The organism is Nocardiopsis codii (assembly GCF_036327455.1).
Taxonomy (GTDB): domain Bacteria; phylum Actinomycetota; class Actinomycetes; order Streptosporangiales; family Streptosporangiaceae; genus Nocardiopsis; species Nocardiopsis codii.
The window spans coordinates 1-57,671 of sequence record NZ_JAUZMY010000028.1 but is presented as its reverse complement, the minus strand read 5'-3'; the positions used below and the strand labels follow the sequence as shown (position 1 = coordinate 57,671).

44 protein-coding genes (1 of these 44 running past the window's edge) are annotated in these 57,671 nt (G+C 73.2%); 26 read left to right on the top strand and 18 right to left on the bottom strand.

Features of this window, described 5'->3' with window-relative positions:
* The 3 genes from lpdA to Q8791_RS24365 form a co-directional block, all read left to right on the top strand.
* Window positions 1-1,139, top strand: the 3' portion of a protein-coding gene (gene lpdA, locus Q8791_RS24375) for a dihydrolipoyl dehydrogenase (protein ID WP_330094125.1). It extends 238 nt beyond the left edge of the window; 1,139 of the gene's 1,377 nt are visible here — the last part of the coding sequence; its start codon lies beyond the left edge, outside the window; the stop codon is at window positions 1,137-1,139.
* A gap of 123 nt (window positions 1,140-1,262) precedes the next feature.
* Window positions 1,263-2,996, top strand: coding sequence for a 2-oxoglutarate dehydrogenase, E2 component, dihydrolipoamide succinyltransferase (sucB, locus tag Q8791_RS24370; protein WP_456238159.1), 1,734 nt, complete (start codon window positions 1,263-1,265; stop codon window positions 2,994-2,996).
* A gap of 209 nt (window positions 2,997-3,205) precedes the next feature.
* Window positions 3,206-3,772, top strand: a complete 567-nt coding sequence (locus tag Q8791_RS24365) for an NADPH-dependent FMN reductase (RefSeq protein WP_330094163.1) — start codon at window positions 3,206-3,208, stop codon at window positions 3,770-3,772.
* Window positions 3,773-3,981: 209 nt separating this feature from the next.
* Here the strand turns inward: Q8791_RS24365 and Q8791_RS24360 are convergent, their stop codons facing one another.
* Together Q8791_RS24360 and Q8791_RS24355 are read right to left on the bottom strand one after the other, a co-directional pair.
* Complete coding sequence (locus Q8791_RS24360; RefSeq protein WP_330094123.1) at window positions 3,982-5,031, bottom strand: glucose 1-dehydrogenase; 1,050 nt, start codon at window positions 5,029-5,031, stop codon at window positions 3,982-3,984.
* 136 nt (window positions 5,032-5,167) lie between these two features.
* The gene (locus tag Q8791_RS24355) at window positions 5,168-6,340 is read right to left on the bottom strand and encodes an FUSC family protein (RefSeq protein ID WP_330094122.1); all 1,173 of its coding nucleotides are present in this window, start codon (window positions 6,338-6,340) and stop codon (window positions 5,168-5,170) included.
* Window positions 6,341-7,021: 681 nt separating this feature from the next.
* Between Q8791_RS24355 and Q8791_RS24350 the strand changes: the two genes are divergently transcribed.
* The 4 genes from Q8791_RS24350 to Q8791_RS24335 all read left to right on the top strand — a co-directional run bounded on the left by Q8791_RS24350 (window position 7,022) and on the right by Q8791_RS24335 (window position 10,661).
* Window positions 7,022-7,954 carry a TIGR01777 family oxidoreductase gene (locus Q8791_RS24350; protein ID WP_330094121.1) on the top strand — a complete coding sequence of 311 codons (933 nt, stop codon included), beginning with the start codon at window positions 7,022-7,024 and terminating at the stop codon, window positions 7,952-7,954.
* 9 nt (window positions 7,955-7,963) lie between these two features.
* Entirely contained in the window at window positions 7,964-8,668 is a 705-nt protein-coding gene (lipB, locus tag Q8791_RS24345; protein ID WP_330094120.1) for a lipoyl(octanoyl) transferase LipB, read from the top strand.
* A 96-nt stretch (window positions 8,669-8,764) separates the two neighbouring features.
* Entirely contained in the window at window positions 8,765-9,718 is a 954-nt protein-coding gene (lipA, locus tag Q8791_RS24340; RefSeq protein ID WP_330094119.1) for a lipoyl synthase, read from the top strand.
* A gap of 217 nt (window positions 9,719-9,935) precedes the next feature.
* Window positions 9,936-10,661, top strand: a complete 726-nt coding sequence (locus Q8791_RS24335; protein WP_330094118.1) for a DUF4191 domain-containing protein — start codon at window positions 9,936-9,938, stop codon at window positions 10,659-10,661.
* 344 nt (window positions 10,662-11,005) lie between these two features.
* Here the strand turns inward: Q8791_RS24335 and Q8791_RS24330 are convergent, their stop codons facing one another.
* The 3 genes from Q8791_RS24330 to Q8791_RS24320 form a co-directional block, all read right to left on the bottom strand.
* Window positions 11,006-12,394, bottom strand: a complete 1,389-nt coding sequence (locus Q8791_RS24330; protein WP_330094117.1) for an LCP family protein — start codon at window positions 12,392-12,394, stop codon at window positions 11,006-11,008.
* A gap of 188 nt (window positions 12,395-12,582) precedes the next feature.
* On the bottom strand, window positions 12,583-14,007 hold the full coding sequence (locus Q8791_RS24325; RefSeq protein ID WP_330094116.1) for an LCP family protein: 1,425 nt from the start codon (window positions 14,005-14,007) through the stop codon (window positions 12,583-12,585).
* A 176-nt stretch (window positions 14,008-14,183) separates the two neighbouring features.
* Window positions 14,184-14,666, bottom strand: a complete 483-nt coding sequence (locus tag Q8791_RS24320) for an RDD family protein (protein ID WP_330094115.1) — start codon at window positions 14,664-14,666, stop codon at window positions 14,184-14,186.
* 329 nt (window positions 14,667-14,995) lie between these two features.
* Between Q8791_RS24320 and glnA the strand changes: the two genes are divergently transcribed.
* Both glnA and Q8791_RS24310 read left to right on the top strand, forming a co-directional pair.
* A complete protein-coding gene (gene glnA / locus Q8791_RS24315) occupies window positions 14,996-16,420 on the top strand; it encodes a type I glutamate--ammonia ligase (RefSeq protein ID WP_330094114.1) in 1,425 nt (474 codons plus the stop codon).
* A 513-nt stretch (window positions 16,421-16,933) separates the two neighbouring features.
* Window positions 16,934-19,984 carry a bifunctional [glutamine synthetase] adenylyltransferase/[glutamine synthetase]-adenylyl-L-tyrosine phosphorylase gene (locus tag Q8791_RS24310; RefSeq protein WP_330094162.1) on the top strand — a complete coding sequence of 1,017 codons (3,051 nt, stop codon included), beginning with the start codon at window positions 16,934-16,936 and terminating at the stop codon, window positions 19,982-19,984.
* 225 nt (window positions 19,985-20,209) lie between these two features.
* Here the strand turns inward: Q8791_RS24310 and Q8791_RS24305 are convergent, their stop codons facing one another.
* Window positions 20,210-21,367 carry a sensor histidine kinase gene (locus tag Q8791_RS24305; RefSeq protein ID WP_330094113.1) on the bottom strand — a complete coding sequence of 386 codons (1,158 nt, stop codon included), beginning with the start codon at window positions 21,365-21,367 and terminating at the stop codon, window positions 20,210-20,212.
* Window positions 21,364-22,038 carry a response regulator transcription factor gene (locus tag Q8791_RS24300; RefSeq protein ID WP_330094112.1) on the bottom strand — a complete coding sequence of 225 codons (675 nt, stop codon included), beginning with the start codon at window positions 22,036-22,038 and terminating at the stop codon, window positions 21,364-21,366. The genes Q8791_RS24305 and Q8791_RS24300 overlap by 4 nt, the downstream gene beginning before the upstream one ends.
* Window positions 22,039-22,206: 168 nt before the next feature.
* Here Q8791_RS24300 and Q8791_RS24295 point away from each other — a divergent pair, with 168 nt between their 5' ends.
* The gene (locus Q8791_RS24295) at window positions 22,207-22,860 is read left to right on the top strand and encodes a M15 family metallopeptidase (RefSeq protein ID WP_330094111.1); all 654 of its coding nucleotides are present in this window, start codon (window positions 22,207-22,209) and stop codon (window positions 22,858-22,860) included.
* 177 nt (window positions 22,861-23,037) lie between these two features.
* On the opposite strand, the gene Q8791_RS24290 is transcribed toward Q8791_RS24295, so the two are convergent.
* The 3 genes from Q8791_RS24290 to Q8791_RS24280 form a co-directional block, all read right to left on the bottom strand.
* Window positions 23,038-24,843: a carbohydrate-binding module family 20 domain-containing protein gene (locus tag Q8791_RS24290; RefSeq protein ID WP_330094110.1), complete on the bottom strand. Its 1,806-nt coding sequence runs from the start codon at window positions 24,841-24,843 to the stop codon at window positions 23,038-23,040.
* A gap of 409 nt (window positions 24,844-25,252) precedes the next feature.
* On the bottom strand, window positions 25,253-25,591 hold the full coding sequence (locus Q8791_RS24285; RefSeq protein WP_330094109.1) for a hypothetical protein: 339 nt from the start codon (window positions 25,589-25,591) through the stop codon (window positions 25,253-25,255).
* An 88-nt stretch (window positions 25,592-25,679) separates the two neighbouring features.
* Window positions 25,680-26,252 (bottom strand): hypothetical protein, encoded by a 573-nt coding sequence (locus Q8791_RS24280; protein WP_330094108.1) that lies wholly within the window; start codon window positions 26,250-26,252, stop codon window positions 25,680-25,682.
* 335 nt (window positions 26,253-26,587) lie between these two features.
* Here Q8791_RS24280 and Q8791_RS24275 point away from each other — a divergent pair, with 335 nt between their 5' ends.
* The 3 genes from Q8791_RS24275 (at window position 26,588) to Q8791_RS24265 (ending at window position 30,228) form a co-directional block, all read left to right on the top strand.
* A complete protein-coding gene (locus Q8791_RS24275; RefSeq protein ID WP_330094107.1) occupies window positions 26,588-26,776 on the top strand; it encodes a hypothetical protein in 189 nt (62 codons plus the stop codon).
* A gap of 195 nt (window positions 26,777-26,971) precedes the next feature.
* Window positions 26,972-27,139, top strand: a complete 168-nt coding sequence (locus tag Q8791_RS24270; protein ID WP_330094169.1) for a hypothetical protein — start codon at window positions 26,972-26,974, stop codon at window positions 27,137-27,139.
* A gap of 71 nt (window positions 27,140-27,210) precedes the next feature.
* On the top strand, window positions 27,211-30,228 hold the full coding sequence (locus tag Q8791_RS24265; protein ID WP_407942044.1) for a helix-turn-helix transcriptional regulator: 3,018 nt from the start codon (window positions 27,211-27,213) through the stop codon (window positions 30,226-30,228).
* A 19-nt stretch (window positions 30,229-30,247) separates the two neighbouring features.
* Here Q8791_RS24265 and Q8791_RS24260 read toward each other — a convergent pair whose 3' ends face one another.
* Window positions 30,248-32,059 (bottom strand): NAD+ synthase, encoded by a 1,812-nt coding sequence (locus Q8791_RS24260; protein WP_330094105.1) that lies wholly within the window; start codon window positions 32,057-32,059, stop codon window positions 30,248-30,250.
* Window positions 32,060-32,458: 399 nt separating this feature from the next.
* On the opposite strand from Q8791_RS24260, the gene Q8791_RS24255 reads away from it, so the two are divergent.
* On the top strand, window positions 32,459-33,820 hold the full coding sequence (locus tag Q8791_RS24255) for a glutamine synthetase family protein (RefSeq protein WP_330094104.1): 1,362 nt from the start codon (window positions 32,459-32,461) through the stop codon (window positions 33,818-33,820).
* A 135-nt stretch (window positions 33,821-33,955) separates the two neighbouring features.
* On the opposite strand, the gene Q8791_RS24250 is transcribed toward Q8791_RS24255, so the two are convergent.
* The 4 genes from Q8791_RS24250 to Q8791_RS24235 all read right to left on the bottom strand — a co-directional run bounded on the left by Q8791_RS24250 (window position 33,956) and on the right by Q8791_RS24235 (window position 41,090).
* Entirely contained in the window at window positions 33,956-36,961 is a 3,006-nt protein-coding gene (locus Q8791_RS24250) for a helix-turn-helix transcriptional regulator (RefSeq protein WP_330094103.1), read from the bottom strand.
* A gap of 142 nt (window positions 36,962-37,103) precedes the next feature.
* The gene (locus Q8791_RS24245; RefSeq protein ID WP_330094102.1) at window positions 37,104-38,288 is read right to left on the bottom strand and encodes a globin domain-containing protein; all 1,185 of its coding nucleotides are present in this window, start codon (window positions 38,286-38,288) and stop codon (window positions 37,104-37,106) included.
* A 698-nt stretch (window positions 38,289-38,986) separates the two neighbouring features.
* Complete coding sequence (locus Q8791_RS24240; protein WP_330094101.1) at window positions 38,987-39,421, bottom strand: RrF2 family transcriptional regulator; 435 nt, start codon at window positions 39,419-39,421, stop codon at window positions 38,987-38,989.
* A gap of 76 nt (window positions 39,422-39,497) precedes the next feature.
* Entirely contained in the window at window positions 39,498-41,090 is a 1,593-nt protein-coding gene (locus tag Q8791_RS24235) for an MFS transporter (RefSeq protein WP_330094100.1), read from the bottom strand.
* Between the two features lie 412 nt (window positions 41,091-41,502).
* Here Q8791_RS24235 and panB point away from each other — a divergent pair, with 412 nt between their 5' ends.
* From panB to Q8791_RS24220, 3 genes are all read left to right on the top strand, one after another.
* Complete coding sequence (gene panB, locus Q8791_RS24230) at window positions 41,503-42,357, top strand: 3-methyl-2-oxobutanoate hydroxymethyltransferase (RefSeq protein ID WP_407942043.1); 855 nt, start codon at window positions 41,503-41,505, stop codon at window positions 42,355-42,357.
* A 194-nt stretch (window positions 42,358-42,551) separates the two neighbouring features.
* The gene (locus tag Q8791_RS24225; RefSeq protein WP_330094099.1) at window positions 42,552-43,433 is read left to right on the top strand and encodes a sulfurtransferase; all 882 of its coding nucleotides are present in this window, start codon (window positions 42,552-42,554) and stop codon (window positions 43,431-43,433) included.
* Window positions 43,434-43,578: 145 nt separating this feature from the next.
* Window positions 43,579-44,619 carry an LLM class F420-dependent oxidoreductase gene (locus Q8791_RS24220; protein ID WP_330094098.1) on the top strand — a complete coding sequence of 347 codons (1,041 nt, stop codon included), beginning with the start codon at window positions 43,579-43,581 and terminating at the stop codon, window positions 44,617-44,619.
* Between the two features lie 242 nt (window positions 44,620-44,861).
* On the opposite strand, the gene npdG is transcribed toward Q8791_RS24220, so the two are convergent.
* Both npdG and Q8791_RS24210 read right to left on the bottom strand, forming a co-directional pair.
* A complete protein-coding gene (gene npdG / locus Q8791_RS24215) occupies window positions 44,862-45,557 on the bottom strand; it encodes an NADPH-dependent F420 reductase (protein WP_330094097.1) in 696 nt (231 codons plus the stop codon).
* A gap of 45 nt (window positions 45,558-45,602) precedes the next feature.
* Complete coding sequence (locus Q8791_RS24210; protein ID WP_330094096.1) at window positions 45,603-45,800, bottom strand: hypothetical protein; 198 nt, start codon at window positions 45,798-45,800, stop codon at window positions 45,603-45,605.
* A 125-nt stretch (window positions 45,801-45,925) separates the two neighbouring features.
* On the opposite strand from Q8791_RS24210, the gene map reads away from it, so the two are divergent.
* The 7 genes from map (at window position 45,926) to Q8791_RS24175 (ending at window position 53,843) form a co-directional block, all read left to right on the top strand.
* Entirely contained in the window at window positions 45,926-46,777 is an 852-nt protein-coding gene (gene map / locus Q8791_RS24205; protein WP_330094095.1) for a type I methionyl aminopeptidase, read from the top strand.
* 196 nt (window positions 46,778-46,973) lie between these two features.
* Window positions 46,974-47,807, top strand: a complete 834-nt coding sequence (locus Q8791_RS24200; RefSeq protein WP_330094094.1) for a M55 family metallopeptidase — start codon at window positions 46,974-46,976, stop codon at window positions 47,805-47,807.
* Between the two features lie 80 nt (window positions 47,808-47,887).
* Window positions 47,888-49,273 carry a M20/M25/M40 family metallo-hydrolase gene (locus Q8791_RS24195; RefSeq protein WP_330094093.1) on the top strand — a complete coding sequence of 462 codons (1,386 nt, stop codon included), beginning with the start codon at window positions 47,888-47,890 and terminating at the stop codon, window positions 49,271-49,273.
* Window positions 49,274-49,523: 250 nt separating this feature from the next.
* Window positions 49,524-50,516, top strand: coding sequence for a S66 peptidase family protein (locus Q8791_RS24190; RefSeq protein WP_330094160.1), 993 nt, complete (start codon window positions 49,524-49,526; stop codon window positions 50,514-50,516).
* Window positions 50,517-50,631: 115 nt separating this feature from the next.
* Window positions 50,632-50,922: a helix-turn-helix domain-containing protein gene (locus Q8791_RS24185; protein WP_330094092.1), complete on the top strand. Its 291-nt coding sequence runs from the start codon at window positions 50,632-50,634 to the stop codon at window positions 50,920-50,922.
* A 121-nt stretch (window positions 50,923-51,043) separates the two neighbouring features.
* Window positions 51,044-53,014, top strand: a complete 1,971-nt coding sequence (locus Q8791_RS24180; protein WP_330094091.1) for an acyl-CoA dehydrogenase family protein — start codon at window positions 51,044-51,046, stop codon at window positions 53,012-53,014.
* Window positions 53,015-53,186: 172 nt separating this feature from the next.
* Complete coding sequence (locus Q8791_RS24175) at window positions 53,187-53,843, top strand: PadR family transcriptional regulator (RefSeq protein WP_330094090.1); 657 nt, start codon at window positions 53,187-53,189, stop codon at window positions 53,841-53,843.
* Between the two features lie 37 nt (window positions 53,844-53,880).
* Here the strand turns inward: Q8791_RS24175 and Q8791_RS24170 are convergent, their stop codons facing one another.
* Window positions 53,881-54,615 carry a VOC family protein gene (locus Q8791_RS24170; RefSeq protein WP_330094089.1) on the bottom strand — a complete coding sequence of 245 codons (735 nt, stop codon included), beginning with the start codon at window positions 54,613-54,615 and terminating at the stop codon, window positions 53,881-53,883.
* Window positions 54,616-54,847: 232 nt separating this feature from the next.
* Between Q8791_RS24170 and Q8791_RS24165 the strand changes: the two genes are divergently transcribed.
* Window positions 54,848-56,137, top strand: coding sequence for an MFS transporter (locus Q8791_RS24165; RefSeq protein WP_330094088.1), 1,290 nt, complete (start codon window positions 54,848-54,850; stop codon window positions 56,135-56,137).
* 154 nt (window positions 56,138-56,291) lie between these two features.
* Window positions 56,292-57,617: a GH1 family beta-glucosidase gene (locus Q8791_RS24160; protein ID WP_330094087.1), complete on the top strand. Its 1,326-nt coding sequence runs from the start codon at window positions 56,292-56,294 to the stop codon at window positions 57,615-57,617.
* Window positions 57,618-57,671: the final 54 nt, after the last annotated feature.

Sequence of the window (57,671 nt, the reverse complement as noted above, 5' to 3'; positions counted from 1 at the left end):
GCATCGACATCGAGGCCGTGCACAAGTACAAGGACAAGGTCATCGGCGGCCTGTTCAAGGGCCTGACCGGCCTCGTCAAGTCCCGTAAGATCACCGTCGTCGCCGGCGAGGGCAAGCTCACCGGCAAGGACGAGGTGACCGTCGACGGAGCGGTCTACAAGGGCAGGAACATCGTCCTGGCCACCGGTTCGCGGCCCAAGACCCTGGGCCTGGACATCGACGGCGAGAAGGTCATGACCAGTGACCAGGCCCTCGACCTGGGCCGGGTCCCCGAGTCCGTCATCGTCCTGGGCGGCGGCGTGATCGGCGTGGAGTTCGCCAGCGTGTGGCGTTCGTACGGCGCCGACGTCACCATCGTCGAGGCCCTGCCCCACCTGGTGCCGGTCGAGGAGGAGTCCAGCTCCAAGCTGCTGGAGCGCGCCTTCCGCAAGCGCAAGATCAAGTACGAGCTCGGCACCCCGTTCGAGTCGGTCAAGACGACCGACTCCGGTGTGACCGTCACCCTCAAGGGCGGCAAGACCCTCGAGGCCGAGGTCCTGCTGGTCGCCATCGGCCGCGGCCCCGTCTCGGAGGGCCTGGGCTACGAGGAGCAGGGGATCACCCTGGACCGCGGCTTCGTCAAGGTCGACGAGAACCTGCACACCGGTGTCGGCGGCGTCTACGCCGTGGGCGACCTCATCCCCACCCTCCAGCTCGCCCACGTCGGCTTCGCCGAGGGCATCTTCGTCGCCGAGCACATCGCCGGGCAGAACCCGCCCGCGATCGACTACGACGGTGTTCCCCGCGTCACGTACTGTGAGCCCGAGGTCGCCTCCGTGGGCCTCACCTCCGCGGCGGCCAAGGAGCGCGGCCACGACATCGTGGAGATGAACTACAACCTGGCGGGCAACGGCAAGAGCCAGATCCTCCAGACGTCCGGCGCGATCAAGGTCATCGCCGAGAAGGACGGGCCGGTGCTGGGCGTCCACATGGTCGGCAGCCGCGTCGGCGAGCTGATCGCCGAGGGGCAGCTCATCTACAACTGGGAGGCGCTGCCCTCCGAGGTGGCCCAGCTCATCCACCCGCACCCGAGCCAGTCGGAGGCGCTGGGCGAAGCGCACCTCGCACTGGCGGGCAAGCCGCTGCACGTCCACGACTGACCGCACCACCCCGGGGGCGGGCCCACACGGCCCGCCCCCGCACACATCCGCGCTGCCCAGTCAAGGGGTTGGGCAGAGACCGCGTCCAGATCCAACGAGGAACCCATGCCGACTTCCGTTTCCATGCCCGCCCTGGGTGAGAGCGTCACCGAGGGGACCGTCACCCAGTGGCTGAAGAACGTGGGCGACACCGTCGAGGTAGACGAGCCGCTCCTTGAGGTCTCCACCGACAAGGTGGACACCGAGATCCCGTCCCCGGTCGCCGGTGTCCTCACCAAGATCCTGGTGGACGAGGACGAGACCGTGGAGATCGGCGCCGAGATCGCCGTCATCGGCGGCGAGGGCGAGAGCGCCGGCGAGGCCGAGCCCGCGCCCGCCGCCGAGACCGCCCAGCCCGAGCCCGAGCCCGAGCCGGAGCCCGCTCCGGAGCCCGAGGCTGCTGCCGAGCCCGAGCCCGCCGCGGCGCCCGCCGCACCGGCCCCCTCCTCCGACGGCCCCACCACGTCGGTGACCATGCCCGCCCTGGGTGAGAGCGTCACCGAGGGGACCGTCACCCAGTGGCTGAAGAGCGTGGGCGACACCGTCGAGGTGGACGAGCCGCTCCTCGAGGTCTCCACCGACAAGGTGGACACCGAGATCCCGTCCCCGGTCGCCGGTGTCCTCACCAAGATCCTGGTGGACGAGGACGAGACCGTGGAGATCGGCGCCGAGATCGCCGTCATCGGCGGTACCGGTGACGCGGCCCCGGCCGCCTCCGAGGCGCCCGCGCCCGCGAAGGCCGAGCCGACCCCGGTGCCGAAGTCCGAGCCCGAGGCGAAGCCCGAGCCGGAGGCGGCGCCCGCCCCCGAGCCCTCCGCGCGCGCGGAGGACGGCCCGTCCGTGGACATCGAGACCCTCAGCGGCACCGGCCGGGCCTCCGGCACCGACGCCGTCACCGAGGCGTACGTGACACCGCTGGTGCGCAAGCTCGCGGCCGAGCACCGCGTGGACCTGGGCCGTGTGAACGGCACGGGCGTGGGCGGGCGCATCCGCAAGCAGGACGTGCTCAAGGCGGCCGAGGAGCAGAAGGCCGCCGCCGCGCGCGCCGCGGCGCCCGCCGCTCCGTCCTCGGCCCCGCGCAAGGTCGCCGCCGACACCTCGCTGCGCGGTCGCACCGAGAAGCTCACCCGCCTGCGCCAGGCCATCGCGGACCACATGGTGGAGTCGCTGCAGGTCTCCGCGACGGCCACCCAGGTCATCGAGGTGGACGTCACCAAGATCGCCCGCCTGCGCGAGCAGGTCGCCAAGCGCGACGGCGCCGCCCCGGACTTCTTCGCGTTCTTCGGGCTCGCCGCGGTGGAGTCCCTCCGGACCCACCCCAAGCTCAACGCTGTCATCGACGGTGACAAGAAGGAGGTGACCTACCACGACGTCGAGAACCTCGCCGTCTCGGTGGACACCGAGCGCGGTCTGCTCGCACCGGTCGTCAAGGACGCGGGCAAGCTCGGCCTGGAGGGGCTCGCCCGCACCATCACCGATCTGAGCGAGCGCGCCCACACCGGCAAGCTCGGCCCGGACGAGCTGGGCGGCGGCACCTTCACCATCGCCGAGACCGGGTGCACCGGCGCGCTGTTCGGCACGCCGATCATCAACCAGCCGCAGGTGGCCATCCTCGGCACCGGCGCCATCGTCAAGCGCCCAGTCGTGGTCGAGGACCCGGCCATGGGGGGCGAGGTGATCGCGGTGCGTTCGATGGTCTACCTGTCGCTGGCCCACGACCACCGCCTGATCGACAGCGCCGACGCCGGCCGCTTCCTCCAGACCGTGAAGGAGCGGTTGGAGGAGGGCGACTTCGAGCGCGAGCTCGGTCTGGGCTAGGACCCGTGTGGTCCGGTCGGGCCGGGTGCCGTCGTCGGCGCCCGGCCCGACGCCGTTTCCGGGGCGCCCGATTTGACCTGAATCGTGGTTCAGGTCCTAACGTTGGTACGTCACCCGGAAGAGAACGGACGCCGTTCCGCCCGAATCCCCGTGGGGCCGACGGTCCCCGCGTGCCCAGGGCCGTCAGGCACGAAGACGACGAGGACCACATGGACAACCTTCGGATCGCGGTCATCCTCGCTGGCAACAGCAGGGGCCGGACCGGCCCCGCCGTCTCACGCTGGTTCGTGGAGCGCACCGCGAAGCATCCCGACCCCCGCCTGCGGTTCGACGTCCTGGACGTGGACGGCATCGGCCCCGAGGACGGGCACGGCGGACCGATGGCGCCCCACGCGGCGGAGATCGTCGACGCCGCCGACGGGTTCGTGGTCGTCACGCCCGAGTACAACCACGGCTACCCCGGCGGGCTGAAGAGCGCGATCGACTCCGCACGCCGGGAGTGGTTCGCCAAGGCCGTGGGGTTCGTGTCCTACGGGGGCATGTCCGGCGGCCTGCGGGCGATCGAGCAGCTGCGCTCGGTCTTCTCGGAGCTGCACACCGCCACGATCCGGGACACGGTCAGCCTGCACAACGCGCAGACGATGTTCGGGGCGGACGGGGAGCCGGCCGTGGACATGTCCGGCGCGGACGCGGCCGTGGAACGGATGCTCGGCCAGCTGGCCTGGTGGGCGCTCGCCCTGCGCGAGGCCCGCGAGGCCCGCCCCTACCCCGGCTAGGGCGCCTCTCCCGCCTCCTCGCGGGCTCGCGTCCGCCGGGCCCGCTCCCGCCGCGGCCGCGGGCTCGCGGGGCCCCACCGGGCCGGACGCCGCACGTCGTCCGCACGCTCCCCGGGCCGAGGAGGTACGGGCCCCGGGACTCCGGCGGGTTCTCCCCCACCCGGCGGCCCCCTCCTCCGGGCCCGGGGCCGCGGCTCCCGGCCGCGGCCTCAGAGGTCGATGACGACCTTCACCTGGTCGCCGCCGGGCTCCGCGAACACCCCGGGGGCCCGGTCGAGCGGGATCCGCCGCGTGATGAGCCCCCGCAGCCACTCCTGGTCGGACGCGGACAGGTACCGCTCCGCCTGCTCGTAGTGGCGGCGGTTGGCGTTGACCGAGCCGAAGAGCACGTCGTTCTCCAGGACGAGCCTCCGGCTCAGGTACCCGGGGCTGACCTCCACACGGGCCCGGCTCGCGCTGAGGCCGACGTAGCAGACGATCCCGTCGGCGGCGTTGTGGCGTGCCGTGTCGAGGATCAGGGTGTCCGCGCCGGTGGTCTCGATGATCACGTCGAGCGGGACCCTCGCGGCGATCTCCGGGACGCTCCCCGTGTGGTAGGTCGCACCCAGCGACTCGACCAGGTCCGGTTTGGGCCCGGACGCGACCCTGTCGAGGACGTGCACGTCGAGGCCGCGCCGGACACCGAGCAGGGCGGCCAGGAGGCCGATCGGCCCGGCGCCGGTGACGAGCACCGTACGCGGCTCGAACCAGGCCCGCCGGCCGATCCTCTCGATGTGCTCCCACGCCTTGGCCACGATCGAGGCCGGTTCCATCAGGACGCCGACCTCCTCCAGCGACGGGTCGAGCCTGACCGCGTAGGCGGCGGGGACCGTCCAGTGCTGCGCCCCGTATCCGTGGAGCTCCTTGATCCCGCGCTCGGTGAACCCGCCGTTGCGGCACATGTCGAACTCGCCGTGCGCGCACGGCCCGCACGGGACGGGGTCGGGTCTGCGCACGATGCCGACGACCAGGTCTCCCGGGGCGAAACCGCTGTCCGGCGGCGCCTCGCGCACCCGGCCGAGGGACTCGTGCCCCAGGACGAGGTGGTCGTGGCCGGGAGGCGCCGTGCCGTACTCGCCGTCGGCGATCTCCTTGTCGGTCCCGCACACCCCCAGCGACACACCGTCGACCAGGAGTTCTCCCTCCCCCGGTTCCGGCGGGTCGATGTCGCCCACCCTCACCGATCCGGCCTCCATCGGTGTCACCATCAGAGCCCGCATGAATCCCCCGCCGTGGTCGTGCCGGACGCCGCCTGCGCCCGCCCACGGGTCGTGCCCCCGATCCCCCGGCCGGAAAGCCGGATTGGCGGACTCATATCCGCTTTATTGCCACGGTGGGGGCGACCTGCCGCGGAGGTCAACGGGACCCCCGCCGCCAGGAGGGCCAGCGGTGCCGGATCCGGTCCACGGGGGGACGCCACCGCAGCCACGGCAGCCACGGCACCCCGGGCGGGTGCGGAACCTCCAGGCCGCCCTCGTCCTCCCGCAGGGCCTCCTCGACCTCCTCGAACCTGATCCCGGCGAACACCATGATGTCGGTGGCGACCATCTCGACGGCCAGATGGGTGGCGGTGGTCACGGGGTCGGCGTCCGAGCCGCCGGCGCCGAACCGCCGGGCGGACCGGAGCGCCCCCTCCACCGCGTCCTGCCGCGCCTGGCGGCTGCTGAGGTCGTCGGCGAGGGTGTACAGCGCCGACGCCATGCGGCTCACGATCGGCGCGAGCTCGTGGCGCTCCTCCTCGCTCATGGCCGCGGTGGTCCGGGCGAGGAACAGGCAGCTCTCGCCGAGCAGGATGAGGCGGTCGATGACCTCGTCCTCGGCCAGCACGGGCCCCGGGTCGCCCCACCTGATGGTGGAGAGCCGGACGGTGTGGCGGCTGTTCTCCCTGGCGCGGCTGAGCTCGGTCATCGGCCTGCTCAGGTCTCCCAGCCACGTGACCATCTGCTCGCTGGAGGAGTCGTCGTCCCGTCGCAGGGCGCGGCCGGAGACGTCGAGCATGTGGGCCATCTCGGTCAGGGCCTCCGCCTCGATCCGGCGCAGGATGGCGACCAGCCGCGCGGGGAACAGCAGCTGGCTGAACACGAGCGCCACCCCGGCTCCGATGAGCGCGTCGGTGAGCCGGTCCGGCCCGGCGTGCCCCCCTCCGAAGTTCGCGGCGAAGACCACGGTGAGGATCGCGCTGGCGGCGGCCTGGCCGATCACGATCCGCTGGACCCCGATCGCCAGGGCGGCCGTCATCGCCAGGCCGACGCCCAGCGCGAGCGCCCCGTAGCCGCCGCCACCGGTCAGGACGATCGCGGCCTCGCCGGCGAGGATGCCGAACACCACGCCCGTGAGCAGCCGGACCGCGTTGGCGCCCCGCTCCCCGCCCGAGGTGTTGAGCGCGATGACCGCCGCGATCGGGGCGAAGAAGGGATCGTGCCCCTGGACGAGGCCGCCGGCCACGGTCCAGGCCACCACCGCGGCCACGACGGCCTGGAGCACCGACCAGGCGTGCGTGGTCACGCGATCCCAGGCGTTCTCCGCCACGGCGGCCAGTCTCCGCCACCCGACGCCCGTCGGCGCGCCCGGCCTCCTCACGGCCGCCTCAGGGGCCGGGGGTCGGCGGCGTCGCGGAATCCGGTACGGCTACGCCGGGGCGGGCCCCCGCGGCACGGACGTGGAGCATGGTGACGCCTTCCTGTCCTCGACGGCCCGGCGCGCACGGGCACTGCGTCCATGCTGCGCCGCGGGCGCCCTCATCGGGAGCGGACACACCGGCGAGGGCCGACCATGGCCCAGTCCTTACCCTCGCCGCGCACGGAGCGGGCGCCGGAACGGGCGCACGGAGGGTGCTGTCCGTCCGGTCGGGTCCTCGGCGGGAGAAGGCCGGGGAAGGAAGGTCGGGAGCGGGGAGGGGCGGAGACGGAGGACGGGGCGGCGCCTGTGGCGCCGCCCCGTCTTTCTACCCCACCAATCACCATCCCCTGATGATCCCCATCATCAAAGGTCTGTGGACGGGCGCCACGACAGCCAGCCCGACAGCGTGTCGCCCACAGTGATTCCGCATTGACGCGGAGTTCCCTGTTCCACGTTCAAAGTAGAAGAGTGAGGGGTCTCCCCGCAGCGTTTTCGCAGAAAAAACCGGAGAGATTTTTCCGGGCGCCCCTCGCCGCGCCTTCCGCCCCCTCTTCCGGGGGAGGTCCGGGATCCTCCGGGTAGACCCTGGGCATGAGAGTGGCGATCACGGGAGCCTCCGGGCTCATCGGCAGGGCGCTGGCGGCGTCCCTGCTCGACGACGGACACACGGTGGTGCGCCTGGTGCGGCACCTGCCGAGGGGCGGGCACCCGACGAACGTGGAGGAGGCGGAGTGGCGCCCGGAACAGGGGCGCGTCGACACCGTCGCCCTGCACGAGACCGACGCCGTCGTGCACCTGGCGGGGGCCCCGATCGGGCCCGCGCTGTGGACCAGGCACCGGCGCGCGCTCATCCGCCGCAGCCGGATCCGCGGCACGCGCACCCTGGCCCAGGCGCTGGCGGGGATGCCCTCCCCTCCCCCGCGGCTGCTGACGGCGTCGGGGATGCACTTCTACGGGGACACCGGGGGCGGGGTGGCCACCGAGGAGAGTCCGCCGGGCACCGGATTCCTGGCGGAGACCTGCCAGGCGTGGGAGCGGGCCGCCGACCCGGCGCTGGAGGCGGGCCTGTCCGTGGCGTACATGCGCACGGCGGTGGTGCTCGACCGCTCGGGAGGCCTGCTGCGCACGCTGCTGCCGCTGTACCGGGCGGGCCTGGGCGGCCGTCTGGGATCGGGGGCGCAGTACATGAGCTGGATCGCGCTGCGCGACCAGGTCGGGGCGATCCGGTTCCTGCTGGAGCACCCGGAGGTGACGGGGCCGGTGAACATGTGCGCGCCGGAGCCGGTGAGCAACGCGGCGTTCACCCAGGCGCTGGGCGGGGTCCTGCGGCGCCCCACGATCCTCCCGGTCCCCGCGACCGCGCTGCGCGCGAGCCTGGGGGACTTCGCGGAGGAGACATCCCTGATCGACCTGAGAGCCGAGCCCGAACGCCTGGAGAAGGCCGGGTATTCCTTCGAACTGCCCACCATCGACAGTGCGCTATCCGACATCCTGGCCCGACCCGCGCCCCGCACCGGGGCGTAAGGTGGTTGTGTGAGTGATCTCGTTTACGCATGGCTTGGCGACGCTCCCGTCCCGTACCACCAGGGCTGGGATCTCCAGAAGCGGCTCCACGAGGGCCGCGTCGCCGATGAGGTGGCCGACACCGTCCTGTTCCTGGAACACGAGCCCGTGTACACCGCCGGAAAGCGCACCGGGAGGTGGGATCGTCCCATCACAGACCCCGGTGCTCCCGTCGTGGACATCGACCGGGGCGGCAAGATCACCTGGCACGGTCCCGGCCAGCTGACGGTGTACCCCATCGTGAGGATGCCGGACCCCGTGGACGTGATCGCCTACGTGCGCATGCTGGAGGAGGCCATCATCCGCACCGTCGCGGAGTACGGCCTGACCGGCAGGCGGGTGGAGGGGCGCACAGGGGTGTGGCTGGACGCCGACCCCGAACGCGGCCTGATCGAGCGCAAGGTCGCCGCCATCGGCTGCCGGATCGCCCGCGGGGTCGGTATGCACGGACTCGCGTTGAACTGCAACAATGACATGTCGTGGTTCGACCGGATCGTCCCGTGCGGAATCACCGACGCCGGGGTGACCTCGCTCTCCGCCGAACTGGAGCGCGAGGTGACCGTGGCCGACGTGAGACCTCGGATGGAACGACACCTGGCGGACGTCCTGGGCGCGGAGGGGTACAGCCACGCCGACGGCGCCGAGCTGCTCGCCGGCGCCACCGCCCGTGGATGACACACCACACCATGAGCCAGTCCCGACCGGGACGCAGCCGCCCCCACGAAGGGCGAGAGGGTCCCGTCACGGGGCACAGAAGGGAACGGGTTCACGTTGACCATCGCTCCTGAGGGCCGCAAGCTGCTGCGCGTGGAGGCGCGCAACAGCGAGACCCCCATCGAGAAGAAGCCGCCGTGGATCAAGATCAAGGCGCACATGGGGCCCGAATACACCGAGCTCCAGTCCCTGGTCAAGAGCGAGGGCCTGCACACGGTCTGCCAGGAGGCCGGGTGCCCCAACATCTTCGAGTGCTGGGAGGACCGGGAGGCGACGTTCCTCATCGGCGGCGACCAGTGCACGCGCCGCTGCGACTTCTGCCAGATCGCCACGGGCAAGCCCAGCGCCCTGGACCGTATGGAGCCGACCAAGGTCGCCAACTCCGTCAAGAAGATGGAGCTGCGCTACGCCACCATCACCGGTGTGGCGCGTGACGACCTGGAGGACGGCGGCGCCTGGCTGTACGCCGAGACGGTCCGCAAGATCCACGAGCTCAACCCGGGGACCGGCGTCGAGCTGCTCATCCCCGACTTCAACGCCGACCCCGACCAGCTGGCCGAGGTGTTCGGCTCGCGGCCGGAGGTGCTGGCGCACAACGTCGAGACGGTTCCCCGGATCTTCAAGCGCATCCGTCCGGGCTTCCGCTACGAGCGCTCCCTGCGGGTCATCACCGAGGCGCGCGCGGACGACCTCGTCACCAAGTCGAACCTGATCCTCGGCATGGGCGAGACCCGCGAGGAGATCAGCGAGGCGATGCGCGACCTGCACGAGGCCGGGTGCGACCTGCTCACCATCACCCAGTACCTGCGCCCCTCCAAGCTGCACCACCCGATCGACCGGTGGGTGAAGCCCGAGGAGTTCGCGGAGCTGGGCCAGGAGGCCGAGGAGATCGGCTTCGCCGGCGTCATGTCGGGGCCGCTGGTGCGTTCGTCGTACCGTGCCGGGCGCCTGTACAAGCAGGCCCGCGAGAAGCGGGACGCGGAGAACGCCGCTCTGGCGGGCAAGGCATAACGGGTATTCCACCCGAGTCGTGACCAAGCTGGAACGGTGGCCTGCGGGCCACCGTTCCTCATGCGGGGGCACGTCCACATATCCTGGTGGCGAGAGGCGCCCAGCTGGCTGGCGCCGCGAGGCGCCGCACCAAGGTCGACCGCGAAGAGGAGGCAAGGCAGTCCAGGGACCCCCGTCCCCGCCGACACCGCGTCGGCGCGCGCTGCCTGAGAGCACGATGGCGAAAAAGCCCAAGGGTTCAGAGACCACGACCCCCGCCAAGGGCGGGGCCGAGAAGCAGCCCGGACGGCTCAAGCAGATCGGCATGGTCGCCAAGGTCGTCCACCAGCAGAGCCCCCGGAGCATCCCGCTCGCGGTCGGCGTCGCGGTGGTCATCCTCGCGGTCTTCGTCGGCATCGGCATCTGGACCGGTTCCTGGATCCTGTGGCCGCTGACGGGTCTGCCGATCGCCCTCCTGACCGGGTTCATCATCTTCACGCGCTCCGCGCAGCGCGTCCAGTACAAGATCCTGGACGGCCGCCTCGGCGCGGGCATGGCCATTCTGGACAACATGCGCGGCAACTGGGTGGTCGAACCGGGCGTGGCCGCCAACAAGCAGATGGACGTCGTCCACCGCGTGGTGGGGCGTCCCGGCGTGATCCTGGTCGGCGAGGGCGACCCGGGTCGCCTCAAGCCGCTGATCGCCGGTGAGAAGAAGCGCGTCGCGCGGGTCGCGCACGACACGCCCATCTACGACTTCAAGGTCGGCAACGGCGAGGACCAGGTCCCGATCTCCAAGCTCCAGCGCACGCTGGTCAAGCTCCCGCGCAACCTGGACAAGTCCGGGGCGGCCGAGCTCAACTACCGGCTCAGGGCGCTGCCCGCCAAGATGCAGATGCCCAAGGGGCCGATGCCCAAGGGCGCGAAGATGCCCCGGGGCATGCGCGGCCAGGCGGGCGGCTGACGGCCGGACAGGCCTCTCGCGAACGCGGAAGGGGGCCGTCGCACCGACAGGTGCGACGGCCCCCTTCCCGTGTCTGCGACCCGGGCGCTACCCGGGTTCGTGGCCGAGCAGGTCGCCCGTGCCGGCAGGACGGCCACGGAGGCGGTGAGGACCGTGAGGGCGATGAGCCGGAGGCGTCCGGCGTTGGCCGTCCGCCGGACCCGCGGGCCCACGGAGACCCCCGCGGGCGCGGGACACCGGGTGGCGGTGGCGTGCCACCGGGGACGGCGAGGGACCGCGCCCTGCGCAGGCCGCGGTCCCGGCATGCCGCGGTGCGACCGCGGCGGGGTCTTCCCCGGGGCGGCCTACTCGCAGGAGACCGTGTCGTCGGCGGCCGAGGTGCCCTCGAGGTCCTCGACGCCGCCCCCGCCCCCGGAGCCCCCTTCTCCGTCGAAGGTGATGGGCCCCCAGTCGTCGGCGCCCATGACCAGCTCCAGCTCGGCTCCGAGGTCGGGGACCTCCTCCAGCTGGGCGGCGGACAGCACCGAGGCGAGTTCCTCCGCCTGCGCCGCCTGGTCGGGGCCGTGGTAGACCGTGGTCGCGGTCGGCTGGCGTGCCTGCGGGTTGCCCGTCCCGGTGACGACGAACCCGCCCTCCAGGAGGCGCTGCTCGACCTGGCTGCCCAGCCCGTCGACACCCGTGCCGTTGAGGACCCGCACGGACACGTCCCCGGGCTCGACGGCGGCCTCCTCCTCCCCGCCCTCCTCCGGGGCGGCACCGTCGCCCTCCTCCTCCGCCAGCACCTCGCCGGAGGCCACCGAGGCGAAGAGCTCGTCGGCCGCGGGCTGCTGGAAGGCGACCTTGTTCGGGTCGCTCGGAGCGTCGACGACCGGCACCGTCACCATGTTCATCCGGCCGAGGTCCACATCGCGCATGGCGATGGCCAGCTCCGCCATCTTGTCGGTGGTGAGGCCGTCGTCGGTCACCATGCTGTCGGTGACCGAGCTGATGAAGTCGTAGAGGGTGGTCGGGCTGGACAGGATGTCACCACTGGTGACCTCCCGCAGGATCGCGCCGATCATCCTCTGCTGGTTCTCGATCCTGTTCAGGTCGCTGCCCTGCTCGGTGCTGTCCCGGGACCGTGCGAGGCCGAGCGCCTGCTCTCCGTCGAGGGTCTGCATCCCCGCGTCCAGCCGGAGGTGGGCCTTGGGGTCGTCGATCGGCTCGGGGACGCACATCTCGATACCGCCGACGGAGTCGACGATGTTCTGGAACCCGGCGAAGTCGACCATCACCATGTGGTCGAGGTGGATGCCGGTGAGCGTCTCCACCGTGTTGCCCTGGCAGTCCATACCGCCGTAGGTCATGGCGTGGTTGAGCTGGTCCACCGTTCCGGCGGCGACCCCCGGCGCCTCGTCGTTGGGCGCGCAGTCCGGCATGTCGACGATCAGGTCGCGCGGCATGTTGACCATGGTCACGCCGCCCTGGTCCACGTTGATGCTGACCACGACCAGGACGTCGGGCCGGATGCCGTTCAGCTCGTTGTAGGAGGCGTCGTCCCCCGCGCGCTCGTCGGTGCCGAGCAGGAGGATGTTGTGGATGCCGTCCACCTGGCTGGGCCGGTCTCCCCAGGAGTCGGGGTCGATGTCCTCCGTGGCGATGCCGAGGGCGTCCCGGTACCCCGCGTAGACGGTCAGGCTCGACGCTATGAGCAGGCCGGTCACCCCGCACGCGATCCACTGGCCAAGACTCATCTTTGCGGCGAGGGCCGAAGACACGTTTCTGGGAGCCAAGAGGGCACCTGCGATCCGGTATGGGACAAGGACGGGTCCGCTCGGAGGAGAGCGCCGCGCGTACTGCGCGGGGCGACGCGGACGTAACGGCCGGATGGTACCGGAAGGGTACGCACCGTGTCAGATCGTATCCGGATCGGTGGCCCCGATCAGCAGACGCTCTCCTTCTCCTCCGCGGTCGTGCCGCCGAGGTCGTCGGTGACCGAGACGTCGGGCACGGAGGACCCGCCGTCGGCGAATCCGGCCCAGTCGGGGGCCAGGACGACCTCGAGGGTCTGGGCGAGCCCCTCGGCCTCCTCCGTGACCGCGGCGTCCATCGACCCGGCCAGCATCTCGGCCGCGGCCTCCTGCCCGGGAGCGTAGTAGACCGTGGTGAGCTCGGGGAAGCGGGCCACGGGGTTGCCCGTCCCGGTGACCGTGTAGCCCTCCCCGGCCAGGACCGCCTGGACCTCCAGGGCGAGCCCGTCGACACCCGCGTTGTTGAGGATCTCCACGGAGACGTCCGAGGGCGCGGGGCCCTGGTCCCCTCCGTCGGACTCCTCCTCGTCCCCGCCGTCGTCCCCGCCGCCCGAGAGGTCCGCGCCCGCGTTGATCGCCTCGAACAGTGCGGGGGCCGCGTCGCTCATGATCAGGCGGTTGGGGTCGGCCGGGTGCTGGCCGTTGGGGACGGTCACGAACTGGATGCGCTGGAGGTCGACCTCGCGCATGGAGATGGCCAGGTCGGTCATGGTGTCGACGGTCAGCTCCTCGTCGGTGGTGACCGAGTCGGTGACCGCGCCGAGGAAGTTGGTGATCGTGACAGGGCTGGTCATGACCTCGCTGCTGAGCACCTGGCGCAGCATCGCGCCCATGAACTCCTGCTGGCGGTCGATCCGGGACAGGTCGCCGCCGTCGCCCTGCGCGTAGCGGGAGCGCACGAATCCGAGGGAGTCCTCGCCGTCCAGCATCTGGAGCCCGGCGTCCAGGACCAGGTGGGCCTTGGGGTCGTCCACGGGCTCGGGGATGCACATCTCCACGCCGCCGATGGCGTCGACCATGTCCTTGAACCCGGTGAAGTCCATCATGACGAAGTGGTCGAGGTGCACGTCGGTGGCGAGCTCGACGGCCTGCCACTGGCAGCTGATGCCGCCGAACGTCATCGCGGAGTTGATCATGCCGCTGTGCGGCGACATGCCCTCGTAGCCCTCGACCGCCTCGCACGCGGGCAGGTCCACGACCAGGTCGCGGGGCAGGTTCACGAGGGTGGCCGCCCCGTTGTCGACGTTGATGCTGGCGATGAGCATCGTGTCGGGCCGCTCGCCCTCCGCCTCGCCGTAGTCGGCGTTCTCCCCCGAGCGCACGTCGGAACCGATGATGAGCAGGTTCATCACGCCCTCGACGCTGGTGGGGCGGTCCCACGTCGTGTCCACCTGCGCGGTGGTGATGTTGCCGACGATGCCCTGGTACCAGCCGTAGCCGCCGAGGCTCACGATGATGGCCAGGGCGGTGGCCGCGCAGGCGACCCACTGCCCTGCGGACATCCGCACGGCGTCGAGCGCGCCGGAGGGACGGGAAGTGGAACGTCTGCCAGCCATGCGAACCTTAGGAGGGTGCGGTGGGACCTGGTGGTGGGGGAGGTGTGGGGACGGGACACCGTGAGGGTCGCGACCGTCCCCGGGAAAAGCGATGAACGGATGCTAACAGCAGGGGCAGCTCGGTCCGTACCGCCGAGTTCCCAGCTCCGGCGGGACCGTATCCGTACCGTGCGCGCTCAGTAGCGGGTCGCGACGGTGCCCGCGGCGCGGTCGTGCAGTCCGCGGGTGTCCCGGTCGTAGATGACGGCGGGGATGACCAGGCAGAGCAGGAGCGTGCGCACGGTCATCGACACGAACCACGGCCAGGAGCGCTCACCGGTGGCGGTGATGCCGACGCCGACGAGGCGACGGCCGACGGTGGTGCCGAAGAGGGCGAGGAGGATGATACTCATCACCGCGAAGACCACCAGGGCGGTGTTGCTGAGCAGGGGGGCGACCTCCTCCGAGGAGGTGAGCCCCGCGCCGACCGCGCCCAGGTTGTAGAGGCCCCAGGCGACCGCGAGTGCGAGGCCCCAGTCCAGGACCAGGCCGGCGAGGCGGCGCATGACGCCGGGGACCGATCCCGGACCGCTCTCCGGCAGGCCGAGGCGGTTTCCCCTGTACTGGAAGTCGTCGTCGTGGATGGCTCCGGCGGCGCCGCCCGGACTCTGGTCGTTCATGGCCTCCACGGTATCCACCCGGTGGGGGCGTCCGTCCGCGGGTCCTGCGGGCGGGCGTGACCAGGGCTACGGAAACGCGTGGCCCGGGCCACAGCTGTGCGCTCCGGACGTCCTGTTTTCGCACCCTAAGCAGTGGAATCACCGGGTCAGGCGGGTTGGTCTGCGAAAACGGCCAGCTCCGTAACATGCAGGAAACAATAGAGACATGGCACGGAAATCACCCGCTCCTAGCTTCGTTGACGAAGCCGGGAGACGGCGCGCGATCCGACGTGTCCGCGATGGAGCGGACCCCGGTCCCATCGTCTCAGACACCTGCACGGAGGTTCGTTTTGTTCAGCAGCGTCGACGAGGTGCTCGCCTACATCCGGGACGAGGACGTCAAGTTCCTCGATGTCCGATTCACGGACCTGTTCGGAGGCGTGAACCACGTTACCCTCCCGACCTCGAACGTCGACGCCTCGACGTTCACCGACGGCCAGATGTTCGACGGGTCCTCGATCCGCGGTTTCCAGGCCATCCACGAGTCCGACATGCTGCTGCTCCCCGACCTGAGCACCGGCGTCGTGGACCCGTTCCGCAAGCACAAGACGCTGAACATGACGTTCTTCGTCCACGACCCGCTGACGCTGGAGTCGTACAGCCGCGACCCGCGCAACGTCGCCCGCAAGGCCGAGGCCTACCTCAAGGGCTCCGGCGTCGCGGACACCGCCTTCTTCGGCCCCGAGGCCGAGTTCTACATCTTCGACGACGTCAAGTTCGAGACGCGTTCGAACACCGGCTACTACGAGATCGACTCCATCGAGGGCGCCTGGAACACGGGCTCCGCGATCGAGGGCGGCAACCGCGGTTACCGTCCCCGTTACAAGGGCGGCTACTTCCCGGTCGAGCCGGTCGACCACTACAGCGACCTGCGCTCGGACATGGTGCAGACCCTGATCGACTCGGGCATCGACGTCGAGCTCCAGCACCACGAGGTCGGCACCGCGGGCCAGGCCGAGATCGGCATCCGGTTCGGCACGCTGCTCCAGCAGGCCGACAAGGTGCAGCTGTACAAGTACATCGTCAAGAACGTCGCCAACGAGGCGGGCAAGACGGCCACGTTCATGCCCAAGCCGCTGTTCGGCGACAACGGCTCCGGCATGCACTGCCACCAGAGCCTGTGGAAGGACGGCGAGCCGCTCTTCTTCGACGAGGCGGGTTACGGCCAGCTCTCCGACACCGCGCGCTACTACATCGGCGGTCTGCTCAAGCACGCCGACGCGCTGCTCGCCTTCACCAACCCGACGGTGAACTCGTACCACCGCCTGGTGCCCGGCTACGAGGCGCCGATCAACCTGGTCTACAGCCAGCGCAACCGCTCGGCGTGCATCCGCCTGCCGCTCACGGGTTCCAACCCGAAGGCCAAGCGCATCGAGTTCCGCGTGCCGGACCCGTCGGCCAACCCGTACCTGGCCTTCTCCGCCATGCTGATGGCCGGCATCGACGGCATCAAGAACAAGATCGAGCCGCCGGAGCCGATCGACAAGGACCTGTACGAGCTGCCCCCGGCGGAGGCCTCGGCCATCAAGACCGTCCCGGCCTCGCTCGACGACGCCCTGCTGGCGCTGGAGGCCGACCACGAGTTCCTGCTCGAGGGCGGCGTGTTCACCAAGGACCTCATCGAGACCTACGTGGACTTCAAGCGCACCGAGGAGATCGACTCCCTGCGTCTGCGCCCGCACCCGCGCGAGTTCGAGCTCTACTACGACATCTAGGCCCGCAACGCCCTGACGTGCGCCTTGAGGGGCTACTCCCCCATCGGGCGCACGTCGGGCGCACTCAGCGAGCCTCGGAGGCCACCGGCAGCGTTCCACGCGCTGCCGGTGGCCTCCCGCGTTCTCCGGGACCGCGTCGGCGCCGCCACCGGTGCGCGCCGCCGCGGAGGGCCGGGCCGGGGCCGCGGAGACGGCGCGTGTTACCAACAGATGAAATCCCGCATCGGCAGGGGATTTCGAGGGGCCGCACTGCTAGCGTCTTCGCAGGCATCGGTTCCACGGCATTCGGGTCCCCGTCGTGGACGCAGTTCCCCGGAGGGCGTACCCCCGTGCGCTCTCCCTCCCGGGGCCGGTATCCGTTCGGATACCGGCCCCGACCCGGTTCCGGAACCTCCCGCGCCCGCACGGGCCGCGTGGCGGCCGTAGGCGGGATGACCAGCAAGCGGAGCCGTGCGGTGCGTCCGTGGGCCGCCCGGCTACGGTTGACGCGTGGCAAGGGACGGAAACAACACCATGACAGCAGGCGCGCTCGCCAGGCGTGGCTTCAGCGACAGCACCCGGGCCCTGCGGCTGATGACGGAGGCGGGCCTGGACGCGCGGGCCGACACCGCCGTCATCGACGCCCTCTCGGCCGCACCCGACCCGGACCAGGCCCTGCTGGGGCTGATCCGGGTCCTGGAGTCCGACCCGGATCCGGCCGAGGTCCTGGACGTGCTGCGCGAGGAACACGACCTGCGGGACCGGCTGGGCAGGGTGCTGGGCACCAGCCCCGCCCTGACCGACCACCTGGTGCGCCATCCGGGCGACTGGCGGGAACTGCGGGGCGCCGACGCCGCCCGCTCCCCCGAGCCGGACGAGCTGCGCCGCGGGCTGCTGCACACCGTGGGGGCGGACCCCCACAGCGCGGCGCCGACCGCCGACCCGGCCGTGGTCGAGGACGGGACGTGCGAGGCCCTCCGGCACACCCTGCGTGTGGCGTACCGCAGGCGCGTGCTCCGGCTGGCCGGACGCGACCTGACGGGCCTGTGCACGGTGGACGAGGCCGCCGCCGAGCTGGCCGACCTGGCCGCGTCCATGCTGGACGCGGCACTGGCCGTGGCCCGGGCCGAACAGCCCGAGGACGCCGCTCTGTGCCGCCTCGCGGTGATCGGCATGGGCAAGTGCGGCGGCCGCGAGCTGAACTACGTCAGCGACGTGGACGTGGTGTTCGTGGCCGAACCCGCGGAGCCCTCCGGCCCCGACGTGCCGGTGGACGACCAGGCCGCCATGCGCGCGGCCACCCGTCTGGCCACCACGATGATGCGCATCCCCTCCGAGACCGACGCCGAGGGCGCCCTGTGGGAGGTGGACCCGGCGCTGCGGCCGGAGGGCAGGAACGGGCCGCTGGTGCGCTCGGTGGCGGGGCACCTGTCGTACTACGAGCGCTGGGCCAAGACGTGGGAGTTCCAGGCTCTGCTCAAGGCCCGGCCGATCGCCGGCGACGCCGGGCTGGGCCTGGCGTACGCGGACGCGATCCGTCCCCTGGTGTGGCAGGCGACCGGCCGCAAGGACTTCGTCGAGGACGTGCAGGCGATGCGCCGCCGGGTGGTGGCGCACATCCCCGCCGACGAGACCGAGCGGGAGCTGAAACTGGGGCCGGGCGGCCTCCGCGACATCGAGTTCTCCGTCCAGCTGCTCCAGCTGGTGCACGGCCGCACCGACGACCGGCTGCGGTCGGGCAACACCCTGGAGGCCCTGGAGGCCCTGTCCGAGTTCGGGTACGTGGGGCGGCGCGACGCCGCCGGACTGTCGGAGGCCTACCGCTTCCTGCGCCGGGTGGAGCACCTGTTGCAACTGGAGCGGCTGCGGCGCACGCACCTGATGCCGGACCCGGCGACCCCGGACGGGCCCGAGCACCTGCGCCGCCTGGGGCGGGCGCTGGGGTTCACGGCCGACCCGGTCAGGGAGCTGACCGAGGCCCGCCGCCGGGTGTCGTCGGAGGTGCGGCGCCTGCACGAGAAGCTGTTCTACCGCCCGCTCCTCAACGCGGTGGCGCAGCTGCCGGACGAGGAGGCCCGCCTCTCTCCGGAACAGGCCAAGATCCGCCTGGAGGCGCTCGGGTTCGCGGACCCCGGCGGGGCCCTGCGGCACCTGGAGTCCCTGACGTCGGGGGTGTCCCGCCGGGCGGCGATCCAGCGGACGCTGCTGCCGGTGATGCTGGGCTGGTTCTCTGACTCCCCCGACCCCGACGCGGGCCTGTTCGGTTTCCGCCAGGTGAGCGACGCCCTGGGCACCACCCCGTGGTACCTGCGGCTGCTGCGCGACGACGTGCGGGTGGCCGAGCGGATGGCGTGGCTGCTGGGGACGAGCCGGTACGTGACGGAGCTGCTGCTGCGGGCGCCGGACGCGGTGGCCATGCTGGCCGACGACGCCGACCTGGTGCGGCGCGGGCCGAAGGTGCTCGACGCCGAGGCGGAGGCCGCGCAGCGCCGGTACGACACGGCGGAGGAGTCGGTGGCAGCGGTACGGGCACTGCGCCGCCGCGAGCTGCTGCGCACGGCCGCCGCCGACCTGTTGGAGGTGTCGTCGGTCCAGGAGGTGGGCTCGGCGCTGACCGACATCGCGGCGGTGACGATCGAGGCCGCGCTGCGGCTGGCGCAGAACCGCGTCGTGGCGGCGTCCGAGGACGAGCCCCTGACGCGCGTGTGCGTGGTGGCGATGGGCCGGTTCGGCGGCGGCGAGCTGACCTACGCCAGCGACGCGGACGTGATGTACGTGCACGACCCCCTGCCGGGGGTCGACACGGGGGCGGCGACCAAGCAGGCGCTGGCGATCGTGCGGGAGCTGGCGCGGCTGTTGGAGATGCCTGCCGCGGAGCCGCCCCTGAAGGTGGACACGGACCTGCGCCCCGAGGGCCGGAGCGGTCCGGTGGTGCGCACGCTGGAGTCGTACGCGGCGTACTACGGCCGCTGGTCCCAGGTGTGGGAGAGCCAGGCGCTGCTGCGGGCCAGGCCGATCGCCGGGGACCCGCAGCTGCGGGAGGCGTTCACCGCGCTGATCGACCCGATCCGCTACCAGGTGGGCGGGATCGACTCGTCGGCGGTGTTGGAGATCCGCAAGCTCAAGGCGCGGATGGAGGCCGAGCGCCTGCCGCGGGGGGCCGACCCGACCCTGCACACGAAGCTCGGCCGGGGCGGGCTGTCGGACGTGGAGTGGGTGGTGCAGCTGACGCAGCTGCGGTACGCCCACGAGTACCCGGACCTGCGGACGACGGGGACCCTGGAGGCTCTGGACGTGGCCGTGGCCCACGGGTTCCTGGAGGCCGAGGACGGCGCCGTGCTGGAGCAGGCGTGGAGGCTGGCCTCGCGGGTGCGGGGCATGGTGATGCTGGTGCGCGGACGCGGCGGTGACTCGCTGCCGACCGACCTGCGGGTGCGCGCGGCGCTGGCGGGCGCGATGGGGTGCCGCAGCACCGAGGACGAGGAGGGCGTGTGGGAGGGCCCCGCCGAGCAGTTGACGGAGGCCTACCTGCGGACCACCCGGCGGGCGCGCGCGGTGATGGAGCGCGTCTTCTACGACGACTAGGGGTTCCTTCCGCGGGGCATCCGGGCGCTCTCCCGCAGGACGCTGTGCGGGATCGGGCCCGGGTGTGGTGCACGTCCGCGGGGTGGGGCGGGAGGACGCCCGGGGACGCGGGTCCGGAGGGATGCGGAGGACGCGGCCCGGGGTGTGCGGTGGTCGAGCCGGCACGGTCGCGCCGCCCGTGGCCGGCCCGGCGCTGCGGCCCGGCGCTGCGGGCCGCGGCGGCGGTCACCTGCCCGGGGCCGGGACGTATGGTCCGGCCGGCGAGGGGAGGGCGACCGTGACGACGAGCCCTCCCCCGTCACGCGGGCTGAGGTCCAGGGTGCCGCCGTGGACGTCGACGACCCTGGCGACGAGGGCCAGACCCAGGCCGTAGCCCTCGCCGTGTCCCGGACCGTCCCCCCGGCGGGTGCGCCCCTCCCCCCTCAGGAACGGCTCGCGCAGCCGCGCCGCGGCCTCGGGCGTGTACTCGGGCCCGGTGTTCTCGACCCTGAGCGTGGTCACGCCCCGTCGGGGGTCGCGGCCCGTGGCCGCCAGCGCGGATCCGCGCCCGGTGTTGTGGCGGACGGCGTTCTGCACGAGGTTCGCGACCGCCTGGGCGAGAAGGGCTCCGTCGCCGAGCACCGGTGCGGCCTCCAGGCGCAGGTCCCAGGCCACACCGCGCCGTTCGGCCTCGGGCGCGGCTTCGCCGACCGCCGTGCGGACCGTCCCGGCGAGGTCGAGCGGTGCGGCCTCGGCGGTGACAGCGTCGGCGTCGGCGAGCCGCAGCAGCGCCTCGGTGAGGCCGACGGCCCTGGCGTTGGTGATGCTGAGCCGTTCTACCAGGGCCGGGTAGTCCTGTCCGTGCGGGTTCCGGCGGGCGACGTCGAGGAGTGTCCCCGTGACGGCCAGCGGCGTCCGCAGCTCGTGGGAGGCGTTCGCGGCGAAGCGCTCCTGCGTGGCGAACGCGTCGTCGAGCCGGTCGAGCATGTGGTCGAAGGTGTCGGCGAGCTGGCGGAACTCGTCGTTGAGCCCGGACATGCGGATCCGGTGGTCGAGGCGCCCTCCCGCGGCGATCCGGGCGGCCTCGTTGATGCGCCGGAGGGGGCGCAGCACCCACCCTGCCAGGAACCAGCCGCCGGTGATCCCGATCAGGGCCAGTGCCGCGAGGAGCGCACCTGAGAGGCGGACCAGGGTGGTGAGGATCTCCGACCTCGACGCGATGGGCAGGTCGGCCTCCGACGGGTTGGCCGCGGTCAGCGGGTAGTTCGGCACGTAGCGCAGGACCACGTAGACGCCCAGCAGGAGGACGGCGCCGGCGGCGACGAGGAACCCCGCGTAGCTCAGCGCCAGGCGGAACCGGGCGCTGACCAGGGGTCCCGCCGCACGCGGCGGGACGGCGCTCACGCCCTCCCCCGGGTGCCGGCGAGGCGGTAGCCGACCCCGGGGACGGTGACGACGGGGTCCGGTTCGCCGAGGACCCGGCGCAGGGTGGAGACGGTGACCCTGGGGGCGCTCGTGAACGGGTCGGCGTTCTCGTCCCACACCTTCTCCAGAAGGGTCTCCGCGCTCACCACCCCTCCGTCCGCGCGCATCAGGAGCTCCAGGACGGCGAACTGCTTGCGGGCGAGCCGGAGGCGGCGACCGTCCCGGTAGGCCTCCCGCCGGTAGGGGTCCAGCCGCAGGTCCGCGCACTCCAGTAGGGGAGGGATCGCGGCGGACGGGCGTCTGGCGAGGGCGCGCAGGCGCACGACCAGCTCCTCCAGTGCGAAGGGCTTGGTGAGGTAGTCGTCGGCGCCGAGCGTGAACCCGTCCACCTTGTCCCTGAGCCGGGTCGCGGCGGTCAGCATGAGCACCCTCGTGCCCGGGTGGTCGCGGGTGACGGCCGCGCACACGTCGTCCCCGTGCGTGCCGGGGATGTCGCGGTCGAGGACGATCACGTCGTAGTCGTTGACGCCGACGCGCTCCAGGGCCTCGTCCCCGTCGAACGCCACGTCGGCGGCGATCGCCTCGTGGCGGAGCCCCTCCCGGAGGGCCTCGGCCATGAAGACCTCGTCCTCGACGACCAGCACGCGCATCCGGTGTCCCCCTGTTCGACCGTCCGTCCTCCGGACCGGACGCCCGAGTCTAGGCAACGCCCGTGTTGCGAAAACGTTGGGCGATCACCCGACATCCCCGCAACACCCTCCCTGCTGCCCTGGTGTCACGCGCCGGGCGCCCCGTCCGGCAGAGAGGGAGGGATTCCCGTGGTCCGTGTCTCACCCAGGTCGCGTGTCGCCGGGCGGCCGACCGTCGTCCTCGCCGTCGTCGCCGTCGTCGCCGTCCTCGTCACCGTGACCGCCCTGCTCCTGGCCGCCCTGGGCACACCGGCCCCGGCGGCCCGCGGGACGGCGGAGCCGCCGGGGGGCGGGGGCCCGACGCTCGGCGCCGAACTGCCCGTCACCCGGTTCACGCCTCTGGGCGAGGACGACGGCTACCTCGGCGAGGGGGAGGGCGTGTCCCCGTTCGCGGAGGACCTGCCGCTGTTGACGCGGATGGACCCGGACCTGCTGGCGGCGGTGCGGGCCGCCGCGACGGCGGCGGAGGCCGACGGCGTGGACGTGGTCGTCACGAGCGGATGGCGGAGCAAGCGCTACCAGCGGTTCCTCCTGGACGCGGCGGTCACGACCTACGCCGACGAGGAGGAGGCCGCTCGGTGGGTCGCGACGCCCGAGGCCTCCTCCCACGTGAGCGGCGAAGCGGTCGACATCGGCCGGACGGACGCCGCCGACTGGATGGGCCGGTTCGGCGCCGCGCACGGGCTCTGCCGGACCTTCGCGAACGAGATGTGGCACTTCGAGCTCGCGGTCGAGCCCGGGGGCACCTGCCCCGCCCCTCGGCCGGACGCCTCGGCCGGTTGACGGTCCGGGCCCCGGACAGGGTGCACCCCCGTGCCGGAGGGGTGCAGCACGGGGGTGCGGGCGGGACGCGCGCAACCGCGCGTCCCGGGTGTCACCGGGCAGGGTGCGGACGACGCCGCCCGGCGGCGCGGCCCGGAGCCGCGGAGCGGGTCGGGGACCCGGGCGCGGGCGGTGGGGTCAGCGGTCCCCCCAGGTGACGGCGGTGGCGGGGCCGACACGGTTCTGGCCGGGTTCCCACTCCGCCTGGCCCGCGCCGTCGACCTTGACGAGCTTCCACTCGGTGTCGGCGCCGAGGGGGACGGCTCCCGACCAGGTGCCGTCTCCCCCGTCCGTCAGCGCGACCCCGTCCGCGGGGTTCCAGGAGCCGAGTCCGGCGGTCTCGCCGACGACGTGCACCACCTGTCCGGGCTGGGTGCCGACGGTCGCGGTGAGGGTTGCGCCCGGTTCACCGGGGTCGGTGCCGCCGCACCCGTCGGGGTCCTCGCACTCCCCTCCGACGTGCAGCGCCACGGCGCCGTTCGCGGGCACCCGGGTGGTGACGCGGCCGTCGGCGACGGTGACGGAGCCCTCTCCGGCGGCGTTGTCGTAGGTTCCGTCGGGCAGGCCGGTCCCGGTGGCCAGTTCCCAGGCCTGGCCGGAGGCGTTGAAGGCGGCGAAGCCGCTCCCGCCCCGGTCGAAGGCCACCCGGGAGGACCCGTCACGGGCCCGTTCGGCCAGCGGGGCGTCGCCGACCGCGCTGCGGAAGGCGGCCATCCCGGCGACGGTTCCGTCGCGGTGTTCGCAGATCCAGTCGGAGGAGGCGCAGTCGGCGTCCTCGGTGATCCATCCCGCGGGGTTGCCGTCGGCCTCCCCGACGCTGGGCGGCCCCTCGGTCTCGTTGTCCCCGAAGTCGTAGCTCGACATCACCACGGGTGTGCCGTAGGGGTGGGCGAGCATGAACGCGGTGGCGAGGTAGTACCGGTCGCCGTCCTTGTGGGTGAGGGTGGGCTCGTAGCGCTGGGTGTCGTGGTTGTCGATGAACACGACGGCCTGGTCGGCGGCGAGTCCCCCGTACTCGGGCATCGCGGTCAGGCCGGCGATGTCGCCTCCGGCGAACCGCTGGGCCACGTCGCGCTTGTAGTCGAAGTTGGTGACCTGGCCGTAGGGCGTGTAGGCGGTGTAGGGGATCGTGGCGTCGCCGTAGACCTCGTGGTAGACGCGCGGCTGTCCGCCGAAGCCGGGCACCTCGTTCAGTCCGCCGAAGATCGCGCCGATGTCGTCCTCGGGGACGTGCTTGGAGGCGTCCACCCGGAAGCCGGCCACCCCGAGGTCCACCAGCCCGTTGAGGTAGCGCGTGATCTGGGCCCGGACGTGGGGGCTGCCCGTGTCGAGGTCGGCGAGGCCCAGGAGCTGGCAGTTCTGGATCTCGTCCTTGTCGTTCCAGTCGGCGATGTCCTCGCGGCAGGGGCTGAAGTCGCCGTCGCCGTACGCGGCGGAGCCGTCGCCGAACAGGTCGGGGTGGTCGTACTTGGCCCACCGGGTCCCGTTGCTGCCGGTGCCGGACCCGTCGCCGGTCATGTGGTTGACGATCGCGTCGGCGTAGATCCTCACGCCGCTGTCACGGCAGGTGGAGACCATCGCCGCGAACTCCTCGGCGGTGCCGCGGCGGGTGTTGTCGATGCTGTAGGAGGTGGGTTGGTAGTCCTGCCACCAGGGGTAGTTCCCTCCCTCGGAGAAGGGGACGACGATGTGTTCCTGGGGCGGGGAGACCTGGACCGCTCCGAAGCCGTTGGGCCCGAGGAAGTCCTCGCACTCGGTGGCGACGGCGTCCCAGCTCCACTGGAACAGGTGGACGACGGTCTCGCCGGCGTCGGCCTCCGCCACGGTGGCGTCGGCGACGGGCGCGGCCCGGGTCGGCTGGGGGTCGATCAGGCCGGGAGCCGCTAGCAGGCCCGCTCCCAGCAGGACCGCCGCGGCGACGGCGCCGGGGCCTCGTGTTCTCATGTGCGCTCCTTGGGGGGTGCGCGGCGGGGCGGCTGAGCCCCACCGCCATGCTCTTGCAGGCTTTGCAAGATTTTGCATGGAAGTGACGAAGCTAACAGAACGAACCGCCCTTGTGAACAGCCTGTTTCCGGCATGCCCGCCCCCTCACCCAGAGCGACGACATCCGCGGCGAACTGCGCGGACGCCCCGGCGGAGCCGGGAGGGGGTAGGCGAGCCACCGCCGGAGCGCCGCCGTGAGCTGGGCGAACGCGTGGACACCGGCCCACCCCCGACCGCAGAAAAATTCTGCAAGATTACCGAAAGGTACGCACAAAAAACCGGTGGCGGTACGGACCATGGGTTCCGTACCGCCACCGGCCTCCGCCCCGGGCGGCCTGCGGGAGCCGCTTCGGGGCGCCTGTCGGGGGACCTACCAGAAGACGGCCACGCCGATGTTGACGACGGCGAGCACACCCGCCGCGATGGCGAGGTTGTTGGCGGGCTTGCGCAGGTTCAGCACACCCAGCACCACGACGGCGAGGGCGATGACCAGCTTGACGGCGATCTTGACGTGGTTCAGCTCGGAGAGGTCGCCCATCTCGGCGACCCCGACGAGGAGCAGCCCCGTGACGAACTGGAGCAGCGAGCTGTGCAGCAGGACCTTGGGCGCCTTGGCGTTGCCGGTCATGATCTGGATGAGGAAGCCCGCGATGATGCCGGCCAGGCCGATCATGTGCAGGAAGACGAGCGCGGAGTAGAGGATGTCCATGGCGATACACTACTACGTGTCGTAGTTTTGAACTCCTTTTTGATGACACACTGACGTAACAAAACCGGCGACCCGCGGACGCGCCGGGTCACCTCCGGCGCAGGACCCCCCTCTGGCGCCACAGCAGCCAGACCAGCCCCACCGCCAGTGCCGCCCCGGCCGACCGCAGCACCCACTCCGGGTCGACGAACTCCGACACCCGCGACATCATCGTGGCCTCGGTGACCACCACCGTGTTGCTCGCGCACGCGGCCGGATCCGCGTCCCGGTCCAGCAGCAGGCAGGCCGTGCTCATCACACGCTCCTCGGGGGCGGCCCCCTCCACGACACGGGCCCGCACCGTGTAGACGACGTTCTCCCCCGCCGGCACGTCCACCCGCCAGTTCACGATGCCCTGGTCGGCCGCTCCCCCGTTGTCGACCTCCAGGATCTCCAGCGCCTCGGGGAAGTGCTGGGCGAGCAGCGCACCCCGGACCCGGTCGCTGTCGCTGTTGGCCACGGTCGTGCGCAGGGTGATCTCCCGCCCCGGGTTGGCCGGATCGTCGCCCACCGCCACGGACAGCCCGACCAGGGGCATGTGGCCCTCCCCGGGGGCGTCCTCGGGCAGCCCCCGGGGGTTCTCCTCCGCGGACGCGGGCGCGACGGCAAGGCCGACCGCCACCAGTCCCGCCGCGAGCGCGCCGCCCCATCCGGATGCCGCACTCCGACTGCTTCCCCGAGCGCCCCGAGCCATCCCGTGCCTCCTGTGTGTCCGCGATCCGTCAGCACTAGACAACTACGAGTGATCGCGCGATCGCGTGAGGTGACACACCCTCGGTGTGCCGGACCCCTGCCGAACGCCGGCCCGGGACCCGGTCTTAGCCGGTTCCGGAGGTCTTAGGGCGCAGAACCGCCGCGGGACGGGGAATCCTTCCGATGCGCCGGAGCCGTTCTCAGGACGATCGTGGACTCAGGACGGCGGGACACGGGGTCCGCGCCGACGGGAGAGGACACACCATGTTCCACAGCGAACTGCTCACGGAGAACGCCCGGATGATGACCGAACAGCGGATCCGCGACATCGCCAACGTGCGCGCCGCACGCAGTGCCCGCGCGGAGCTGCGCGCCCGGCGCCGGGAGGAGCGCCGGTCCCGCCGCGGGCACGTCCCGCCGCGCACCGACCGGCGCTACGGCCGGGCGGCCTGACCACGGGGGCCGCGGACCCGTCGGCCGCCGCGCGTTCCCGACCGCCGCCGGGGCCCGGAGGTCGTGGTCCGGGTCCGGACCGGGCAGTGTCCCGGGCCGCGGGACAGGGAGTTCTCCCGAAGCCGGACGGGGGTTCTCAGGAACACCGTGGCGGACGTCGGTGAGGGACACCGGCGCCCGCCCCGAGGGGGGACCGTGATGCGCCCCGAGCTCGTCTCCGCCGCCGGAGCCGTGACCGAGGAGCGCCTGCGGTACGCCGAGGCCGTTCGCACGGCGCGCCGGGTGCGCGCCGAGGCCCGTCCCCGACGCCGTGAGGTGCGGGCACGGGAGAGCGGGAGGGGTCGGTTCGACCGGGCCGCCTGATGTCCGGGCGGGCTCCGGGCAGCCCGGAAAAGAGCGGGAAAGCGTCGGGGGCACTCGGCATAATGAGTGGTATGCCCCTACTTGCCGAGAGCAGCACCGTCCTGGTCGGCCGCGAACCCGAGCTCCGGCTGCTGCGGGACCACGCCACGCGCTCGCACACCGAGGCCTCCGGCATGGTCCTGGTCGGCGGCGACGCGGGCGTCGGCAAGAGCCGCCTGGTCGGCGAGTTCGTCGCCACCCTCCCCCAGGGGACGGTGTTCGTCGGCGGCTGCCTCCAGCTCGGCGTCGACGGGCTGTCCTACGCACCCTTCACCGCGGTCCTGCGCCAACTCCTGCGCGAACGCGGGCGCGCCGCCTTCGAGGCCGCCGCCCCCGGGGGCGTCGGCGAGTTCGCGCGCCTCCTCCCCGAGCTCGGGGACGTGCCGACACAGCGCCCGGAGAACCGCGGCATCCTCTTCGAGCAGGTCCTGCGCCTGCTCGACCGGGCCGCCGAGGGCGGCGGGGTCACCGTGGTCCTGGAGGACCTGCACTGGTCCGACCACGCCACCCGCGACCTGCTCGTCTTCCTGGTCCGCAACCTCGACCTCCCCGGCGTCCAGATCATCGCCACCTACCGGAGCGACGACCTCCACCGCAGCCATCCCCTCCGGCGCCTCCTGCCCGAGCTCCAGCGCGTGCCGGGTGTCGAGCCGCTGCGGCTCGGGCCCCTCAGCCGCGACGAGGTCGGGGCCCAGGCCGCGGCGATACGGGGCGCCGCCCTCTCCCCCCACGCGACGGACGACCTGTTCCGTCGCACCGAGGGCGTGCCCCTGTTCGTCGAGGCCCTGGCCGCCTCCGCGGGCGACCGGCCCGGCGACGCCCTGGAGGTGCCCGACCAGTTCCGCGACCTGCTCCTGGAACCGCTCCACCGCCTCGACGCCACCGCCCTGTCGGTCCTGCGGGTGGCCTCGGTCGGCGCGGTGTCGGGCATCGTCGAGCACGAGATGCTCTACCACGCTGCCGGGATGCCCGAACGGGAGCTGGAGACCGCCCTGCACATGCTGGTCGACTCCAACGTGCTGCGGGCGGACCGGACCGGCTACCGCTTCCGCCACGCCCTGCTGCGCGACGCCGTGCACGAGGAGATCCTGCCCGGACCCCACGCCCGGCTGCACATGCGCTTCGCCCAGCTCATCGACGAGTACCCCGACTCGGTGCCGTTCGACCGCCGCGCCGCCGAGCAGGCGCACCACTACAACGCGGCGCAGGAGTTGCCGAGCGCCCTCCAGGCCTCCTGGTGGGCGGCGGTGCGCGCCGGCGACACCCTCGCCTACGGCGAGGAGCTGGCCATGCTCGAACGCGTCCTGGCGCTGTGGGACCGGGTCCCCGACGCCCGGGAGCGGGTGGAGGGCAGGAGCTGGGCGGAGGTGGGCAGCCGGGCCTCGGGCGCCGCCGTGGAGGCGGGCCGCTACCGGCGCGCCGTCGAACTCGCCGACGAGGCCCTGGAGTCCCTGCCCGAGGACGACGACGACCGGACCCTGGCGCTGCGGGCGGAGCTGCTGCGCCGCCGGGGGCTGGCGCGCTCCCGGGACGTCTGCGGCGGCGGCATCGCCGACCTGTCACGGGCTCTGGAGCTCCATCCGCCGCACATGCCCGGGTACGCCCTGCTGCTGTCCAACCTCGCCAGGGAGACCTCGCTCCACCGGGTCGACCGGGAGGAGGACCCCGACCAGGTGCGCCTGCGCGAGCTGGAGCGGGCCGGATGGTCCTCCCGCGGTCTGGCGGAGAAGGCCATCGCCCTCGCCGACCCGTCCCGGACGTGCGACCTGTGCGCGGCGGCCGACGCCCGCATCACCCTGGGCGGACTCCACATGCAGGCGGGTGACCTGGAGCTGGGGCGCCCGCTGATCGAGGCGGGCATCCGCTACGGTGCGACGAGCTCCGACCCGTCCCTGGAGGCTCGCGGCGCGGGCAACCTCGCGCACTTCCTGCGGGAGCTGGGCCTCCACAAGGAGGGGGTGGCGGTCCTGGAGGAGTCCCTGGCCCGCCACGAGTCGATGGGCTGGGCCTCGGTCCACAAGACGTTCAACCACCAGAACAGGGCCGAGATCCACTTCGAGCTGGGCAACCTGGCCGAGGCCAGGAGGATCGTCGAACCCATCCTGCGCACCCACTCGTCGAACACCCACCACACCTACATCGACGCTGTGCTGGCGCGGGCCGCGGCTGCGCAGGGGGACCTGGCGACGGCGCGCCGGGCGGCGTCGGCGGCGGAGCGGGAGCGGGCGCTGACCGGCCCCCGGATGAACATCGTGCAGCTGGCCGTCCTGGCGCAGCTGGAGACCGACCTGGCCGAGGGCGCCGTCGAGGAGGCGCTGTCCCTGGCCGAGGAGGCACTGGACCGGATGGCGCTGGAGAAGGCCCACGGGTACACGTGGCCGCTGGTGGACGTGATGTCCGAGGCCGTGCGCCAGGGCGCCGCCACGGGCCCGGGCGGCGTGCCCGTCCGCGCCGAGGAGACGGTCGCGCGGGCGCACCGTGTGGGCGCCCTGGCGGCCGGGGTGGCGTCGTCGATGCCGTCCCACGGGACGGCGCAGAAGGCCTACCGGGCGTCCGTGCGGGCCCGTCTCGCGGAGTCGGACGGCGACGCCGGGCCCGGCGAGGTCCTGGGGAGGTGGGTGTCCGCGGTGGAGGCGTGGGAGGCCACGCCGATGCGGCTGCACCTGGCCGCGGCCCGGCTGCGCGCGGCGGAGGCCGGGGTGGCGGCCGGCGACCGCTCCGGGGCGGCGGAGAGGGTGCGCCGGGCCCACGGGGCGGCCGAGGCGTGCGGGGCGGTGCCGCTGGCCAACGCCGCCGCCGACCTGGCGCGGAGGATGGGGGTCGCGCTGGGCGACGGCGCCGTCCCGCCCGCCGCGCCGGCCGGGTTGACCGCTCGGGAGACGGAGGTGGCACGCCTTCTGGCGGTGGGCAGAACGAACGCGCAGATCGCCGGGGAGCTGTTCATCTCCGCCAAGACCGCGAGCGTGCACGTGTCCCACATCCTGGCCAAGCTCGGCGTCCCCAACCGGGCCACCGCCGGAGCCCGGCTCAGGGAGCTGGGCCTGGGCTGACGCCGCCCCGGGGCACCGCTCAGACGGTCCAGCGGTTGGTGATCGGCAGGCGCCGGTCGCGGCTGAGGTTGCGCGAGCTGATCTTGGTGCCCGGCGCGGTCTGGCGGCGCTTGTACTCGGCCCGGTCCACCAGTCGGACGACCCGGCGGACCAGTGCGGGGTCGTACCCGGCGAAGACGAGTTCGGCCTCGCCCCTGTCGGTTCCGATGTAGGCGTCCAGGATCGCGTCGAGCATCGTGTAGTCGGGCAGCGAGTCGGAGTCGAGCTGGTCGGGGCGCAGCTCCGCGCTCGGCGGCTTGGTGATGGAGTTCTCGGGGATGGGCGGGGTCCGGCCGAGGCGCCGCGCCTCGTCGTTGCGCCAGTGGGACAGCTTCCAGACCAGGGTCTTCCAGCAGTCCTTGATGGGCGCGAACCCGCCGACGGAGTCGCCGTAGAGGGTGGAGTAACCGGTGGCGGCCTCGCTCTTGTTGCCTGTGGCCAGGACGAGGTGGCCCTCCTGGTTGGACAGCGCCATGAGGAGCGTGCCCCGCACGCGTGCCTGGAGGTTCTCCGCCGCCAGACCCGTGAGCGGGACGTCCGCGCCGGCGGTGGCCTGCTCGAAGGCGGCCACGGTGGGGGCGATGTCGATGGTGCGGGTCGCGAACCCCTGGCGCGCGGCCAGGTCCTCCGCGTCGCCGACGGAGTGCTCGCTGGAGTGGGCGCTCGGCAGGAGCACCCCGTGGACCCGGTCCGCGCCGAGGGCGTCGACGGCGATGGTCGCGGTGAGCGCGGAGTCGATGCCGCCCGAGACGGCGACGAGGACCGAGTCGAAGCCGTTCTTGACGGTGTAGTCGCGCAGTCCGGTGACCAGGGCCCGGTAGACCTCCCCCGTGTCGGAGAGGGGGTCCGGGCGGGGCGTGACGGTGCCGGCCCTGGGCGGGTAGGGGTCGACGGGGGTCGCGGAGAGGGTGCGGCGGACGATGCGCAGTCCGTCGACCTCGGGCCCCTCGCCGTCGGTCCCCGTGCCGTGGTGTCCCGGGCCGCGCGCGGCGTCGGGGGCGGACGCGCCCTCGGGGAGGTCGAGGTCCGCGACCAGGAGGGTCTCGGTGAACTGGGGCGCCCGTGCCAGGAGCTCGCCCTCGGAGTCCACGACCAGGGAGTCGCCCTCGAAGACGAGTTCGTCCTGGCCGCCGACCATGTTGACGTACGCGAGGGCGGCACCGGTCTCGCGGGCGCGCCGCTGGCACAGTTCCAGGCGGACGTCGTCCTTGTGGCGCTCGTAGGGCGAGCCGTTGAGGACGACGAGGAGCCCGGCCCCGGAGACGCGGCACGCGGTGACGGGGCCGCCCTCCTGCCACAGGTCCTCGCAGACCATCAGGGCCACGTCCACGCCCCGGACGCGGATCACCGGGAGGGTGTCACCGGGGACGAAGTTGCGGTACTCGTCGAACACGCCGTAGTTGGGCAGGTGGTGCTTGGCGGACGTGAGCACGACCCGGCCGCGGTGGAGCACCGCCACGGCGTTCTGCGGCGCCCCCGCGGGCTGGCCGTAGCGGGCTCCGGGCCCCTCGCGCCGGGCGAGGTGGCCCACCACGACGGGGAGGTCTCCCAGACCCTCCGCCGCGAGGTCGGCGGCCAGGCCGTGGGTGGCCTTGACCGAGGCCGACACGAAGGAGTTGCGCAGGGCGAGGTCCTCGACCGGGTAACCGGTGACGACCATCTCGGGGAGGACGAGGAGGTGCGCGCCCTCACCCGCCGCCTCGCGCGCGGACTCGAGGATGATCGAGCGGTTGCCTTCCAGGTCGCCGACGGTGGGGTTGACCTGGGCGAGTGCGATTCTCAGCTGTGCCACGGGAACGAGCCTAGCCGGTGGGCGCGCGGGCCGTCCGCGTGCGCCCCCGCCGGGCGGTGCGGGACGGCGGACGGGTCCGCGCGTGCGGGGCGGGGCCCGCCCGGGACGGGTTCGGAGAGCCTTCCGCGACCGTCCGCGGACCTCCGGGGAACGGCCTCCGATCGGCGCTCGGGCCGTGTGCCCGCGAGTGTGGCGGACGGCGCGTGGGTCGGTGGTCCACGGGCCCCCGCCACAGGTCATAATGCGTGTGCGGGGAGACGGACCGGACAGGCTGGAGGGCGTGTGCGGAAATACCCCGGAAATATCCGCACGGCAGACTGGCACTGGGACACTGTGTCCGGCTCGGCTCCGCAGGCAGCGGACCTGCACCGGACCGACCGGCATCGAGGAAGGTTGATCGTGAATCGACAGCAGGAATTCGTGCTCCGCACGTTGGAGGAGCGCGACATCCGGTTCGTGAGGCTGTGGTTCACCGACGTGCTCGGGTACCTCAAGTCCGTGGCGGTCGCGCCCGCCGAACTGGAGGCCGCCTTCTCCGAGGGCATCGGTTTCGACGGCTCGGCGATCGAGGGGTTCGCCCGCGTCTACGAGGCCGACATGCTGGCCCAGCCCGACCCCTCCACCTTCCAGGTGCTGCCCTGGCGCAACGAGCCCCACGGCACCGCGCGGATGTACTGCGACATCCTCATGCCGGACGGGTCGCCGTCTCCGGCGGACCCGCGGCACGTGTTGAAGCGCCAGCTCAGCAAGGCCTCCGACCTGGGTTTCACGTTCTACACGCACCCGGAGATCGAGTTCTACCTGCTGAAGAAGATGCCCGAGATGGGCGAGCTCCCCGAGCCGAACGACTCGGGCGGCTACTTCGACCACACGCCGCACAACAGCGCGCACGACTTCCGGCGCAACGCCATCAACATGCTGGAGGCCATGGGCATCTCCGTGGAGTTCAGCCACCACGAGGGCGGTCCGGGGCAGCAGGAGATCGACCTCCGGTACGCGGACGCGCTCACCACCGCCGACAACATCATGACCTTCCGGCTCGTGATGAAGGAGGTGGCGCTGGAGCAGGGCGTCTACGCGACGTTCATGCCCAAGCCGTTCACCCAGTACCCGGGTTCGGGCATGCACACCCACCTGTCGCTGTTCGAGGGCGACCGCAACGCCTTCTACGAGCCGGGGGCGGACTTCCAGCTGTCCAAGGTGGGCCGCGGGTTCATCGCGGGCCTGCTGCGCCACGCCGACGAGATCACCGCGGTCACCAACCAGTGGGTCAACTCGTACAAGCGCCTGTGGGACGACCCCGCGGCCTCCGCCGGGATGGGCGGTGAGGCGCCGGCGTACATCTGCTGGGGCCACAACAACCGCTCCGCCCTGGTGCGCGTGCCCATGTACAAGCCCGGCAAGTCGAACTCCAGCCGGATCGAGATCCGCTCGCTGGACACCTCCTGCAACCCCTACCTGGCCTACGCCGTCATCCTGGCCGCCGGGCTCAAGGGCATCGAGGAGGGCTACGAGCTGCCCCCCGGCGCGGAGGACGACGTCTGGGCGCTGACCGACGCCGAGCGCCGCGCGCTGGGCATCCGGCCGCTCCCCCAGAGCCTGGACGAGGCCCTGAGGATCATGGAGAACAGCGAGCTGGTCGCCGAGACCCTCGGCGAGCACGTGTTCGACTTCTTCCTGCGCAACAAGAAGACGGAGTGGAACTCCTACCGGCGCCAGGTCACCCCGTACGAGCTCCAGCGGTACCTGCCGACCCTCTAGCCGCGGCCCCGGCGGCGTACCCTCCCCGCCATGAGCCCCCACCCGGTCGGCGAACGCCGACGGGGCGGGGGCTCCCGCGTTCTCCCGTGTCCCCGGCGCGGGGCGGACGGGGTGCGGGCGTCACCGCCCCGTCGGCTACCCCAGGCCGAGTTCGCGGGCGCGGACCGCCGCGGCGTTGCGGTTGGACACCCCCAGCTTCGCCATCAGGTTCGTCACGTGCACGCTGACCGTCTTCGCCGAGATGAACAGAACCTCACCGATCTCCCGGTTCGTGGACCCCCGCGCCACCTCCGCCAGCACCTCCGCCTCGCGCCGCGTCAGCCCCGCGGGCCGCGCGTCCTCCCGCGAGCGGGAGCCGCCCGCCCCCGGGCCCCTGCCGGGGAGCGCCCCGTCGGTGATCGCGGCGGGGGCCGGGACCGCGCCGACCGCGGCGGGCCTCCCGGGGTCGGGCAGCCCGTGGAGCCTGCGCAGCCGCTCCGCCTGGCGGTCGAAGAGCGTGATCCCGTGCCGCCGGGCGAGGCGCCGGACGACGGCGAGGTGGTCGACCGCCCGTTCGCGGTCGTCGGCGCGCAGGGCGGCGCGGGCGGCGGACAGCCGGATCCGGCCCTCGGTGAGCACGTCTCCGCGGTCCCGGACCAGGGCGACCGCGGCCTCCGCCTCGGCGAGCGCCTCCCCGGCGTCCTCCCCGATCTGGGCCATGACCTGGTGGCGCAGCAGGAGGTGACCGGGGTGCCGGGTGCCGCGCGGGAACCCGTCGAACACCTCGCGCAGCCCGGCGCTGAGGATCCGGGCCTCCTCCTCCCGTCCCGGCTCCTCCCGCATGAGCTCGACGACGTCGCCCACCGGGGACAGGCCGAGCACGTACAGCTCGTCGGAGAAGGGGTTCCGGAGGTCGGGGCGGCGGCCGAGCTGGGCCGCGGCCAGGTCGAAGGCCTCGCCGAAGCGCCCTTCCTCCGCCGCCACCTGTGTGTCCGTGAAGTGGAGGGGCAGGTACTCGGAGGGCGAACTGCTGTGCTCCGGAAGCAGTCCCCGGAAGTCGTCCATGGCCTCGCGGACGCCGTCCAGGTCCCACCGGTGGTACGCGAGGTTCATCCGGAGGGTGCGGGCCCGCGCCACGAACACGGAGCCGCCGGTGATCAGCGCCAGCCGCTCCTCCGCCTCGGCGAAACGGCCCTGGTAGGCACGCCTGACCGCGATCCCCAGGTGGAAGGGGTCGCTCTGGGTGCGGGCCAGCCCGAGTTCCGCGCAGCGGCGCAACCCCTCCTCGACGATCCGGCCCTGCTCCTCCCCTCGGCCGAGCCGCTGGAACGCGCCGCCCAGGTTGTTCAGGCCGCGCAGCTCCACGAGGGCGAAGCCGGACTCGCGGGCGAGGGAGATGCCGCCGGCGAGCATCCGCAGCCCGGCCTCGTGCTCCTCGGTGGAGGCGAGGGTACCGAGGGTGATGAGGAGGTCGGCCTCGTTGTGGCGGTCGCCTGCGGCGCGCGCCTGCTCCAGCCCGCGGAGCGCGCTGCGCCTGGCCTGCGCGTAGTGGTTGCGCATCATCAGGGTGGCGGCCAGGGTCGAGCCGACGGCGGCGGCGAGCGGGTGGTCGTGGGGCAGGACGACGAGCGCGTCGGCGAGGTCCTCCAGGGCCCCGTCCCTGCCCATCTCCTTGAGCGCGTGGGCGCGGGCGTGCCGGAGCCCGGCGATCAGCTCCGCGTTCCCGGGGGGCGGCCCGCCGGGCGGGTGGTAGCCGGTGACGCCCAGCTCGCGCAGTCCGCCGGTGGCGTAGTCGACGGCGCGGCGCGGGGAGCCTGCGACCAGGGAGGCCACGGAGGCGCGGCGCAGCACCTCCCCGCGCGGTTCGCCGACCCGGGCCGCGGCGTCGGGGACCAGGTCCCACAGTTCCAGGACGCGTTCGAGCAGGGCGAGGTGTTCGGGGTGGGCGGCGGCGCACGACGCGTGGTGGGCGGCCCGCCAGGCGGCGGCCAGGGCCAGGGGCTGGTCGTGGGCGGCGTGGGCGTGGTGGGCGAGCTGAATGGCGGTGTCGGCCGCGTGCATGCCGGGGATCCCGCGTTCGAGGGCTTCGGCGTAGCGCTTGTGGGCGCGGACGCGCTCGCCGGGCAGCAGGTCGGCGTGGACGGCCTCCGCGAGCAGGGCGTGCCGGAACACGTAGCCGTCGGCGGTGGCCCGCAGCACCTGGGCGTCGGCGGCGTGGCGCAGCGCGGTGTCCAGCTGGTCCTCGGTGTACCCCGCCCGCAGGGCGACGGCGGCCAGGAGGACGTGGTCGACCCGGTCGCCCGCGGTGGCGGCGAGGCCCAGGACGCGCCGGGTGGTGTCGGGCAGGCGTTCGACGGTGCCGAGGAGGAGGTCGCGGGGCCCGTCGGGGATGGGTCCCCCGGCGGGGTCCCGGCCCGCGAGGAACGACTCGACGAACAGGGGGTTCCCGCCGCTGCGCTCGAAGAGCAGGTCGACGGCGGCGGGGGCGAGGGCCTCGCCCCGGAGCGCGGACGCCTGGGCCGCGACCGCGTCCCGGTCGAGGGGGCCGAGGTCGAGGCGGCGGACGCGGGGCAGGCGTTCGAGTTCGGGGAGGAGCCGCCGCAGGGGGTGGGTCCGGTGCAGGTCGTCGGTGCGCACGCTGACCAGCAGGTGGACGGGGACTGCGCCGAGGTTGCGCAGGAGGAACACGAGGAGGTCGCGGGTGGAGGCGTCCGCCCACTGGAGGTCCTCGACGACGACCAGGAGTCCGCCGGGGCGGGCCCGTTCCTCCAGGAAGGTCAGGACCGACTCGAAGAGGCGGGCGCGGCCGTCGTCGGCCCCTCCGGGCGCACGGCCGAGCTCGGGGAGGAGCCGGGCCAGTTCCCGCCTGTGGGCGGCGGAGGGCGGGGCGCCCTCCTCACGGACGAGGTGGCGCAGCAGGGTGGTGAAGGGGGCGAACGGGACGCCCTCCGCCCCGAGTTCGAGGCAGCCGCCGACGGCCGCGCGGGCCATGGCGGCGCGTGCCAGGTACTCGTCGATGAGCCGGGTCTTGCCGACACCGGCGTCACCGCAGACCAGGACGGCCCGGGTGCCGTCCGCCCCGGCCCGGCGCCCGTCCTCGGAGAGCCGGGCGAGCTGGTGTTCGCGTCCGACGAAGACGGGGGCGGGGTCGTGGGACTGCATGGCGTTCAGTATGTCGGTTTCACGGTGGATCGTGTCCGGGTGGTGGACCTGTCCCCTGACCGCTTCCGGCCAGGGTCCGAGCGGCGGCCGCTGCGGGGAGGGCTGCCCCGGGGCACCGGGCGGCCCCTCCCAAGGGAGCGGGTCAGGCCCCGCCGAGCCACAGGTCGGGGCCGAACACCTCGTAGTGGACGCGGCGGGCGGGCACCCCCGCGTCGAGCAGCTGCGCGCGCACGTCGCGCATGAACGGCAGCGGCCCGCACAGGTAGGCCTCGGCGTCCTCGGGGAGGTCGATGCCGGACAGGTCCATGCGCCCCTGGCCCCGGCCGTCGCCACCGGTCCCGTACCAGGTCCGGAGGTCCGCTCCGGGCAGGGCGTCGACCAGGGCGGCCGTCTCCCCGCGGTGCGCGTGCTCCGCGGGGCCGCGGTCGGCGTGCAGGACGAGGACCCTGCGGGGGTCGGCCCGCTCGGCGAGCCGCTGGAGCATGGCGACGATCGGGGTGCAGCCGATCCCGGCGGAGACCAGCAGGAGGGGGTGGTCGCCCTCCGCCAGGGCGACGTCGCCCGCGGGGGCGGACACCATGAGGGTGTCGCCGGGGACAGCGGTGTCGTGCAGCAGGGTGGAGACCTCCCCGGCGGGGGTCGCACCGGCGCGCAGGCGCTTGACGGTGATCCGGCGGCGCCTGCCGTCCCAGCCGCTCAGGGAGTACTGGCGGGCCTGGTGGACGCCGTCGGCCAGACGCACCCGGACGCTGACGTACTGGCCGGGCAGGAAGGCGGGGACGGGGTCGTCGGTGCCCGGTTCGAGGGTGAGGGAGACGGTGTCGGGCGTCTGCTCCCGGCGTTCGGCCACCCTCCAGGGGCGCCAGACGTCGCCCCCGTCGGCCCCGGCCGCGTTGTAGAGGCGGGCCTCCAGGGCGATGAGGGCCCCGGCCATGAGCCAGTACACCTCGTCCCAGGCGGAGACAACGTCGGGGGTCGCGGCGTCGCCGAGGGTCTGGGCGATGGCGCCGAAGAGGTACTTGTGCACGACCACGTACTGGTCCTCGGTGACGCCGAGGGAGACGTGCTTGTGGGCGATGCGGGAGAGGAGTGCGTCCGGGCGCTCGTCCGGGTGGGCGAGGAGCCCGGTGGCGAAGGCGGCGATCGAGCCGGCCAGGGCCCGGCTCTGCTCGCCGGAGGCCTGGTTGCCCCGGTTGAACATGCCGTCGAGGAGTTCGGGGTGGTCGTCGAGCATCGCCTCGTAGAACCGGGCCGTGATGGTGTCCAACGATGCGGCGACCACGGGGAGGGTGGCGCGGATCGTGGCTGCGGACTCGGTGGAGAGCATGCGTCCTCCTCGGCCGGAAGGTGGGGAACCGTCCCGGATCAGATAATTGGTATCTGAAATGCACATTAAATCCGCGTGCGGGAGACACGCGCCCGGGGTCCCTTCACCGGGGCCCCGCGGCGGCTTCGGCGGACCTGTCGCCGCAGGTGGAAGGGGGCGGGACAGCACGAGAGGGCTCGGCGCCAGGATCGCACGGCCCCACCTCCCGGGACCTCCGTCCCGTCCGGGTGGGAGCGAAGGTCGCCTCCCGGCACCGCGCGGCGCGCCGGGGGCGGTGCGTGCGCGGATACGGAGACCTTCGCCACAGGCGGGGGCGGGGGCAGGCGGGGCCCCGGGCAGGCGCGGACCGGGGGAGGTCGGCCCCGGAGGCGGGAAGGCGGAAGGGTGGGCACGGGCGGGGCACGCCTGAGCGGCAGGAGGGCGGTCCGGGGCGGAGGCTTGGGTTCCAGTGGTGGGTGCAGCGGCCCCCTGCGAAGGAGGCGGGCCCGGGCGGAGGGCAGACGGAGGGCAGGCCCGAACGGAGCGGCAGCGGCCCCGGCCAGGGGAGGGCGGTCCGGGCGAAGGCGGCCCGGAGGGCGGAAGGAACGGCCCGGGCGGAGGGAGGGCAGCACGACGCCGACGGGAGCGGAGCACCCCCTGTATCCAGGAAACCGCGGACGGGCGGTCCGCACCAGGGGCTGTGGACGGACCCGGCGCCCCTACTCCGGGCGCAGCAGGGTGAGCGCGCCCCTGGTCGGCGGCGCCACCAGTGACTCCACGGCGACGGTGTCGAGGGAGGAGTAGAACGCCTCGCGGGCGTCGCGCAGGGCGCCGCGCAGGCGGCAGGCCGCGCGCAACGGGCAGGGCGGGTCGGCCTCGCAGCCCGCGAGGTCTCCCCCTCCCTCCAGTGCGCGCACGATCGTCCCGACCGAGGTGCGCCGCCCCTCCTCCGTCAGGCGCAGGCCGCCGTGGCGACCGCGCCGCGTCTCCACGAGTCCCATGTCGGACAGGGCCGCCACGGCCTTGGCCATGTGCGTGTACGGCACGGCGAGCATCCCGGCGGCGTTCCTGGTGGTGAGGAGTTCACCCTCCGCCGTCACCGCGAGCCGCATGACCAGTCGCAGGGAGACGTCGGTGAAGGCGGTCAGGCGCATGCTCCCAACGTAGGCGACCGGCCGCGCCCCGCGCGTCGGCCGGGACTCCCCCGCCCCGCCTGTCGGGGCGGGTGGGTCAGCCGCGGCTCCCGCCGGTGTCCCCGTCGCGCGGGGCGTCCACCGGCTGGTGGCTTCCCGCCTCACGGGGCATCCAGATGAGGACCACCACCAGCCCGACCAGGCCGAAGCACAGGGACACGGTCGCGGCCGTGTGCAGGCCCGCCATGAACGCCTCCTTGGCGGGGCCTATCAGCACGCGGCCCGCCTCCCCCGCGCCGCGGGCGACCGCCAGGGTGCCCTCGATCGACTCCCCCGCGGCGTGCAGCTCCCCGGGGCTCAGCTGCCCGGCGCCCTCCCCCTCCGCGAATCCGTCCAGGACCGGGGTGATCCCGGAGCGGTACCGGAAGGAGATCACCGCTCCCAGGACCGCGACCCCCATCGCGGTCGCGACCTGGCGGACCGTGTTCTGCACGGCGGAGGCCGACCCCGCCTTGCCCGGCGGGACCGACGACATGATCGCGTCCGTGGCGGGCGTCAGCACGACCGCCATCGACCCCGCCTGGAGGAAGGCGAACCCGATGATCAGCGGCAGCGGCGTGTCCGGCTCCAGCTGGGTGAAGAACACGAAGCTCGAACACACCCCGAGCACGCCGCAGGCGGCGACCACGCGCGGCCCCGCCCACCGCACGAGGGTCGGGCTGAGCGGCGCCATGAGCATCTGCCCCACGGCCGCCGGCAGCACCAGGAGGCCCGCCACGAAGGGCGTGAACTCCCGGACGCTCTGCCAGTAGAAGCTCAGGAAGAAGATGATCCCGGACATGCTGAAGAACATCACCATGATGGTGGCGATGGAGACGCTGAACCGCGGGTCGCGGAAGAAGCGGACGTCCAGCGACGGGTCCTCGGTCCGCGACTCGTGCACGAGGAACAGCGCGAGCACGGCCACGCCCCCCGCCAGAGCACCCCACACGTCCCAGTCGGCCAGCGAGGCCCGTTCCCCCGCGGTGATGATCCCGTAGATCAGGAGCACCAGTCCGGGGATGGAGAGCAGCACGCCGAGGACGTCCGGCCTCCCCGGGTTCGCGTCCTTCGACTCCGGGATCAGGAAGAACATCAGCGCCAGCCCGAGAACGACGAAGGGCACGTTGATGAGGAAGATCGACCCCCACCAGAAGTTCTCCAGGAGCAGCCCGCCCACGGAGGGGCCGATCGCCATCGCGAGGCCGACCGAGCCCGCCCAGATCCCGATGGCGCGCCCGCGCTGGTCGGGCGGGAACACGTTCGTGATGATCGACAGCGTCTGCGGCATCACCATCGACGCGCCGAACCCCATGGCGGCGCGGGCCAGGATGAGCTGCTCGGGGCTCTGCGAGTAGGCCGACAGCGCCGACGCCGCACCGAAGACGGTGAGCCCCGCCACGATCATGCGGCGCCGCCCCAGCCGGTCGCCGAGCACGCCGAAGGCGAACAGCAGCCCGGCGAAGACCAGCGTGTAGGAGTTGATCGCCCAGGCCAGTTGGGACTGGCTGGCGCCCACGCCCCTCTCCGGGTCGGAGAGCACGCGCAGCGCCACGTTGAGGATCGTGTTGTCCGCGACGATCACCAGGAGGCAGATGACCAGGACCGCGAGCCCGCCCCATCTCCGCCGATATGCCGTCTGCGCGTCCACGAACCACCTCCGCTACCGGGCACCCGATCGGCGGTTCGGGCCGTGCCACGGGCCGCGGCCGGCGGTCTCCCGCGCGGTGGCGCGAACGGTGTGACGACTCTCCCCCGCAGGCCCTCCTGCACCAAGAGGTACAGGGAATGATCCGGTGGCGCAATCCGGTTGTATCCCGCGAGGAGCGGCGTCGCGGCGGCATGCGATGATGCTTGCGTGTGGCGGCAGGAACCGGTTCCACTCCGTCGGTCACGGCGGTCGGAAGGTCTCCGGGACACCGGCGCCGCACTCGCCCGGCCCTCTCCACGGGGGCCGCAAACGGGGCCTGTGCCCTCCCGCGCGCGAGCGCGACACCATCATTCGTCCACATGTCCGGGGACACCCGCCGAGGTGCTTCGAGACGACGGAGGAAGAACACGTCATGACCATCACATCCACCACCCCCTCAGCCGGAAACTCCCTGTACGGCGGCGTCACCAACCGGCGCGTCACCGTCCGCGACCTGGCCTCCGCCAAGGCCCGCGGCGAGCGCTGGCCCATGCTGACCGCCTACGACGCCCTCACCGCCCGGGTCTTCGACGAGGCCGGGATCCCGGTCCTGCTCGTCGGCGACTCGGCCGCGAACGTCGTCTACGGCTACGACACGACCCTCCCGGTCACCATGGACGAGCTCGTCCCGCTGACCGCCGCCGTGTCCCGTTCGACGCAGCGGGCACTCGTGGTCGCCGACCTCCCGTTCGGCTCCTACCAGTCCTCCCCCCAGCAGGCGCTGGAGTCGGCGTCGCGGTTCATGAAGGAGGGTCGCGCCCAGGCGGTGAAGCTGGAGGGCGGCCACGCGGTCGCACCCCAGGTGGAGCTGCTGGTGTCCGCCGGGATCCCGGTGATGGCGCACCTCGGCCTGACCCCGCAGTCGGTCAACACGCTGGGCGGGTACCGGGTCCAGGGTCGCGGCGAGGCCGCGGCCGGGCTGCTCAAGGACGCCAAGGAGATGGAGCGCGCGGGGGCCTTCGCGGTCGTGCTGGAGTGCGTGCCCGCCGAGGTGGCCGCGCAGGTCACCGAACAGCTCTCCGTCCCGACCGTGGGCATCGGCGCCGGTCCGTCCACGGACGCCCAGGTGCTGGTGTGGCAGGACATGGCCGGGTTGAGCCCGAAGGTGGCGAAGTTCGTCAAGACCTACGCCAACCTGCACGAGACACTGCGTGACGCCGCCTCGGCGTACGCGGACGAGGTCGTCAACGGGACCTTCCCGGAGGAGCGCCACTCCTACACGGGCTGAGGCCCGCGGGACCGACGGCCGACGCCCCCGGCGGGGCGCCGGTGAAGGAGTCACGGCCGCCGGCCGGGGTACGCCCCGGCCGGCGGTCGCGCGTACGGGGCGCCCTGCCGGTGGCCGACGTCACCGGGGCGGCTCCGACCTGCGGGGATAGTATGCCTTTCCGACCGGATTTATCGGCTGTAGGGGGACGCACCATGACAGACCGCACCGCACCCACCGTCGGCGTGGAGTGGCTCGCCGACCACCTGGACGACAAGGACCTCGTCGTCGTCGACTCCACCACGCTGCTGTCCGTCCCGGACGACGGGCCCTACACGGTGGAGTCCGGCAGGGAGGGCTTCGACGCGGAGCACATCCCGGGCGCCCTCTTCGCCGACCTGCTCACCGACTTCGCCGACACCGAGGCCCCCGCGCCGTGGACGGTGCCCTCCTCGGAGAAGTTCGCAGTCGGCGCGGGCGCCCTGGGCATCGGCCCCGGCCGGACGGTCGTGGTGTACGACCGGAGCACCGGGTTCTGGGCCACCCGCCTCTGGTGGCAGCTGCGCCTGGAGGGGTTCGACGACGCGGTGGTCCTCGACGGCGGGCTGCGCGCCTGGAGGGCGGCCGGGCAGCCGGTCACCGACGAGCCCACCCCCACCCCGGTCCCCATGGCCTTCCAGGCCGAGCGGCGCCCCGAGCTGCTGCGCTCCACAGCCGAGGTGGCGGCGGCCGTGGACGACCGCGGGACGGTGCTGGTCAACGTGCTCGACCCGGAGACCTACCGGGGCGACAAGCACACCTACGCGCGTGACGGGCACATCCCCGGCAGCGTCAACCTGCCGGTCAGCGAGGTCCTCGACCCGCGGACGGGCCGGATCAGGCCGGTGGAGGAACTGCGCGCGGTCTTCGACGGCGCGGGCCTGCTCGACCCCGGCGTCACCCCGGTCACCTACTGCGGCGGCGGCATCGCCGCCACGGGGGTCGCGCATGCGCTCGCCCTCGTCGGCCGGACGGACGTCGCCGTCTACGACGGCTCGATGACCGCCTGGGCGGCCGACCCGTCCCTGCCGCTGGTCACCGGCGACTCCCCCCGCTGAACCGGCTCCGCCGCCGTCCGGGACCACCGGCCGGCGGCGGCCGGGGTGTGAGCCGGACAACAAACCGAATCGTACTCGGCAGTAGAGTTGCTCTCGTACCCAGCACCGACACGGGCCGGGGTCCGGCCCGCCCGGGAGGACACACATGCGCATCTCGATGCCGCTCCAGTACGCGGGTGACCCCAAGGCCTCCGTCGACCGGGTGGTCGAACTGGAGAAGGCCGGGCTCGACACCGTGTGGGTCGCCGAGGCCTACGGGTTCGACAGCCCCACCCTGATGGGCTACATCGCCGCCCGCACCGAGACCGTGAACATCGGCTCCGCCATCCTGCCGATGTACACCCGCACCCCCGCGCTCGTCGCGATGACGGCCGCGGGGCTGGACGACCTGTCCGACGGGCGCGCCATCCTCGGCCTGGGCGCCAGCGGACCGCAGGTCATCGAGGGCTTCCACGGCGTCCCCTACACCAAGCCCCTCGCCCGCACACGCGAGACCATCGAGATCTGCCGCAAGGTCTGGGCCCGCGAGGACCGCCTCACCCACGACGGCTCCGTCTTCCAGGTGCCGCTGCCCCCGGAGACGGGCACTGGTCTGGGCAAGCCGCTCAAGATCATCAACCACCCCCGGCGCGCGGAGATCCCCGTCTACGTGGCGTCGCTGGGCGTGAAGAACGTGGCGATGACCGCCGAGATCGCCGACGGCTGGCTGCCCCACCTGTTCATCCCCGAGAAGGCCGACCTGGTGTGGGGCGAGGCCCTGGCCGAGGGCCGGGCGAAGCGCGACCCCTCGCTGGGCGACCTGGAGATCTCCGCCGGAGGGCTGCTCGCCATCGGCGAGGGCGAGGACACCAGGAAGCTGCTCGACCTCGTGCGCCCCATGATCGCCCTGTACGTCGGCGGCATGGGGGCCAAGGGCAGGAACTTCTACAACACGGTCGCCCGCCGCTACGGCTACGAGGACGCGGCCGAGCGGATCCAGGACCTGTACCTGGACGGCAGGAGGGACGAGGCGGCCGCGGCCGTGCCCGACGAGTTCGTGGAGCTGACCAACCTGGTCGGCCCGGAGTCCTACGTGCGCGAGCGTGTGGAGGCCTTCCGCGCCGCGGGGGTCACCAAGCTCAACGTGACCCCGGTCGGCGACGACCCGACCGCACTGGTCGAGAAGGTCAGGGGCTGGCTCTCCTGATCCGGCACTCCCCTGCGGCACCCCACGGCCCCGCGCCCGGCGCGGGGCCGTCCGCGTGCACGGACCCCGCGGCGCCGGCGCCTGCGGGCCGTGCTTCCGGGACCGGGAGCGGGGCCGCCGCACCCGGTACGCGCCCTTCGGGACGTCCGGACCGACCGACGGGGAGCGCGAGGCGTTCCGCGCCCGACCGCGGGGGCCACAGGGCCGCGGGGCGTCCCCGCGGCCCCTGCGCGCCCCGGCCCTCAGATACCGGTGACGCGCACGCCCGCGTGGGTCTTGTACCGGCGGTTGACCGCGATCAGGTTGGCGGTGAGCGCCTCGACCTGGTGGGCGTTGCGCAACCGTCCGCCGAAGACGCCGCGCACGCCCGGAATCCGCTCGGCCAGGGCGCGCACCGCGTCGGTGGCGGCGCGGTCCTCGCCCAGCACCAGGACGTCGAGGGCCACCTCGTCGACCGAGGGGTCCAGCAGGACCACCGCCGACACGTGGTGGAAGGCGGCCGTCACCGTGCTCCCGGTCAGGATCAGGGCCGCCTGCTGGGCGGCGCTCCCCTCCGGGACGTCGAGCGCGAAGGGGCCCTTGCCGTCGAACCCGAGCGGGTTGACGCAGTCGACCACGATCTTGCCCGCGAGGGGTCCGACCAGCCCCTCCAGCAGCTCCCTGTGCCCGTCCCACGGCACGGCGACGATGACGATGTCGCCCTCGGCCGCGGCGGCCGTGTTGTCCAGCCCCCGGACGTCCAGCCGGGCGGACTCCCCCTCCGTCAGCTCCCGCGCGGCCTTCTCGGCCCTCTCGGCGCTGCGCGACCCGATGAGGACGGTGTGCCCGGCCAGGGCGAACCGGCGGGCGAGGCCGCGCCCCTGGTCGCCGGTCCCTCCCAGGACCGCGATGGTCTGCCCGGCGATGTCCGCGCCCTCGGGCGTGCTCTCTTCAGTCATGGCCCGATCCTGTCAGAGGCGCCGCCGCACGGGGCCCGTGGACCCTCACCAACCGCCGTCCGCCTCGCGCTCGTCCTGGGTGTCCCACTCCTCGTTGCGGCCGGCCGCGATCGACAGCGCGCGGGCGGCCGTGGCCTCGTCCTCGTACGGGCCCATCCGCTCCCGGTTCGGGCACCCGGCGCCGTGCTCGACCCTGTTGTGGGTCAGGCAGTACCACCAGCCGTCGTCCTGTACGTCCGTCACGCTCGTCAGCCTCCCGTAGGTCGTTCCTCGTCGCGGGGTCTACCCGGAGTGGGGTGCTCCTCACACCCCCGGGCGGCGCCCCACCGACTCCGGGCGGGCGCGCCCACGAACTACAATCAGTGCTCATGACTACTCCGCTGGTGCCTGGGCGCATCTCGCCACAACGTTCGGTTCCCTCCTCCATCGCCCGGCCGGAGTACGTCGGGCAGAAGTACCCGGTGGAGGGCGTCCTGGGGGACGTGCAGACCCCCGAGACGATCGAGCGGATCCGGGTCGCCGGGCGGATCGCGGCGCAGGCCCTCGAAGAGGTCGGCAAGCACGTCCAGCCCGGTGTGACCACCGACGAGCTGGACCGGATCGGCCACGAGTTCCTGCTGGACCACGGGGCCTACCCGAGCACGCTCGGCTACAAGGGCTACCCGAAGTCGCTGTGCTCGTCCCTCAACGAGGTGATCTGCCACGGCATCCCCGACGACACCAAGGTGTCCGACGGCGACATCGTCAACATCGACATCACCGCGTACAAGGACGGCGTGCACGGCGACACCAACGCCACGTTCCTGGCCGGGAACGTGGCGGAGGAGAACCGGCTCCTGGTCGAGCGGACCAGGGAGGCGACGATGCGCGCCGTCAAGGCGTGCCGCCCGGGCCGCCGGATCAACGTGATCGGCCGGGTCATCGAGTCGTACGCCAAGCGGTTCGGCTACGGCGTGGTCCGCGACTTCACCGGTCACGGCGTGGGCCCGGAGTTCCACTCGGGCCTGGTGATCCCGCACTACGACGACCCGCGCGCGGACACCGTGATGGTGCCGGGGATGACCTTCACGATCGAGCCGATGATCACGCTCGGCGGCGTGGAGTACGACATGTGGGACGACGGCTGGACCGCCGTCACCGCCGACCGCAGGTGGACCGCCCAGTTCGAGCACACCCTGGTGGTCACCGAGACCGGCACGGAGATCCTCACCCTGCCGTAGGCGCGCGGTGCCCGCGGGCCCCGGAGCGCTGCTCCGGGGCCCGTCCTCGTCCGTGCGCCCCGCCCCGTGCCGCCCCGCCCGCCCGTCCCGCGGAGCGGGCGGCGCCCGGCACGCGCGGTACGGCCGCCGGACCCGTGGCGCGGGGGAGGTCCCGCACCGGTGGATCCGCGGGGGTCCAGGGCGTAGTGTCGGCCGGGTGAAAATTCTCATCTCCGCCGACATGGAGGGCGCCACCGGCGTCACCTGGCCCGCCGACGTCGAACCGGGCACCGAGCAGTGGCAGCGCTGCCGGTCCATGTTCACCGGCGACGTGAACGCCGCCGTGGAGGGGCTGTTCGAGGGCGGCGCCACCGAGGTCCTGGTCAACGAGGCGCACGCCACCATGCGAAACCTCCTGTTGGAGGAGCTGAACGAGAACGCCACCATGATCACCGGGCGCCACAAGGAGCTCTCGATGGTCGAGGGCGTGCAGTCCGGGGACTGCGACGGCGTCGTCTTCCTCGGCTACCACTGCGGGGCGGGCGAGGAGGGCGTGCTCGCCCACACCTACCTGCCCAACGCGGTGACCGGTGTGTGGCTGGACGGCGAACCGGCCGGCGAGGGCCGTCTCAACGCCGCCGTGGTCGCCGAGTACGGCACACCCGTCATCCTGGTCACGGGGGACGACCGCACCTGCGAGGACGCCGCCTCCTACGCCCCGTTCGCGCGCACGGTCGCGGTCAAGGACCACGTCAGCAGGTACGCCGCGCGGTGCCGTCCCCCCGCGCGGACCGCCCGGGACATCAGGGCCGGCGCCCGCGGCGCCATGACGCTGGCCGGGCGCCTGGACCCGGTCCCGCCCTCCCCCAGGGCCGTCGAGGTCGAGGTGGACTCCGCCCAGCTCGCCCAGGCCGCCGCCATCGTCCCGGGTGTCACCCGTTCCGGGGTCCGACGCGTCCGGTACACCTCGCCGGACGCCTACGAGATGATCCGGTGCTTCAAAGCGGTGACCACGCTGATATCGAATGCGATGGAAGCCCACTACGGGTAGAACTGTGGCTGGGGATCACCACTGAGCACCGTGGTCTTCCACCCCGTCAGCACCACCGCACCGAGAGCGAGGCCGCGCCCGTGGGCCACCCCGTCACACCCTCCCCCGACAGCACCGACGGCCTCACCGCGGCGGGGGAGGACGCACTCCTCCTGGCCCGGGAACTCATCCGCCGCGACTCCACCAACCACGGCGGGGGCGACGGCGACGAGCGCGCCTCCGCCGAGTTCGCGGCCGAGGCCCTGACCGACGCCGGGCTGGACCCCGTGGTCCTGGAGTCCGCCCCCCGCCGCGCCAACGTGGTCGCCCGCATCCCGGGCACCGACCCCGACGCCCCCGCCCTGCTGGTCCACGGCCACCTGGACGTGGTGCCCGCCGACGCCTCCGACTGGACCGTCCCTCCGTTCTCCGGGGAGGTCGCGGACTGCCCGGTCACGGGCGTGCCCGCGCTGTGGGGGCGCGGCGCCGTGGACATGAAGAACACGATCGCCATGGTCACCGCGGTCGTCCGCCACTGGGCGCGGCACGGTCTGCGGCCCCGGCGCGACATCGTGCTCGCGTTCGTCGCCGACGAGGAGGACAGCGCCGCCTACGGCGCCGACTTCCTGGTCCGCCGGCACCCCGACCTGTTCGAGGGCTGCGCCACGGGGATCGGCGAGGGGGGCGGGGAGACCATCCACGCCCGCGACGCCGCCGGGCGCCCCGTCCGCCTCTACCCGGTGGGCGCGGCGGAGCGCGGCAGCGCCTGGCTGACCCTGCGGGCGAAGGGGACGGCCGGGCACGGTTCCCGTCCACCGCGCGACAACGCGGTCGGCGCGCTCGCGGAGGCCGTCGCCCGGATCAACCGGCACGAGTGGCCGCTGCACCTGACTCCGGTCACCCTGGCGTCGATCGACACGATCGCGGCCGCCCTCGGGGTGGAGCGGACGCCCGGTGACACCGGGACCGCCGAGGCGCTGGACTCGCTGGTCTCCCGGCTCGGCCAGGCCGGGGCGCTGATCGGCCCGACCACGCGCAACAGCGCGGCCCCCACCATGCTCGCGGCCGGCTACAAGGTCAACGTGGTGCCCGGAGAGGCCACGGCGGGCGTGGACGGGCGGGTGCTGCCCGGGGCGGAGGACCAGTTCACGGTCACCATGAACGAGCTCACCGGCGACCGCGTGTCCTGGGAGTACGCCCACGGGTCGCCCCCGGTGGACGCGCCCGTGGACTCTCCGGCGTTCTCGTCGCTGCGCTCCGCCCTGCTGGCGCACGACCCCGGAGCCCACGTGGTTCCGGTGTGCCTGGCCGGCGGCACGGACGCCAAGGTGTTCTCCCGGCTGGGGATCGAGTGCTACGGCTTCTCCCCCCTGGCGCAGCCCCCCGGGCTGGACTACACCGGGCTGCTGCACGGGGTGGACGAGCGCGTCCCGGTGGACGGGCTGCGGTTCGGGGTGCGCGCGCTCGACACGTTCCTCCGCGCCTGAGCGCGTCGTCGGGGCGCGGTGCTCGGGCACCGGACATCCTGGGGGGACCGGGTTCGGCGAGGGTCGCGGACCCGCCGCCCCGGCCCCCCGGTCGGCCGGCCGGGGCCGGGTGTCCGAGCAGGAGGTGCAGGGAGTGCGCGCCGTGCCCGCGCGCGGTGCGGTGGGTTGCTGTGGGGACGCGGACGACGAGGGGTGGGACGTGGGCGAAGTGACCGGGGTACGCGAGGAGCGGGACGGGACCGGCACCGTGGTGGAGGAGCGTGCGGGAGTGGGGCCCCGGGTCCCGGGGACGCGGTCCGGCGACCCCCGCGGGGTGCGGGAGCTGGTCAGGCCGCCGCGCCTGCGGGAGGGCGGCAGAGTACGCCTGGTCGCGCCGTGCAGCCCGGTTCCGGCCGCGCAGCTGGACGCGGCCGTGGAGGTGCTGCGCGGGTGGGGCCTGGAGGTCGGGCTCGCCCCGCACGTGCGCGACCGGCACCCACGGCTCCCCTACCTCGCGGGAGGGGACGCGACCCGGGCCGCCGACCTCCAGGAGGCGTGGTGCGACCCGGACGTGGACGCGGTGTTCTGCGTGCGCGGGGGCGACGGGGCGCACCGGACGCTCGACCTGCTGGACTTCGATGCCATGCGGCGGGCCGCACCCAAGGCCCTGGTCGGGTTCAGCGACATCACCGCGCTCCACGAGGCGTTCGCGGTCGAGCTGGGCGTGGCGACGGTGCACGGGCCGGTGGTGGGCACCAAGTACTTCGTGGGCGACACGGTGGCCCAGCGGGAGCTGCACACCACCCTGTTCCTTCCCGAGCACCGCATGGTCCTGACCTCCCCGGGCGCGCACGCACTGGTGCCGGGGCGGGTGCGGGGCGTGACCTTCGGCGGGAACCTCAGCCTGCTCAACGACGGCCTGGCGACCCCGCACAGCCGCCTGTCGGCGGCCGGGGGGATCCTGGTCCTGGAGGATGTCGGGGAGGACGTGGCCCGGCTCGACCGGATGCTCACGCACCTGCTGCGCACCGGGTGGATGGACGGGGTGGCCGGGGTCGCGCTGGGCACGTGGACCGACTGCCCGCCGGGCCCCGGCGTGATCGCCGACCTGATGCGGGACCGCCTGGAACCCCTGGGGGTGCCGGTGCTGTGGGGGCTGGAGTTCGGCCACTGCGCGGCCCAGCTGACCATCCCGCTGGGGGTTCCGGCCGTGCTCGACGCCGGGGCGGGAACCCTGGAGCTGGCCGTCCCCGGCCTGGCCTGACGCGGGCGGGGCGCCCGGTGCGCACCGGGCGTTCCGCCGTGCCGGCGGCACGCGCCCCCCACCGTGATACCGGTATTACTATACCCGCGTGGCTCGGGGGCGTTAGACTCGTCGCATGGTTCGTGAACCGCTTACCGCAGACCAGATCGAGCGCGGCCGCCTTCTCGGCGGACTGCTCCGGCAGGCCCGCGCCGAGCGCACGATGGTGGACGTCGCACGTCAGGCCGGAATCTCGGTCGAGACCCTGCGCAAGATCGAGGGCGGGCGCATCCCCACCCCGGCGTTCTTCACCGTCGGATCGATCGCCGCCACCCTCGGTCTCTCCCTCGACGACCTCCTGCGCCGGGTCCACGCCGTCCTGCCCGCCAAGGAACCCGCACCCGAGCCCGCCTCCCTGGCCGTCTGACCCCGGCCTCCCCCGTAGCTTTGTCACACACCCACGACCCCTGCGTGCCCGCACCGCCCCGGATCCCCGGCGGCGGTGGACACGCGGGGGCCGCGTCAACGACGACCACCAGGGGGACACGATGACCGAACAGGCGCTGAGACTGGACGAGGCCGAACTCCGGGGCCTGCTGGACGGCCGCTGGGCCCACGTCCGCGAACAGGCCCGCGACACCGTCCGCGGGGAGCTGTTCGCCCCCGTCCACGGCCTGTCCGTGGACGACCACCGCGCCCGCACACTCACCCAGCTCAAGGCCCTGGCCAAGACCGACCTTCCCGCCTACGGATTCCCCGCGACGGTGGGCGGCAGCGACGACATCGGCGCCTCCGTCGTCGGCTTCGAGATGCTGGTCGCCGACCTCTCCCTCATGGTGAAGACGGGCGTGCAGTGGGGGCTCTTCGGCGGTGCGATCCGCGCCCTGGGCACCGACCGCCACCATGCCGAGTACCTGCCCGACGTGATGTCGGTGGAGCTGCCCGGCTGCTTCGCCATGACCGAGACCGGCCACGGCTCGGACGTCCAGCAGCTGCGCACCAGGGCCGTCTACGACCCGGCCGCCGAGGAGTTCGTGGTCCACACCCCGGACGAGTCCGCGCGCAAGGACTACATCGGCAATGCGGCCCGCGACGGGCGCATGGCGGTGGTGTTCGCCCAGCTGGAGGTGGACGGCGAGAACCAGGGCGTGCACGCCCTGATGGTGCCGATCCGGGACCGCGAGGGCAGGCCCGCGCCGGGCGTGCGCATCGAGGACTGCGGCCCCAAGGCCGGGCTCAACGGCGTGGACAACGGCCGCCTCTGGTTCGACCAGGTGCGCGTACCGCGCACCAGCCTGCTCAACCGGTACGGGGACGTGGCCGCGGACGGCACCTACTCCAGCCCCATCGAGAGCAAGAACCGGCGCTTCTTCACCATGCTCGGCACCCTGATCCGGGGTCGGATCAGCGTGGCGGGCGGCGCGGGCAGCGCGGCCAAGGCCGCCCTGACCATCGCCCTGCGCTACGCCGACACACGCCGCCAGTTCACCCGCCCCGGGGTCGACGGGGAGCCCGACCAGGAGGTGCGGGTCCTCGACTACCTGGCGCACCAGCGCAAGCTGCTGCCCGCCCTGGCCCGCACCTACGCCCTGCACTTCGCGCAGGAGGAGCTGGTCACGCGGCTGCACGAGCTGTCCCGGTCGGCGGAGGGCGACGACCACGCCCAGCGCGAGCTGGAGTCGCGGGCGGCGGGGCTCAAGGCCGTGGCCACCTGGCACGCCACCGCGACCATCCAGACCTGCCGGGAGGCGTGCGGGGGCGCCGGGTACCTGTCCGAGAACCGCATCCCGCAGCTCAAGGCCGACTCCGACATCTTCACCACGTTCGAGGGCGACAACACGGTCCTGCTGCAGCAGCTCACCAAGGGTCTGCTGACCAACTTCCAGGACTCGTTCGGCGACCTGGACCAGTTGGGCCTGGCCAGGTTCATGGCGGGCAAGGTGTTCGAGACGGTCATCGAGCGCACCGCGGCGATCCCGCTCATCGAACGGCTCGTCGCCGCGGCCCCGGGCCGCGGGGAGGAGGCCGACCTGTACAACCGGGGCTGGCAGCTGGAGCTCCTGGAGGACCGGGAGAAGCACGTCGTCGAGGGCCTGGCCGGGCGCCTGCGCCGGTCCCGCAAGGACGGCAGCGACGCCTTCGAGGTGTTCAACCGGGCCCAGGACCACGTGCTCACGGCGGGCCGCGCCCACATGGACCGGGTGGTCCTGGAGGCGTTCGTGGCGGGGATCGACCGCTGCGGCGACCAGGCGACCGCCAAGCTCCTCAACCGGCTGTGCGACCTGTACGTGCTGTCGGTGGTGGAGGAGGACCGCGCCTGGTTCCTGGAGCACGAGCGCCTCTCCACCGCGCGGTCCAAGGCGGTCACCCAGGCGGTGAACGACCTGTGCCGGGGCCTGCGGCCGTACGCGGTGCGGCTCGTGAACGGGTTCGGGCTGCGCGACGAGTGGCTGGCCGCTCCGATCGCGCTGGGCTCCGAGCACGCCCGCCAGGGCGACCCGCCCCCGGCGCGCGGCTGAGCGGGTCGCGGCCGGGTCACGACGCCGCACCGGCGCGACCCGGTGCGCGACCGGACGCCCTCACGCGGTGCCGGGGCCCGGGCGGCCCCGGCACGGCCGTGTCCGGACCCTGGTTACGCTGGTCGGAACCGAAGAGGGGCGTCACGCCGAGCGATGGTGAGTGGGGGTGCGGATGTCGGCCATCCGGCTGCTGGTTCTCGGGGCGGTCCGGCTCCACGGTCGGGCGCACGGCTACCAGGTGCGCAACGACCTGGAGTTCTGGGGCGCGCACGAGTGGTCCCACGCCAAGCCCGGGTCGATCTACCACGCGCTCAAGCAGATGGCCAAGCAGGGGCTGCTGGTCGCCCACGCGGTCGCCCCGTCCACCGCGGGCGGTCCGCCCCGGACCGAGTACGAGATCACGGAGCGGGGCGTCGAGGAGTACTTCGCCCTGCTGCGCGCGGCGGTGTCGTCCCACGTCGCCGGGCAGGACGTGCTCTCCGCCGGCCTCGGCTTCGTCGTCGACCTCCCCCGGCGGGAGGCCCTCGGCCTCCTGCGGGAGCGGGTGCGGGGCCTGGAGGAGTGGCACCGGAGCGTGGCCGAGTACCACCCGCCGGAGGAGGGGCCCGAGCAGATGGGGCACATCGGCGAGATCATGGGCCTGTGGGTGCACTCCGCGGAGTCGGACGCCGCGTGGACGCGCGGGCTCATCGGGCGGATCGAGGGCGGCGCGTACGTCTTCGCCGGCGAGGAGGGCGAGCCCTACGCCGGTGTCCTCGCCGACGACCCGGCCCACAGGGACGGCGGGGGGCGCCGCGCCGGGCCCGCGGGCGACCGCGGGGCCCCGTAGGGGAGGGCGCCGCGGTCCGCCGGGGGCGCGCACCGCGCTACCCGCCTGCGCCCTCGTCCAGCCAGGCCCGGAGGTCGTCGGCGTTGGCCAGCTCCGCCGCGACCCGCTCGTCCTCCTCGGCGGTGAGCTCGACCCCGGCCAGCCGCGAGCGCCACTCCTGCGCCTTCTCCCCGTCCCCGAGGGCGACGGAGAGTTCGACCAGGACCGCGTACGCCAGCGCCCGGTCGGCGGCGGGGGCGGCGTCCCCGTGGCGGCGCAGCGCCGAGTGGGCCCTGCGGTAGGCGGCCCGGTCGTCGTTCTTGAACTCCCGGAAGATCCGCACCTGGTCGAGTGCCTTGGCCAGCCCCTCCAACCCGGCCGCCCCGCCGTACTCCAACTCCGCCGGCTCGTCCCGCTGGATGAAGATCACCGAGTTGCCCGAGGGGTCCACCAGAGTGAAGCGGCTCGCCCCCGGCCGGTGGCGCGTGACGCGGGGCACCCCTCGTCCGAGCACCTTCCCGTAGGCGCCGCGCATGGCCCGGGTGATCGCGGCGTGGTAGGGCGCGACCGCGTCGACCATCACCAGGCAGCCGCCGCTGTTCTCCTGTGCGGGGTCCAATCCCTCGGTCGCCCTGCCGAAGTGGAGCTCGACGCCGCTCCAGCGGAACGCGAGGTACAGGTACGGCTTCGTCTGCTCGTACGTGACCTCGAAACCGAGGGCGCGGTAGAACGCCAGCGTCTCCTCCGCCGAGACGCAGGGCAGCAGGGGCACCGTCGTCTCGTTCGGCCGCATCCGCTCCTCCGGTTCCCCGGTCGTGGCCACAGGGTCTCGCCCGCCCATGGATCGCCGTCCCTCCATTGATCAACTTTGACTAGCGGTCGAGACTAGACCCCTTCTCCACAACTGGTCAAACTTGACTACATGACGCCGCCGCGGGAGCGGCCGATTTCCGCACGCTCGAAGGCCTTCCCCCTCCAGCACACCCTGCCTAACATGAGACAAATTCACGTTAGGTAGGTCACACGTGCGCACACCCCCCGCGCAGCCCTCCCCCGTCCCCCGGGAGCCGGCCCCGGACGCCCTGGCCGAACCGACCCGCCCCGTCCGCCGCAGGTGGGTGGCCGGGATCAGCCTGGCCAACCTGGGTATGTGGATGGCCTTCTTCGGCCCGCTCCAGGTCCTGCTCCCCGAGCAGGTCGGGATGATCGCCCCCGGCAGCAAGGAGACGACGCTGGCCTGGGTGACCGGGATCGGCGCGGCCTGCTCGACGCTCGGCACACCCCTCGCGGGGGCGCTGTCCGACCGCACCACGGGCAGGTTCGGGCGCCGCCGCCCCTGGATCCTGGCGGGCGCCGTCCTGGGCGGCCTCGGCCTGGTGGTCCTGGGACGGCAGGACGACGTGCTGGGCGTCCTGCTGGGCTGGTCGTTCGTCCAGGCCGCCCTGTCCTGCCTGAACGCGACCCTGCTCGCGGCCGTCCCCGACCACGTGCCGGTCCGCCAGCGCGGCGCGGTGTCCGGCTGGATCGGCATCCCCCAGTCGGCGGGGGTGGTGGTCGCGGTGCTCCTGGTGACCGTGGCGGTCACGGGGACCGCCCCCGGCTACGCCCTGATCGGCGCCCTGACCCTCGCGTGCGCACTGCCGTTCGCGCTGCTGGCACCCGACCCGCCGCTGCCCCCGGAGTCGAGGCCGCCCTGGCGCGCGTTCGCGCGCGGCCTCTGGGTGTCGCCCCGGAGGCACCCCGACTTCGGGTGGGCGTGGCTGACGCGGTTCCTCATGCAGACCGGCAACGCCATGTTCACGCTCTACCTGCTGTACTTCCTGCGCGACGGGGTGGGCTACGAGGAGCTGTTCCCCGGCTCGTCGGCCGCGGACGGCCTGCTGGTGCTGATCCTCGTCTACACGGCGGCCGTCGTGTCCACCACCGTGGTCGCCGGGGCGGTCTCCGACCGGATCGGCCGCCGACGGGGGCTGGTGTGCCTGTCGGGCGCCGTCTCGGCGGTCCCCGCGTTCCTGCTCGCCGCGTACCCGACCTGGCCCGTGAGCCTGGCGTGCGCGGTAGTGCTGGGCGTGGGGTTCGGCATCTACCTGTCCGTGGACAACGCACTGGTCACCGAGGTCCTGCCCTCGGCCGGGGGGCGGGCCAAGGACCTCGGGATCGTCAACGTCGCCAGCGCCGGGCCGCAGGTGCTCGCCCCCGCGATCGCCGGTCCGATCGTCGTCCACCTGGGCGGATACCCGGTGCTCCACACCGCGTGCGGGGTGCTCACCCTGCTGGGGGCGGTCCTGGTCTGGCGGATCCGGGGGGTCGCCTGATCCCCCGGCGCTCCCGCGGCGGCGCCGCCCCGCGGGCACCGCCCCCGGACCCCGCAGCCGCTCCGGCGCGACGCCCGCCGCACCGGTGCCCGCGCCGCGCGCCCGCCGCACCGTCCGCTCCACCGCCGCCACCACACGAAAGGCAGGTCCGTCCATGTCGTCACCGTTCCTGTGGGGGGTGGCCTCCGCCGCCTTCCAGGTCGAGGGCGCCCTGACCGAGGACGGGCGCGCCGCGTCCGTCTGGGACACCTTCGCCCGGCGCCCCGGCGCGATCCGCGACGGCCACAGTCCCGCTGTGGCCTGCGACCACTACCACCGCTGGGAGGAGGACGCGGACCTGCTGGAGCGGCTCGGAGTGAACGCCTACCGGTTCTCGGTCGCCTGGCCCCGGGTGGTCCCCCAGGGCCGCGGGGCCGTGAACGAGGTCGGCCTGGACTTCTACGACCGGCTCGTCGACGCCCTGCTGGAGCGGGGCGTCACACCGGTGCCGACCCTGTTCCACTGGGACCTGCCCCAGGCGCTGGAGGAGGAGGGCGGGTGGACGTCGCGCGACACCGCGCACGCGTTCGCCGAGTACGCGGGGGTGACGGCCGACCGCCTCGGCGACCGGGTGGGGCGGTGGATCACCCTCAACGAACCCGTGGTGCACATGGCCTACGGACACGCGTTCGGCGTGCACGCCCCCGGCAGGACCCTGGACGTGCCCGACGTCCTCGGGGTGGCCCACCACCTCCTGCTCGCGCACGGGCTCGCCTCCCGCGAGCTGCGCTCACGCGGCCTGGAGGCCCTGCTCACCAACAACTACTCCCCCGTCGCCCCCGCCACGGGGTCCGAGGCCGACGCCGGAGCGGCCACGGCCTACGACGCCCTGCACAACCGGCTGTTCACGGACCCGGTGCTGACCGGCGTGTACCCGGACCTGTCGGCCTTCGGGGCCGAGGAGGTGCCGGGGGTGCTCGACGGCGACCTGGAACTCGTCAGGGGGAGCGTCGACGGGATCGGCGTCAACTACTACAACCCGAGCGTGGTCGCCGCGCCCGGCCCCGGGGCGGGCCTGCCGTTCGACTTCGGCGAGGTCACGGGGGTGCCGACGACCGCGTTCGGCTGGCCGGTGGTGCCCGAGGGGCTCGGCGCGGCGCTCGACCTGCTGGTGGAACGCTACGGCGACGCGCTGCCGCCCCTGTACGTCACCGAGAACGGGGCCTCCTACGCCGACACCGTCGCCCCCGGCGGGCACGTGGCGGATCCCGAGCGGATCTCCTACCTGGAGGGGCACGTCGGGGCGGTCGAGGCCGCACGCGGGCGCGGTGTCGACGTGCGCGGCTACTTCGTGTGGACGCTCACGGACAACTTCGAGTGGGCCGAGGGCTACCACCAGCGGTTCGGTCTGGTGCACGTGGACCACGCGACCCAGGTCCGCACCCCGAAGGACTCGTTCGCCTGGTACCGGGACCTCATCGCGTCCCGCACCGGCTCCTGACCGTCGCGGCGCCCCCCCCCGCCGCGGGGCGCCCCCGCCCCGGGCGGGCCGGGG

Bases quoted from the DNA above. Each gene is read 5' to 3' on its own strand.
- Q8791_RS24160 (WP_330094087.1), top strand. From the start codon at position 56,292: ATGTCGTCACCGTTCCTGTGGGGGGTGGCCTCCGCCGCCTTCCAGGTC.
- Q8791_RS24245 (WP_330094102.1), bottom strand. From the start codon at position 38,288: ATGCTCTCCACCGAGTCCGCAGCCACGATCCGCGCCACCCTCCCCGTG.
- Q8791_RS24180 (WP_330094091.1), top strand. From the start codon at position 51,044: ATGACCGAACAGGCGCTGAGACTGGACGAGGCCGAACTCCGGGGCCTG.
- Q8791_RS24220 (WP_330094098.1), top strand. From the start codon at position 43,579: ATGCGCATCTCGATGCCGCTCCAGTACGCGGGTGACCCCAAGGCCTCC.
- Q8791_RS24225 (WP_330094099.1), top strand. From the start codon at position 42,552: ATGACAGACCGCACCGCACCCACCGTCGGCGTGGAGTGGCTCGCCGAC.
- Q8791_RS24250 (WP_330094103.1), bottom strand. From the start codon at position 36,961: ATGCAGTCCCACGACCCCGCCCCCGTCTTCGTCGGACGCGAACACCAG.
- map (WP_330094095.1), top strand. From the start codon at position 45,926: ATGACTACTCCGCTGGTGCCTGGGCGCATCTCGCCACAACGTTCGGTT.
- Q8791_RS24365 (WP_330094163.1), top strand. From the start codon at position 3,206: ATGGACAACCTTCGGATCGCGGTCATCCTCGCTGGCAACAGCAGGGGC.
- Q8791_RS24290 (WP_330094110.1), bottom strand. From the start codon at position 24,843: ATGAGAACACGAGGCCCCGGCGCCGTCGCCGCGGCGGTCCTGCTGGGA.
- Q8791_RS24330 (WP_330094117.1), bottom strand. From the start codon at position 12,394: ATGAGTCTTGGCCAGTGGATCGCGTGCGGGGTGACCGGCCTGCTCATA.
- Q8791_RS24175 (WP_330094090.1), top strand. From the start codon at position 53,187: ATGTCGGCCATCCGGCTGCTGGTTCTCGGGGCGGTCCGGCTCCACGGT.
- Q8791_RS24360 (WP_330094123.1), bottom strand. From the start codon at position 5,031: ATGCGGGCTCTGATGGTGACACCGATGGAGGCCGGATCGGTGAGGGTG.
- Q8791_RS24335 (WP_330094118.1), top strand. From the start codon at position 9,936: ATGGCGAAAAAGCCCAAGGGTTCAGAGACCACGACCCCCGCCAAGGGC.
- npdG (WP_330094097.1), bottom strand. From the start codon at position 45,557: ATGACTGAAGAGAGCACGCCCGAGGGCGCGGACATCGCCGGGCAGACC.
- Q8791_RS24275 (WP_330094107.1), top strand. From the start codon at position 26,588: ATGTTCCACAGCGAACTGCTCACGGAGAACGCCCGGATGATGACCGAA.
- Q8791_RS24320 (WP_330094115.1), bottom strand. From the start codon at position 14,666: ATGAACGACCAGAGTCCGGGCGGCGCCGCCGGAGCCATCCACGACGAC.
- Q8791_RS24350 (WP_330094121.1), top strand. From the start codon at position 7,022: ATGAGAGTGGCGATCACGGGAGCCTCCGGGCTCATCGGCAGGGCGCTG.
- Q8791_RS24300 (WP_330094112.1), bottom strand. From the start codon at position 22,038: ATGCGCGTGCTGGTCGTCGAGGACGAGGTCTTCATGGCCGAGGCCCTC.
- Q8791_RS24310 (WP_330094162.1), top strand. From the start codon at position 16,934: ATGACAGCAGGCGCGCTCGCCAGGCGTGGCTTCAGCGACAGCACCCGG.
- panB (WP_407942043.1), top strand. From the start codon at position 41,503: ATGACCATCACATCCACCACCCCCTCAGCCGGAAACTCCCTGTACGGC.
- Q8791_RS24265 (WP_407942044.1), top strand. From the start codon at position 27,211: ATGCCCCTACTTGCCGAGAGCAGCACCGTCCTGGTCGGCCGCGAACCC.
- sucB (WP_456238159.1), top strand. From the start codon at position 1,263: ATGCCCGCCCTGGGTGAGAGCGTCACCGAGGGGACCGTCACCCAGTGG.
- Q8791_RS24285 (WP_330094109.1), bottom strand. From the start codon at position 25,591: ATGGACATCCTCTACTCCGCGCTCGTCTTCCTGCACATGATCGGCCTG.
- Q8791_RS24170 (WP_330094089.1), bottom strand. From the start codon at position 54,615: ATGCGGCCGAACGAGACGACGGTGCCCCTGCTGCCCTGCGTCTCGGCG.
- Q8791_RS24325 (WP_330094116.1), bottom strand. From the start codon at position 14,007: ATGGCTGGCAGACGTTCCACTTCCCGTCCCTCCGGCGCGCTCGACGCC.
- Q8791_RS24240 (WP_330094101.1), bottom strand. From the start codon at position 39,421: ATGCGCCTGACCGCCTTCACCGACGTCTCCCTGCGACTGGTCATGCGG.
- Q8791_RS24185 (WP_330094092.1), top strand. From the start codon at position 50,632: ATGGTTCGTGAACCGCTTACCGCAGACCAGATCGAGCGCGGCCGCCTT.